Annotated in this window: 54 protein-coding genes, 1 tRNA gene and 1 riboswitch (2 of these 56 running past the window's edge); of the genes, 15 read left to right on the forward strand and 40 right to left on the reverse strand. The window is 72.4% G+C overall.

Features of this window, described 5'->3' with window-relative positions; translation table 11 throughout:
• The 4 genes in view from hutI to hutU are tightly spaced (at most 50 nt apart) and all read right to left on the reverse strand, a layout consistent with a single transcriptional unit that may run on beyond the window.
• Positions 1-208: the 5' end (the start) of an imidazolonepropionase gene (hutI, locus tag ACIQGQ_RS11270; RefSeq protein ID WP_402393571.1), read on the reverse strand. 965 nt of this gene lie to the left of the window's left edge; only the first 208 of its 1,173 coding nucleotides appear in the window; its start codon is at positions 206-208; its stop codon lies beyond the left edge, outside the window.
• Between the two features lie 32 nt (positions 209-240).
• Positions 241-1,629 (reverse strand): formimidoylglutamate deiminase, encoded by a 1,389-nt coding sequence (locus ACIQGQ_RS11275; protein ID WP_402393574.1) that lies wholly within the window; start codon positions 1,627-1,629, stop codon positions 241-243.
• Positions 1,620-2,834, reverse strand: coding sequence for an allantoate amidohydrolase (locus tag ACIQGQ_RS11280; protein ID WP_402394787.1), 1,215 nt, complete (start codon positions 2,832-2,834; stop codon positions 1,620-1,622). Before ACIQGQ_RS11280 ends, ACIQGQ_RS11275 begins: the two co-directional genes overlap by 10 nt.
• Before the next feature lie 50 nt (positions 2,835-2,884).
• The gene (gene hutU, locus ACIQGQ_RS11285; RefSeq protein ID WP_402393577.1) at positions 2,885-4,546 is read right to left on the reverse strand and encodes a urocanate hydratase; all 1,662 of its coding nucleotides are present in this window, start codon (positions 4,544-4,546) and stop codon (positions 2,885-2,887) included.
• Positions 4,547-4,862: 316 nt separating this feature from the next.
• Between hutU and ACIQGQ_RS11290 the strand changes: the two genes are divergently transcribed.
• Complete coding sequence (locus ACIQGQ_RS11290) at positions 4,863-5,399, forward strand: roadblock/LC7 domain-containing protein (protein ID WP_402393580.1); 537 nt, start codon at positions 4,863-4,865, stop codon at positions 5,397-5,399.
• A 7-nt stretch (positions 5,400-5,406) separates the two neighbouring features.
• Here ACIQGQ_RS11290 and ACIQGQ_RS11295 read toward each other — a convergent pair whose 3' ends face one another.
• From ACIQGQ_RS11295 to ACIQGQ_RS11315, 5 genes are all read right to left on the reverse strand, one after another.
• Positions 5,407-5,973 carry a hypothetical protein gene (locus tag ACIQGQ_RS11295; protein WP_402393583.1) on the reverse strand — a complete coding sequence of 189 codons (567 nt, stop codon included), beginning with the start codon at positions 5,971-5,973 and terminating at the stop codon, positions 5,407-5,409.
• A 111-nt stretch (positions 5,974-6,084) separates the two neighbouring features.
• Positions 6,085-6,696, reverse strand: a complete 612-nt coding sequence (locus ACIQGQ_RS11300; protein ID WP_402393585.1) for a hypothetical protein — start codon at positions 6,694-6,696, stop codon at positions 6,085-6,087.
• Positions 6,697-6,760: 64 nt separating this feature from the next.
• Positions 6,761-7,606 (reverse strand): MurR/RpiR family transcriptional regulator, encoded by an 846-nt coding sequence (locus ACIQGQ_RS11305; RefSeq protein WP_402393590.1) that lies wholly within the window; start codon positions 7,604-7,606, stop codon positions 6,761-6,763.
• Between the two features lie 256 nt (positions 7,607-7,862).
• Positions 7,863-8,591 (reverse strand): hypothetical protein, encoded by a 729-nt coding sequence (locus tag ACIQGQ_RS11310; RefSeq protein ID WP_402393593.1) that lies wholly within the window; start codon positions 8,589-8,591, stop codon positions 7,863-7,865.
• Positions 8,584-9,102 carry a SigE family RNA polymerase sigma factor gene (locus tag ACIQGQ_RS11315; RefSeq protein ID WP_402393596.1) on the reverse strand — a complete coding sequence of 173 codons (519 nt, stop codon included), beginning with the start codon at positions 9,100-9,102 and terminating at the stop codon, positions 8,584-8,586. The genes ACIQGQ_RS11310 and ACIQGQ_RS11315 overlap by 8 nt, the downstream gene beginning before the upstream one ends.
• A gap of 191 nt (positions 9,103-9,293) precedes the next feature.
• Here ACIQGQ_RS11315 and ACIQGQ_RS11320 point away from each other — a divergent pair, with 191 nt between their 5' ends.
• Positions 9,294-9,713, forward strand: a complete 420-nt coding sequence (locus ACIQGQ_RS11320; RefSeq protein WP_402393598.1) for a hypothetical protein — start codon at positions 9,294-9,296, stop codon at positions 9,711-9,713.
• A gap of 303 nt (positions 9,714-10,016) precedes the next feature.
• Here ACIQGQ_RS11320 and ACIQGQ_RS11325 read toward each other — a convergent pair whose 3' ends face one another.
• The gene (locus tag ACIQGQ_RS11325; RefSeq protein WP_402393601.1) at positions 10,017-11,423 is read right to left on the reverse strand and encodes a cystathionine beta-synthase; all 1,407 of its coding nucleotides are present in this window, start codon (positions 11,421-11,423) and stop codon (positions 10,017-10,019) included.
• Positions 11,424-11,589: 166 nt separating this feature from the next.
• Here ACIQGQ_RS11325 and ACIQGQ_RS11330 point away from each other — a divergent pair, with 166 nt between their 5' ends.
• The 3 genes from ACIQGQ_RS11330 (at position 11,590) to ACIQGQ_RS11340 (ending at position 15,247) form a co-directional block, all read left to right on the forward strand.
• Entirely contained in the window at positions 11,590-12,690 is a 1,101-nt protein-coding gene (locus ACIQGQ_RS11330; protein WP_402394790.1) for an SGNH/GDSL hydrolase family protein, read from the forward strand.
• A 191-nt stretch (positions 12,691-12,881) separates the two neighbouring features.
• The gene (locus tag ACIQGQ_RS11335; protein ID WP_402393603.1) at positions 12,882-14,102 is read left to right on the forward strand and encodes an acetyl-CoA C-acetyltransferase; all 1,221 of its coding nucleotides are present in this window, start codon (positions 12,882-12,884) and stop codon (positions 14,100-14,102) included.
• 293 nt (positions 14,103-14,395) lie between these two features.
• On the forward strand, positions 14,396-15,247 hold the full coding sequence (locus ACIQGQ_RS11340) for a hypothetical protein (protein WP_402393606.1): 852 nt from the start codon (positions 14,396-14,398) through the stop codon (positions 15,245-15,247).
• A gap of 36 nt (positions 15,248-15,283) precedes the next feature.
• Here ACIQGQ_RS11340 and ACIQGQ_RS11345 read toward each other — a convergent pair whose 3' ends face one another.
• From ACIQGQ_RS11345 to ACIQGQ_RS11365, 5 genes are all read right to left on the reverse strand, one after another.
• Positions 15,284-15,601, reverse strand: coding sequence for a hypothetical protein (locus ACIQGQ_RS11345; protein WP_402393609.1), 318 nt, complete (start codon positions 15,599-15,601; stop codon positions 15,284-15,286).
• A 146-nt stretch (positions 15,602-15,747) separates the two neighbouring features.
• Complete coding sequence (locus ACIQGQ_RS11350; protein WP_402393612.1) at positions 15,748-16,638, reverse strand: Bax inhibitor-1/YccA family protein; 891 nt, start codon at positions 16,636-16,638, stop codon at positions 15,748-15,750.
• Between the two features lie 177 nt (positions 16,639-16,815).
• Positions 16,816-17,145, reverse strand: coding sequence for a metalloregulator ArsR/SmtB family transcription factor (locus ACIQGQ_RS11355; protein ID WP_352276968.1), 330 nt, complete (start codon positions 17,143-17,145; stop codon positions 16,816-16,818).
• A gap of 209 nt (positions 17,146-17,354) precedes the next feature.
• On the reverse strand, positions 17,355-18,992 hold the full coding sequence (locus ACIQGQ_RS11360; protein ID WP_402393615.1) for a SulP family inorganic anion transporter: 1,638 nt from the start codon (positions 18,990-18,992) through the stop codon (positions 17,355-17,357).
• Between the two features lie 455 nt (positions 18,993-19,447).
• Positions 19,448-19,533: transfer RNA gene (locus ACIQGQ_RS11365), tRNA-Leu, on the reverse strand.
• A 509-nt stretch (positions 19,534-20,042) separates the two neighbouring features.
• Here ACIQGQ_RS11365 and ACIQGQ_RS11370 point away from each other — a divergent pair.
• Positions 20,043-20,813, forward strand: a complete 771-nt coding sequence (locus tag ACIQGQ_RS11370) for an ABC transporter ATP-binding protein (protein WP_402393617.1) — start codon at positions 20,043-20,045, stop codon at positions 20,811-20,813.
• A gap of 55 nt (positions 20,814-20,868) precedes the next feature.
• Positions 20,869-23,397: an ABC transporter permease gene (locus ACIQGQ_RS11375; protein ID WP_402393620.1), complete on the forward strand. Its 2,529-nt coding sequence runs from the start codon at positions 20,869-20,871 to the stop codon at positions 23,395-23,397.
• Positions 23,398-23,503: 106 nt separating this feature from the next.
• On the opposite strand, the gene ACIQGQ_RS11380 is transcribed toward ACIQGQ_RS11375, so the two are convergent.
• The 14 genes from ACIQGQ_RS11380 to ACIQGQ_RS11445 form a co-directional block, all read right to left on the reverse strand.
• Positions 23,504-24,820 carry a class I SAM-dependent methyltransferase gene (locus ACIQGQ_RS11380; RefSeq protein WP_402393622.1) on the reverse strand — a complete coding sequence of 439 codons (1,317 nt, stop codon included), beginning with the start codon at positions 24,818-24,820 and terminating at the stop codon, positions 23,504-23,506.
• A gap of 259 nt (positions 24,821-25,079) precedes the next feature.
• Positions 25,080-26,465, reverse strand: coding sequence for an NAD(P)/FAD-dependent oxidoreductase (locus ACIQGQ_RS11385; RefSeq protein ID WP_366292118.1), 1,386 nt, complete (start codon positions 26,463-26,465; stop codon positions 25,080-25,082).
• A gap of 461 nt (positions 26,466-26,926) precedes the next feature.
• Complete coding sequence (locus ACIQGQ_RS11390) at positions 26,927-27,868, reverse strand: exopolyphosphatase (RefSeq protein WP_402393626.1); 942 nt, start codon at positions 27,866-27,868, stop codon at positions 26,927-26,929.
• 71 nt (positions 27,869-27,939) lie between these two features.
• Entirely contained in the window at positions 27,940-28,485 is a 546-nt protein-coding gene (locus ACIQGQ_RS11395; protein ID WP_402393629.1) for a DUF501 domain-containing protein, read from the reverse strand.
• Positions 28,486-28,549: 64 nt separating this feature from the next.
• The gene (locus ACIQGQ_RS11400; RefSeq protein WP_402393632.1) at positions 28,550-29,020 is read right to left on the reverse strand and encodes a septum formation initiator family protein; all 471 of its coding nucleotides are present in this window, start codon (positions 29,018-29,020) and stop codon (positions 28,550-28,552) included.
• A 173-nt stretch (positions 29,021-29,193) separates the two neighbouring features.
• Positions 29,194-30,483, reverse strand: a complete 1,290-nt coding sequence (gene eno / locus ACIQGQ_RS11405; RefSeq protein WP_402393635.1) for a phosphopyruvate hydratase — start codon at positions 30,481-30,483, stop codon at positions 29,194-29,196.
• A gap of 331 nt (positions 30,484-30,814) precedes the next feature.
• Positions 30,815-31,579 carry a transglycosylase family protein gene (locus ACIQGQ_RS11410; protein WP_402393638.1) on the reverse strand — a complete coding sequence of 255 codons (765 nt, stop codon included), beginning with the start codon at positions 31,577-31,579 and terminating at the stop codon, positions 30,815-30,817.
• 3 nt (positions 31,580-31,582) lie between these two features.
• Positions 31,583-31,756, reverse strand: a riboswitch (cyclic di-AMP (ydaO/yuaA leader).
• Between the two features lie 312 nt (positions 31,757-32,068).
• The gene (locus ACIQGQ_RS11415) at positions 32,069-33,031 is read right to left on the reverse strand and encodes a transglycosylase family protein (protein WP_402393641.1); all 963 of its coding nucleotides are present in this window, start codon (positions 33,029-33,031) and stop codon (positions 32,069-32,071) included.
• 105 nt (positions 33,032-33,136) lie between these two features.
• Positions 33,137-34,444, reverse strand: coding sequence for a cytochrome P450 (locus tag ACIQGQ_RS11420; RefSeq protein WP_402394792.1), 1,308 nt, complete (start codon positions 34,442-34,444; stop codon positions 33,137-33,139).
• A 122-nt stretch (positions 34,445-34,566) separates the two neighbouring features.
• Entirely contained in the window at positions 34,567-35,574 is a 1,008-nt protein-coding gene (locus ACIQGQ_RS11425; RefSeq protein ID WP_402393644.1) for a nucleoside triphosphate pyrophosphohydrolase, read from the reverse strand.
• A gap of 43 nt (positions 35,575-35,617) precedes the next feature.
• Positions 35,618-36,262, reverse strand: a complete 645-nt coding sequence (locus tag ACIQGQ_RS11430; protein WP_402393647.1) for a SurA N-terminal domain-containing protein — start codon at positions 36,260-36,262, stop codon at positions 35,618-35,620.
• A gap of 191 nt (positions 36,263-36,453) precedes the next feature.
• Positions 36,454-36,891, reverse strand: a complete 438-nt coding sequence (locus ACIQGQ_RS11435) for a hypothetical protein (protein ID WP_402393650.1) — start codon at positions 36,889-36,891, stop codon at positions 36,454-36,456.
• 123 nt (positions 36,892-37,014) lie between these two features.
• The gene (locus ACIQGQ_RS11440; protein WP_352276947.1) at positions 37,015-37,419 is read right to left on the reverse strand and encodes a GtrA family protein; all 405 of its coding nucleotides are present in this window, start codon (positions 37,417-37,419) and stop codon (positions 37,015-37,017) included.
• Positions 37,416-38,378, reverse strand: a complete 963-nt coding sequence (locus ACIQGQ_RS11445) for a glycosyltransferase family 2 protein (protein ID WP_402393655.1) — start codon at positions 38,376-38,378, stop codon at positions 37,416-37,418. Before ACIQGQ_RS11445 ends, ACIQGQ_RS11440 begins: the two co-directional genes overlap by 4 nt.
• Before the next feature lie 123 nt (positions 38,379-38,501).
• On the opposite strand from ACIQGQ_RS11445, the gene ACIQGQ_RS11450 reads away from it, so the two are divergent.
• Both ACIQGQ_RS11450 and ACIQGQ_RS11455 read left to right on the forward strand, forming a co-directional pair.
• Positions 38,502-41,069 (forward strand): YfhO family protein, encoded by a 2,568-nt coding sequence (locus ACIQGQ_RS11450; RefSeq protein WP_402393658.1) that lies wholly within the window; start codon positions 38,502-38,504, stop codon positions 41,067-41,069.
• A 115-nt stretch (positions 41,070-41,184) separates the two neighbouring features.
• Entirely contained in the window at positions 41,185-41,712 is a 528-nt protein-coding gene (locus ACIQGQ_RS11455) for a DapH/DapD/GlmU-related protein (RefSeq protein ID WP_402394795.1), read from the forward strand.
• Positions 41,713-41,722: 10 nt separating this feature from the next.
• On the opposite strand, the gene ACIQGQ_RS11460 is transcribed toward ACIQGQ_RS11455, so the two are convergent.
• The 3 genes from ACIQGQ_RS11460 to ACIQGQ_RS11470 all read right to left on the reverse strand — a co-directional run bounded on the left by ACIQGQ_RS11460 (position 41,723) and on the right by ACIQGQ_RS11470 (position 46,166).
• A complete protein-coding gene (locus ACIQGQ_RS11460; RefSeq protein WP_402393661.1) occupies positions 41,723-43,261 on the reverse strand; it encodes a protein kinase in 1,539 nt (512 codons plus the stop codon).
• Complete coding sequence (locus ACIQGQ_RS11465; RefSeq protein ID WP_402393664.1) at positions 43,258-43,896, reverse strand: hypothetical protein; 639 nt, start codon at positions 43,894-43,896, stop codon at positions 43,258-43,260. The genes ACIQGQ_RS11460 and ACIQGQ_RS11465 overlap by 4 nt, the downstream gene beginning before the upstream one ends.
• Before the next feature lie 179 nt (positions 43,897-44,075).
• On the reverse strand, positions 44,076-46,166 hold the full coding sequence (locus ACIQGQ_RS11470) for an N-6 DNA methylase (protein WP_402394798.1): 2,091 nt from the start codon (positions 46,164-46,166) through the stop codon (positions 44,076-44,078).
• 310 nt (positions 46,167-46,476) lie between these two features.
• On the opposite strand from ACIQGQ_RS11470, the gene ACIQGQ_RS11475 reads away from it, so the two are divergent.
• Entirely contained in the window at positions 46,477-47,346 is an 870-nt protein-coding gene (locus ACIQGQ_RS11475) for a DUF4190 domain-containing protein (RefSeq protein WP_402393667.1), read from the forward strand.
• 115 nt (positions 47,347-47,461) lie between these two features.
• Here ACIQGQ_RS11475 and ACIQGQ_RS11480 read toward each other — a convergent pair whose 3' ends face one another.
• Together ACIQGQ_RS11480 and ACIQGQ_RS11485 are read right to left on the reverse strand one after the other, a co-directional pair.
• Complete coding sequence (locus tag ACIQGQ_RS11480) at positions 47,462-48,226, reverse strand: HNH endonuclease family protein (protein ID WP_402393670.1); 765 nt, start codon at positions 48,224-48,226, stop codon at positions 47,462-47,464.
• Between the two features lie 168 nt (positions 48,227-48,394).
• Entirely contained in the window at positions 48,395-49,186 is a 792-nt protein-coding gene (locus ACIQGQ_RS11485) for an SDR family NAD(P)-dependent oxidoreductase (RefSeq protein ID WP_402393673.1), read from the reverse strand.
• An 87-nt stretch (positions 49,187-49,273) separates the two neighbouring features.
• Between ACIQGQ_RS11485 and ACIQGQ_RS11490 the strand changes: the two genes are divergently transcribed.
• On the forward strand, positions 49,274-50,131 hold the full coding sequence (locus tag ACIQGQ_RS11490; RefSeq protein WP_402393676.1) for a helix-turn-helix transcriptional regulator: 858 nt from the start codon (positions 49,274-49,276) through the stop codon (positions 50,129-50,131).
• A gap of 49 nt (positions 50,132-50,180) precedes the next feature.
• Positions 50,181-50,780 carry a DinB family protein gene (locus ACIQGQ_RS11495; protein ID WP_402393679.1) on the forward strand — a complete coding sequence of 200 codons (600 nt, stop codon included), beginning with the start codon at positions 50,181-50,183 and terminating at the stop codon, positions 50,778-50,780.
• 42 nt (positions 50,781-50,822) lie between these two features.
• Here ACIQGQ_RS11495 and ACIQGQ_RS11500 read toward each other — a convergent pair whose 3' ends face one another.
• The 3 genes from ACIQGQ_RS11500 to ACIQGQ_RS11510 all read right to left on the reverse strand — a co-directional run bounded on the left by ACIQGQ_RS11500 (position 50,823) and on the right by ACIQGQ_RS11510 (position 52,210).
• Positions 50,823-51,392: a hypothetical protein gene (locus tag ACIQGQ_RS11500; RefSeq protein WP_402393682.1), complete on the reverse strand. Its 570-nt coding sequence runs from the start codon at positions 51,390-51,392 to the stop codon at positions 50,823-50,825.
• A gap of 144 nt (positions 51,393-51,536) precedes the next feature.
• Entirely contained in the window at positions 51,537-51,896 is a 360-nt protein-coding gene (locus ACIQGQ_RS11505; RefSeq protein ID WP_402393685.1) for a hypothetical protein, read from the reverse strand.
• Positions 51,897-51,940: 44 nt separating this feature from the next.
• Positions 51,941-52,210, reverse strand: coding sequence for a hypothetical protein (locus ACIQGQ_RS11510; protein ID WP_402393688.1), 270 nt, complete (start codon positions 52,208-52,210; stop codon positions 51,941-51,943).
• Between the two features lie 92 nt (positions 52,211-52,302).
• Here ACIQGQ_RS11510 and ACIQGQ_RS11515 point away from each other — a divergent pair, with 92 nt between their 5' ends.
• The 3 genes from ACIQGQ_RS11515 (at position 52,303) to ACIQGQ_RS11525 (ending at position 53,734) form a co-directional block, all read left to right on the forward strand.
• A complete protein-coding gene (locus ACIQGQ_RS11515) occupies positions 52,303-53,142 on the forward strand; it encodes a Scr1 family TA system antitoxin-like transcriptional regulator (protein WP_402394800.1) in 840 nt (279 codons plus the stop codon).
• A complete protein-coding gene (locus ACIQGQ_RS11520; protein WP_402393691.1) occupies positions 53,139-53,354 on the forward strand; it encodes a DUF397 domain-containing protein in 216 nt (71 codons plus the stop codon). Before ACIQGQ_RS11515 ends, ACIQGQ_RS11520 begins: the two co-directional genes overlap by 4 nt.
• A 161-nt stretch (positions 53,355-53,515) precedes the next feature.
• Positions 53,516-53,734 carry a DUF397 domain-containing protein gene (locus ACIQGQ_RS11525; protein WP_402393694.1) on the forward strand — a complete coding sequence of 73 codons (219 nt, stop codon included), beginning with the start codon at positions 53,516-53,518 and terminating at the stop codon, positions 53,732-53,734.
• A gap of 32 nt (positions 53,735-53,766) precedes the next feature.
• On the opposite strand, the gene ACIQGQ_RS11530 is transcribed toward ACIQGQ_RS11525, so the two are convergent.
• The 3 genes from ACIQGQ_RS11530 to ACIQGQ_RS11540 form a co-directional block, all read right to left on the reverse strand.
• Positions 53,767-54,567 carry a phosphotransferase gene (locus ACIQGQ_RS11530; protein ID WP_402393697.1) on the reverse strand — a complete coding sequence of 267 codons (801 nt, stop codon included), beginning with the start codon at positions 54,565-54,567 and terminating at the stop codon, positions 53,767-53,769.
• A gap of 156 nt (positions 54,568-54,723) precedes the next feature.
• The gene (locus ACIQGQ_RS11535) at positions 54,724-55,167 is read right to left on the reverse strand and encodes a nuclear transport factor 2 family protein (protein WP_402393700.1); all 444 of its coding nucleotides are present in this window, start codon (positions 55,165-55,167) and stop codon (positions 54,724-54,726) included.
• 232 nt (positions 55,168-55,399) lie between these two features.
• Positions 55,400-55,499, reverse strand: the 3' portion of a protein-coding gene (locus tag ACIQGQ_RS11540; protein ID WP_402393702.1) for a hypothetical protein. The gene runs 83 nt beyond the window's last position; the window shows 100 of its 183 coding nt (coding positions 84-183); the start codon falls outside the window, past its right edge — the gene reads right to left on this strand; the stop codon is at positions 55,400-55,402.

Raw genomic sequence — 55,499 nt, forward strand, 5'->3', positions numbered from 1 at the left:
AGTCGACGAAGCCGGGGATCATGGCCCGGCCGCCCGCGTCGACGGCGTTGTCGGTGGCGGGTGCTTTGCTGGATTCACCGGTCCAGACGACCCGGTCGCCCTCGATGACGACGGCCGCGTCCCTGATCGGTCCCAGGGGGGAGTCCGCGCCGCGGGAGGGGTCGTTGGTGATCAGGGTGGTGATGTGGGTGATGGCGGTCGTCGTCATCGGGGGGCTGTTCTCCTCGCGGGGGTCCGGCGTCAGCGGTGGAGTGCGGCGATGGCCGAGGCCAGGGCCGCGGGTACGTCCTCGACGAGCGTGTGGTGCCCGTCGCGGACGAGGTGACGGCCTGCCACGACCGTGTGCCGTACATCGGCGGCGGAGGCGGCGAATACGGCCGCCTCGGCGGCGAGCCGGGGTACCGGCCCCGCGGTTCTGACCGAGTCCAGGGCGACGGTCGCCAGGTCGGCGGGGGCCCCGGGTTCGATGGCGCCCGCCTCGGGGCGGCCGAGCGCGGCGTGGCCGTCGGCGGTCGCGGCGCGCAGCAGGGCGGCGGCCGTCCAGTGGCCGCGGGCCCGGGTGCGCAGCCGTTCGTCCAGCTCCATCGCGCGCGCCTCCTCGAAGAGGTCGATCACGGCGTGGCTGTCGCTGCCGAGGGAGAGCGGCGACCCGGCCCGCTGGAGGGCGACGGCGGGGCCGATCCCGTCGGCGAGGTCGCGTTCGGTGGTGGGGCACATGCAGGTGCCCGTCCGGGTGGAGCCGATGAGCGCGATGTCCTCGGCGGTGAGGTGGGTGTTGTGGATGCCGGTGGTGCGCGGGCCGAGTACGCCGTGGTCGGCGAGGAGCCGGGCGGGGGTGCGGCCGTGGGCGGCGAGGCAGGCCTCGTTCTCGGCGGTCTGCTCGGAGAGGTGGACGTGGAGGGGGGCCTGCCGTTCCTCGGCCCAGGCGGCCACGGTCGCGAGCTGCCCGGCGGGCACCGCGCGTACGGAGTGGACGGCCGCGCCGATCAGGGCGTGGTCGCCGCCCTTGAGGAGGGCGGCGCGTTCGGCCCAGGCCTCGGCGGTGGTGTCGGAGAAGCGGAGCTGGTGCTCGTCGGGTTCGCGGTACCGGGTGGGGCGGTCGCCGAAGCCCGCCGAGAGGTAGGCGGTGTCCAGCAGGGTGATCCGGATGCCCGCCTCGGCGGCCGCCGCGATCAGCGCCTCACCCATGGCGTTGGGGTTGTCGTAGGGGGTGCCGCCGGGCGCGTGGTGCAGGTAGTGGAACTCGCCGACGGCGGTGATGCCCGCCAGCGCCATCTCCGCGTACACGGCGCGGGCCAGGTCGTAGTAGGAGTCGGGGGTGAGCCGGGAGGCGACCTGGTACATGGTCTCGCGCCAGGTCCAGAAGGTGCCGGAGCCGACCTGGACGGTGGAGCGCAGGGCGCGGTGGAAGGCGTGCGAGTGGGTGTTGGCCAGCCCGGGGAGGGTGAGGCCGTGCAGCGCGGTGGCGCCGGGCGGCGGGGTGGCGACGCCGGTGCGGACGCCCGTGATCAGCCCGTCGGAGACGTCCAGGGCGACGCCCGGCTCGACGTGGGTGCCGAGCCAGGCGTGGGAGAGCCAGTACGTGACGGGGGCGGTCCGGGTCCGCGCCGGTTGCGTTGTCAGCTGCACGCGAGACCTTCCAGTACGTCGGCGAGTGCGGCGACCCCTGCGGCGCAGTCGTCCTCGGTGGCGTGTTCGGCGGGCGAGTGCGAGATCCCGGTGGGGTTCCGCACGAACAGCATGGCGGTGGGGACCGATGCGGACAAAATACCCGCGTCGTGCCCGGCACCGGTGCCCAGGACGGGGACCGGACGGCCGTCCGTGCCGACGCCGCGCCCCTTGAGGACGCGGCCGATCTCGTCGCGCAGGGCGTGCTCGAACTCGACGACGAGCGTGAAGGACTCGCGTACGACGTCGAGGTCGATGCCGGCCCGCTCGGCGTGGTCCCGGGCGGCGCGTTCGATGCCGGTGACGACGGCGTCCAGCGCGTCCTGGTCGGCGGCGCGGGAGTCGAGCCAGCCGCGCACGAGGGACGGGATGGCGTTGACGCCGTTGGGCTCCACGGCGACCTTGCCGAAGGTGGCGAGGGCCCCGGTGAGCTCCGCCTCGCGGCGGGCGGCGAGCACGGTCTCGGCGTACGTGAGCATCGGGTCGCGCCGGTCGGCGAGGCGGGTGGTGCCCGCGTGGTTGGCCTCGCCCCGGAAGTCGAACCGCCAGCGGCCGTGCGGCCAGATCGCGGAGGCGATGCCGACCGGGTCGCCGGTGAGGTCGAGGGCGCGCCCCTGCTCCACGTGGAGTTCGACGAAGGCGCCGATGCGGGCGAGCCGTTCGGGGTCCGGGCCGATGGTCCCGGGGTCGTACCCGGCGGCCTCCATGGCCTGCGGGAGGGTGGTGCCGTCGCCGTCGCGGAGCCGGTGGGCCGCTTCCACGGTCAGCTGTCCGGCGGCGAGCCGGGAGCCGACGCAGGCGAGGCCGAAACGGGCCCCCTCCTCGTCGCCGAAGTTGGCGATGGCCAGCGGCCGGGTGAACTCCGCTCCCCTGCGGCGGAGTTCGTCGAGCGCGGCGAAGGAGGAGACCACGCCGAGCGGGCCGTCGAAGGCGCCGCCGTCCGGTACGGAGTCGAGGTGCGATCCGGTGACGACGGCGTCCCGGGCGAGGGGGTCGCCGAGCCAGGCCCACTGGTTGCCGTTCCGGTCCACCTCGTAGGCGAGCCCGCGCGTCCCGGCCTGGGCGCGGAACCAGGCCCGGCAGTCGGCGTCGGCGCCGGTCCAGGCGTAGCGGCGGTAGCCGCCGCTGTCCCGGTTCCGGCCGATCGGCGCCAGCTCCCGCCACATCTCCTGGAACGACGGGGGCGCCCCGGCCGTACCGGCTCCGGAAGGCAGGCTCACTGGCCGTCCTCCGTCATCGGGACCCGTACGCCCTTGTCGGCGGCGACCGCCGCCGCGCTGTCGTACCCGGCGTCGACGTGCCGGATGACGCCCATGCCCGGGTCGTTGGTGAGCACACGGCGGATCTTCTCGCCCGCGAGCGGTGTGCCGTCGGCGACGGTGACCTGCCCGGCGTGGATGGAGCGGCCCATGCCGACGCCGCCGCCGTGGTGGAGGGAGACCCAGGAGGCCCCGGAGGCCACGTTGACCATGGCGTTGAGCAGCGGCCAGTCGGCGATCGCGTCGGACCCGTCGAGCATGGCCTCGGTCTCCCGGTACGGGGAGGCCACGGAGCCGCAGTCCAGGTGGTCGCGGCCGATGGCCAGCGGTGCGGCCAGCTCGCCGCTGGCCACCATGTCGTTGAAGCGCTCGCCGGCCCGGTCGCGCTCCCCGTAGCCGAGCCAGCAGATCCGGGCGGGCAGCCCCTGGAAGTGGACCCGCTCGCCGGCCATCCTGATCCAGCGGTGCAGCGACTCGTTCTCCGGGAAGAGGTCGAGGATCGCCCGGTCGGTCTTGTGGATGTCGGACGCCTCACCGGACAGGGCGGCCCAGCGGAAGGGGCCCTTGCCCTCGCAGAACAGCGGCCGGATGTAGGCGGGTACGAAGCCGGGGAAGTCGAACGCCCTCCCGTATCCGGCGAGTTGGGCCTCGCCGCGGATGGAGTTGCCGTAGTCGAAGACCTCGGCCCCGGCGTCCATGAAGCCGACCATCGCCTCGACGTGCCGGGCCATGGACTCCCGGGCGCGGGTGGTGAAGCCGGCCGGGTCCTTGGCGGCGTACGTCGCCATGTCGTCGAAGTCGACGCCGAGCGGGAGGTAGGCCAGCGGGTCGTGCGCGCTGGTCTGGTCGGTGACGATGTCGATCGGGGCGCCCTCGGCGAGCATCCGGGGCAGCAGTTCCGCCGCGTTGCCGAGCAGGCCGATGGAGAGCGGGCGGCGGGCGTCCCGGGCCTCGGTGGCGAGCTGGAGCGCGTGCTCCAGGGAGTCGGCGCGCACATCGAGGTAGCGGTGCTCGATCCGGCGCTCGATGGCGCGCGGGTCGCAGTCGATGCAGATCGCGACGCCGTCGTTCATGGTCACGGCGAGCGGCTGGGCACCGCCCATGCCGCCGAGCCCGGCGGTCAGGGTGATGGTGCCGGCCAGCGTCCCGCCGAACTTCTTCGCGGCGACGGCGGAGAAGGTCTCGTACGTGCCCTGGAGGATGCCCTGGGTGCCGATGTAGATCCACGAACCGGCGGTCATCTGGCCGTACATGGTGAGCCCGAGCGCCTCCAGGCGGCGGAACTCCTCCCAGTTCGCCCAGTCGCCGACCAGGTTGGAGTTGGCGATCAGGACGCGCGGCGCCCACTCGTGGGTCTGCATGACGCCGACCGGGCGGCCGGACTGGACGAGCATCGTCTCGTCCTGCTTGAGCGTCCGCAGCGTGCGCACCATCGCGTCGAAGGAGCGCCAGTCGCGGGCCGCCTTGCCGGTGCCGCCGTAGACGACGAGCTTGTCGGGGTGCTCGGCGACCTCGGGGTCCAGGTTGTTCTGGAGCATGCGCAGGGCGGCTTCCTGCTGCCACCCCAGGGCGCTCAGTTCCGTACCGCGCGGTGCCCGTACGGGGCGGGGTCCTGACATGGCGATGCCTCCTCGCGACTGTAAGCTCTCCATTCACATCCTGGTGTCATGAATAGTTGTAGTCAACAGTCGCGCACCGTCGCACGGCGGCCGTGTCCCCGTCCGCCCCGCGCACGGGGTCGCTCCATCGGCTCCGGCGCGCGCCCTCGGCGCACACCCGTGCCCCGGTGCATGTGCCGGTGGAATTTGCCCGAACCCTCTTCCGGGGGATGCACGATGCGTAGCCTCGTGGTCACACCGAACCCCGGTCCCGGGAAGGGCTCCGCCCGTCCTCGGGCATCCTCCCGGACCGGTTCGTACCCCATGGGAGGCTTCTGTGATCCGAGCACTCAGGCTGCGCGCCGGGGCGAAGCAGCCGCCGACACCCGAGTCCGGGCCGGAGAACGTGCTGGCCGAACTCCGCCGATTACGCGCCGGGTTACCGCTCGTGTCCGGTTCCCTGGTCGCCGGTACCGACGGTCTCGTACTGGCCCATGACGCCCCCGAGATAGAGCCCGAGACGGTCGCCGCGCTGACCGCGAGCGCCCTCGGTGTCGCGGTCCGGATGACGGAGGCGGCCGACCGGGGCGGTTTCGGCGAGTTCCTCGTGCGCGGCGAGTCCGGCTGTCTGGCCGCGTACACCGCGGGGGAATCGGCCGTGCTCACCCTGTTCGCCGAGGACCGGATCGACATCGACCGCCTCCGCGCCGAGGGCCGCCGGGCGGCCGCCCGGATCGGCGCGCTGATCGACGCCCCCGAGCGCCGCGCCGCCCCGCCGGCGCCCTCCGGATGCCCGGCCCCCGCCGCCCCCTCCGCACCCTCGCCCCGGCAGCTTCCCCCACAGCCGCCCCGGCCGTACCCGTCCCGGCCGTAACGCGGGATCAGCGGGTGCGCCGCGCCCCGCCGGGCGCGGCGTCGCCCGCCATCGGCCCGGTCGTCCGGTAGCCCGCGACCCGCTTGCCCGCGGGCCGCCCGCGCTCCGTCCAGTCGGTGCGCACCCAGTACAGGACGTCGTCCGTGTGCTCGCGCCGCCCGATCCGTACGGCCTTGAGCCAGAGTCCGGCGCCCGCCCCGGCCAGCGTCATCCCGCCCGCCCCGGGCAGCAGGAACGCGCTCGCCACCGCCAGGAGGAACGCCCCGAGCAGCCACCACCGGTGGCCGCGCCGCCAGGCGCGTACGGTGACGGCGCGGTCCTGGAGGAAGTCGGAGCGCCCGGCGCGGGTGGCTCCGGCGGCCAGTGCCGCGTACCGCCGCCCCCGTACGAGCGCCACCACGGCGGCGGTGACCAGGAACAGCGCGACCCCGGCCAGCAGCCCGATCCGGCGGCCGGTGAACCCGGGCACCAGCGCGCCGATCCCCGCGGCGAGCAGCCCGAGCCACCACAGCGGGGCGGCTCCGGCCCTTACGATCACGGCCACCCTCGCCAACGACTGCGCTCCGCGCCCCATCTCCGTACCCCTTCCCGCTCGGCCGCCCGGCTCCTCGCGGGCGGCTCCGGGCGGAGGGTAGTAGGCGCGGATGAGTGGCGTCTGAGAAACGGCGAGGAGCCCGCACGGCGGTCAGAGCATGAGCCCGACCAGGCCGTTCCCACCGTTCAGGCAGCCGAAGCGCCCTCGGCAGCAGCGCTCCCACCCCCCGTGCGCGTCCCCGTTGAGGACGAGGTCGTGCCACGGCTCCCCGGCCGCGACGTGCTCCCCGCCCAGCCGGAGCGAGAGTCCCGGCACGGCCACCCAGCCGCGCGCCTCGGGCGGCCGGACCGGTTCCGGGAGGACGGCGAGGACCTCCTCGGAGGGGTGGCCGAACAGGTCGACGCCGTCCCACACCACCCCCGCGTCCGCCGCACCGGCCGCGGACTCCCACGCCGTGATCCTGATCCCCGCGAGCCGGTCCGGCGCATCCGGGCCCCCGCCGTCCAGGGTCATCTGAAGTCCGCCGAAGACGGCGACCACGTTCCAGCCCGGCTGGTGGAGGTAGCCGGAGAGCCAGGCGTCATGGGCGTGGCGCGGTTCGGCGTACTCCCGGAGCGTCAACGAGCCGCACTGCAGCCCCCAGTACGTCCGCGGCGCGGCCGCCTCCAGCAGGGCCACGGCCTCCTCGGGCCCCGTCCCGAACCGGAGCGTCCCGGCTCCGCCCGGCAGTCCCACACCGGTTCCCGGCAGCAGTTCGAGCATGAACCGATTCTTCAGTACCGGGTACGCGCCCGGAGAATCGGGGCCGTCGCACCCGCCGCCGGTCTCACTCGACGAACAGCCCCCGGGCCGCCGCCCGTGCGTCGAACTCCTCCAGCCGGGCCTGTGCGCCGGGCAGCGCGTCGCACATCGCCTCCAGCAGGACCCGCCCGAGCAGCATGGGGGCGCACGCGGTGTCGAAGGCGAGCCCGGTACCGACACCGGCCGGGATCAGCAGGTCGCTGTGGCGGGCGACGGGCGCGAAGGCGGAGTCCGCGACCGACACGACGGTCAGACCCTGCTCCCGGGCGTACGCGAGGGCGTCCACCACCTCCTTGGGGTGGCGGGGCAGCGCGAAGCAGATCAGCGCGGTGGCCCCGGCGCGGCGGGCCGCGTCGATCCGGTCCTGGAGCATGCTGCCGCCCTCGTCGAGCACCCGGACGTCGGGGTGGACCTTGGCCGCGAAGTACCCGAAGCCGCGCGCCTGCGAGGAGGCGGCCCGCAGCCCGAGGACCGGCAGCGGGCGCGAGGCCGCCAGCAGCCTGCCCGCGTGCTCGACGGGACCGGGGTCGGCGAGCAGCTCGGCCAGCTGCCGGAGGTTCTCGATCTCGCCGAGCACCGCCTGCTGGTACTCGTTGGGCACGTCGTCCCCGTCGCCGGGCGCGGCCCCGGCGGGGGCGATCTCCCGCAGGTGCCTGCGGAGCGCCGGATAGCCGTCGAAGCCGAGCGCCACGGCGAACCGGGTCACGGACGGCTGGCTGACCCCGGCGAGCTCGGCCAGCTCCACGCTCGACAGGAACGGCACGTCCCCGGCCCTGCGCACCATCGAGTGCGCGATACGGCGCTGGGTGGGGGTGAGCCGGTGCCCCTCGAAGAGCCGCTGCAACCGTGCGGCCGGGCCGCTCCCGCTCATGCTGTCCCCTCGGTCGGTCCATGGACCCGTCGGCCCGTGAACCCGTCGATAACCTGTCGATCCCCGGACCCCGCCGGTCCGCGGGCCCGTCCGTACGTCGACGCGGCGCGCCCCGGTCCGGACGGTCCGGCGCCGGCGCATCCCTGCGGGCCGGCACATCCATTCAGTCAGGATGGCAGCTGCATGTCCATATGCAGCCGGGGCACCGGACCGCCGGAACCCGGGGCCGTACCGCCCCGGCGCGAGGACGCACCGCTCAGGACGCGCCGTCCACGATCGCGACGACCGAGACCCAGGACTTCCACCGCTGCGTGAAGACCCGCAGCGTATGGCCCTCCACCTTCCCGGCCCAGGCGAGGGTCCCCTGCTGGTCCGCCAGTTCCTCCGGTATGTCCTCGGGTGTTCGGTCCGATCCGTCCGGCACGTCCGCCGGTTCGCCGGACACGCGGCGCAGGCCCTCCGTCTCCAGGCGGGTGAAGACCGCCAGCAGCTCGTCCCGGGCCACGTCCGCGCGCGGGCTGTAGTCGACGACGCACTGCCGGGCCACGGCACCGCGCGCCCCTCGGTACCCCGAGGTGTAAGCGGCCCTGTCGGGCCCCTTCCCGGTCATGGTGTTCATGCAGAACTCCGCGAGCCCCGCCCGGTTCAGGAGGTCGCCCCGCTCGCCGGAGGCGACGGGCCGTCCGTCGGTCTGCTTCCAGTGCCAGGTGCCGTACAGCGGTACCTCCTGCGGGGGCAGGTTCTGGACCACGCCGTTCTTGCGGAACGGGTTCTCCGGCGCGGTGGCCACGGCGCCCCGGCGGTCCTGCGACCGGTCCGCCCCGTCCGGCAGCACGGCCCACGCGCCGGTCAGCAGCGCGGCCGCGCACAACGTGGCCACCCCCGCCCTGCGGCGCGTCCGGCGCCGCTGCCCGCGCCGCCGGATCTCCTCGGCGGCGGGCAGCCGCACCGGGACACCGTCCAGCAGTTCCTCGACCTCAGCCATGGTCGGCACTCCTCACTCGCCCGGCGGTGGCCACGGGATCGGCCAGCCGCTCGCCCAGCACCTTGCGGGCCCGGTGGAGCCGGGCCCGTACCGCACCGTTCGACACTCCCGTCTCCCGCGCCACGTCCTCCACCGGCAGGTCCAGCAGATGGTGCAGGACCACGGCCCGGCGCTGTTCGGCGGTCAGCTCACCGAGCGCCTCCAGCAGCGCCACCCGGTCCGCCGACAGGCCGGGCGCGTCCGCGGGCGGGCCGTGCCGGAAGTGGGCGCGCACCCGGTTGCGCGTCCTGCGCCAGGTGCTGATCGCCAGCCGGACCGCCACCGTCCGCACCCAGGGCAGCGGGTCCCCCTCGCGCACCAGCCGGTCCCAGCGCTGCCAGGCCCGTACGTACGCCTCCTGCACCGCGTCCTCCGCCTCCGCCAGATCGCCGGTCGTGGCGTAGACGGTGGCGACCACCCTCTTCGCCGTGGCCGTGTAGAACGCGTCGAAATCCTCGGCCCCCGTTGGCATCGTCCCCCCTTCCCTCCGCGCATCCGTCCGTCCCCCAGGAACTGTTCCCACCAGGTACACGCACCGGCGGGGGCGGATGTTACGGACGACTTTCCGGATTCCCGGCCGGCCCGGCCGTACGGCGCTCCCCCGGGAGAAGAGGGGGGACAGCCCCACTGTGCGCGGGGCGGGCGGCTCCTAGCCTGAAGGGCATGAAATCCGGAGACCCCGAGCTCAGGAGCGAGCTCGACGCCGCCCTCCGGGCCCGCGAGGAGCTGGGTCCGGAGTACGAGCCCGCGCTCGTGGAGTCCTTCCTGGAGAAGGTCGACCAGCGGATGGACCACATGCTCGACCGCCGGGTGCGCCGTCATCTCGCCGAGCGGCGGGTGGACGTCGTCCGGCGGGAGCGGCATCCGCAGCACCGGCCGGCGGAGTTCGCCGAGCGCCATGGATTCGGGATCGTCTCGCTGGTCCTGGCCGTCCCGCTGTCGGCCATCGGCGCCTCGACCGCCGGTACCGGGGGACTGATCGTCGCCTGGCTGGGGATCGTCGCCGTCAACGCGGTGCAGGCGCTCCGCGGCCACGGCCATCGGAGTGGCGCGCGCCGCACGGCATCCGACTGGGAGGACTGAGGTCCGGGACAGGCCCGGGGAGCCCGGAACCGACGCGGGGACCGCCGCACCCCCGGGAATCCCAGGGGGCGGGACGACGGCGGTCCCCGCGGCGGACGCGGTCCGGGTCAGGGCCGGTGGCCGCGTCCTGGCGACGGTGGAGGTCCGGGAGCCGCTCCGTAGTCCGTGTCGCCGTTCCGGGTGCCGGCGGGCCTCCCCGCCGACACCCGCCAATCTGCCGGACCCGTGTTAAGCCGGTGCTGCGCGCGTGTGTCGTCCTCGTACCGTTTTCGCGAAGCCCGGCCGTGATCCGCCGGACGCGCCCTACGCCTTGCCGGCCGACGCGTCCTTCGCGAGGAAGGCCAGCAGGTCCTGGCGGCTGACCACGCCCTTCGGCTTGCCCTCCACCAGCACGATCGCCGCGTCCGCCGTGTTCGTACCGCCGAGCACCGCCATCAGGTCCTCGACCGGCTCGCCGGAGCCGACCTGCGGCAGCGGCGGCGACATGTGCTTCTCCAGCGGGTCGGCGAGCGAGGCCCTCTGCGCGAAGAGCGCGTTCAGCAGCTCCCGCTCCACCACCGAACCGATGACCTCGGCGGCCATCACGTCCGGGTGCCCGGCCCCCGGCTTCACGATCGGCATCTGCGAGACGCCGTACTCGCGCAGCACGTCGATCGCCTCGCCGACGGTCTCCTCGGGGTGCATGTGGACGAGCGTGGGGATCGGGCCCTCCTTGTGGTCCAGCACGTCCCCGACCCGGGCCGACGGGCCGGAGTCCTCCAGGAACCCGTAGTCGGCCATCCACTCGTCGTTGAAGATCTTGCTGAGGTACCCGCGGCCGCTGTCCGGCAGCAGGACGACGACCACGTCGTCCGGGCCGAGCCGCTTGGCCACCTCCAGCGCGCCGACCACGGCCATCCCGCAGGAGCCCCCGACCAGCAGCCCCTCCTCCTTGGCGAGGCGGCGGGTCATCTGGAAGGAGTCCTTGTCGGACACGGCGACGATCTCGTCCGTGACCGTGCGGTCGTAGGCGCTCGGCCAGAAGTCCTCGCCGACGCCCTCGACGAGGTAGGGCCGCCCGGAGCCGCCGGAGTAGACCGAGCCCTCCGGGTCCGCGCCGATCACCTTCACCGCACCGTCGCTGACCTCCTTCAGATAGCGGCCGGTACCGCTGATCGTGCCGCCGGTGCCGACGCCCGCGACGAAGTGGGTGATCTTCCCTTCCGTCTGCTCCCACAGCTCCGGACCGGTGGTCTCGTAGTGGGAACGCGGGTTGTTGGGGTTGGAGTACTGGTCCGGCTTCCAGGCCCCGGGGGTCTCACGGACCAGCCGGTCGGAGACGTTGTAGTACGAGTCGGGGTGCTCGGGGTCGACGGCCGTCGGGCAGACGACGACCTCGGCACCGTAGGCGCGCAGCACATTGATCTTGTCCGTGGACACCTTGTCCGGGCACACGAAAATGCACTTGTACCCCTTCTGCTGGGCGACGATCGCCAGGCCGACACCGGTGTTGCCACTGGTCGGCTCGACGATGGTGCCGCCCGGCTCCAGCTCGCCGCTCTGCTCGGCGGCCTCGATCATGCGCAGGGCGATCCGGTCCTTGACCGAGCCTCCAGGGTTGAAGTACTCGACCTTCGCCAGGACTGTCGCCTGGATACCGGCCGTCACATTGCGCAGCCGCACCAGCGGGGTGTTGCCGACGAGACTGATCATCGAATCGTGGAATTGCACCGTCTACTCCGGGGTCTCCGTAATGGTCCGGCAAGCGTATGCGTACGGGCGGGGGATCGGGCGAAGCCTTCGGACAGGCGATTGAGCGACCGTCCGCACGGGGCAGTTAGCTGTATGTACGGGGTACGGCGACGAGGAGGTGGACCGGACTGTGTCAAGAGCACGAGTGGCACGGCGGATCGCGGCGGGCGCGGCCTACGGCGGGGGCAGCATCGGACTGCTCGGCGCCGCGGCGGTCGGCGTCCTGCTGGCGGAGGTCCACCTGGCGAAGCGGCAGGTGGGCGGCGGTATCGCACCGGTGCCGCCGAGCGCGGACGGCCGGTACGGGGTGGCGTTCGCGGGGCCCGCGGAACCCCTGCGGCTGGGGCTGCTGGGGGATTCGACGGCGGTCGGGCAGGGGGTCCGCCGGGCCGGGCAGACCCCGGGGGCACTGCTGGCCTCGGGGCTCGCGGCGGTCTCCGAGCGTCCGGTCGACCTGCGCAACGTGGGACAGCCGGGGGCCCGGTCGGACGATCTGGAACGGCAGGTGTCGCTGCTGCTCTCCGACTCCTCCGGGGTCCCGGACGTCTGCGTGATCATGATCGGCGCGAACGACGTGACGCACCGCATCCCGGCCACCCAGTCGGTGCGCTGCCTGACCACCGCCGTGCGCAGGCTGCGGACGGCGGGCGCGGAGGTGGTCGTCGGCACCTGCCCGGACCTGGGCACGATCGAGCCGGTCTACCAGCCGCTGCGCTGGCTGGCCCGGCGGGTGAGCCGCCAGCTGGCCGCGGCGCAGACGATCGGCTCGGTGGAGCAGGGCGGGCGCACGGTGTCGCTGGGCGATCTGCTCGGGCCGGAGTTCGAGGCCAATCCGCGGGAGCTGTTCGGCCCGGACAACTACCACCCGTCGGCGGAGGGGTACGCCACGGCGGCGATGGCCGTGCTGCCGACGCTCTGCGCGGCGCTGGGGCTGTGGCCGGAGTCCGACCGGCTGGACGGGGCCCGGCGCGAGGACATGCTGCCGGTGGCCAAGGCGGCCTCCCGGGCGGCCCGGGAGGCCGGTACGGAGGTCACGGGGGCGCGGGCGCCCTGGGCACTGCTCAAGCACCGCAGGCGGCGGCGTCTGCCCACCGCGGCGGAGCCCGCCCCGCACGGGAGAATGGAGACGGACGCGGAAGCACCCCCCGCGTCCGTCCGGAAGGACCGTACGGACGCACCGCCCCCCGGGACCGCCCGCGACGACGGCGCGGGAGTGCCTCCCGAGACCCCTCGGCCGGTCGACTGAGCGGCCGGTCCGACGGCCCTCCGGGCGACCCGGCCCGGGGGATCGACCGAGCGGTCGCTTAGAAAAGAGGGCGGCGTCACACGCACTGCCCGGTGACCCGATGCCGTACGTACAGGTAACTTCCCATTCGGTACCCGCCGGAGCGCCCGTACCCGTCAGAACCCGCCTTCCAGCACCCATGGAGCCGCGTGATGCCCGAAGCAGTGATCGTCTCTGCCGCCCGTTCCCCGATCGGCCGGGCCTTCAAGGGCTCGCTGAAGGACCTGCGCGCGGACGACCTGACCGCCACGATCATCCGGACCGCACTGGACAGGATCCCCGAGCTGGACCCGCGGGACATCGACGACCTGATGCTCGGCTGCGGCCTCCCCGGCGGCGAGCAGGGCAACAACCTGGGCCGCATCGTCGCGGTGCAGCTGGGGATGGACCACCTTCCCGGCTGCACGATCACCCGCTACTGCTCGTCGTCGCTCCAGACCAGCCGGATGGCGCTGCACGCCATCAAGGCCGGCGAGGGCGACGTCTTCATCTCGGCGGGCGTCGAGATGGTGTCCCGGTTCGCGAAGGGCAACTCCGACAGCTGGCCCGACACCCACAACCCGCTGTTCGCCGACGCCGAGGCCCGCACCGCGGCCCGCGCGGAGCAGGGCGGCGAGGGCTGGCACGACCCGCGCGAGGACGGCCTGGTGCCGGACGCGTACATCGCGATGGGGCAGACCGCGGAGAACCTGGCCCGCTTCAAGGGCGTCACCCGCCAGGACATGGACGAGTTCGGCGTCCGCTCGCAGAACCTCGCCGAGGAGGCCCTGAAGAAGGGCTTCTGGGAGCGGGAGATCACCCCGGTCACCACCCCGGACGGCACGGTCGTCTCGAAGGACGACGGTCCGCGCGCGGGCGTCACGCTGGAGGGCGTGCAGGGCCTGAAGCCGGTGTTCCGCCCGGACGGCCTGGTCACCGCGGGCAACTGCTGCCCGCTCAACGACGGCGCCGCCGCGCTCGTCATCATGTCCGACACCAAGGCGCGCGAGCTGGGCCTGACCCCGCTGGCCCGGATCGTCTCGACCGGCGTCAGCGGCCTCTCCCCCGAGATCATGGGGTACGGGCCGGTCGAGGCCAGCAAGCAGGCGCTGAAGCGGGCCGGGCTGACCATCGACGACATCGACCTGGCCGAGATCAACGAGGCGTTCGCCGCCCAGGTGATCCCCTCCTACCGCGACCTCGGCCTGCCGCTGGAGAAGGTCAACGTCAACGGCGGCGCCATCGCCGTCGGCCACCCCTTCGGCATGACCGGCGCCCGCATCACCACCACCCTGATCAACAGCCTCCAGTTCCACGACAAGCAGTTCGGTCTGGAGACCATGTGCGTGGGCGGCGGCCAGGGCATGGCGATGATCATCGAGCGGCTCAGCTGACACCCGGCGCCCCGGCCGGTCCCGTGGGACCGGCCCGACGGGATCCGGCCGATACGGGCCGGATCCGGCCGGTCCCGGCCGAGTTCCGAGCGTGACCGAATCTCCCCCAGGATGTGACCTTTCTCCTGGGGGAGTGGCATATCCGCAGGTCGCAGCCGTATTGGGGTTAAACCCGAGGCCCAAAGACCTGTCCAATTCGTGACGTAATGCACTGACACCGGGCGCGCTCGGGGGCCAAGCTGAGGTAGGAACGTCGGGGATCGATTGAAACCGGGAGTATGTCAGTGAGCGCCATGTCTGTTGCCCTGTTGCTGACCACCGCCGCCGCCACGGCCGTGGGCGTCGCCGCTCTGCATGCTGCTCACGGGCTGCGGGGACAGGTGAAGGCCCTCCGTACCGAGCTGGCCGAGGACGCCCGCGGGCGCGGTGCCACCGTGCCCGCGCAGAACCGGGGCTGCGACGCCACCCCCGTCGCCGAGATACGCGCCGCCGTCGCCGAGGCCCTCGCCGAGGAGCGGGAGCGCGAGCTGGCCGAGGCCCGCGCCTTCTGGGCCACCCAGGAGGCCCGCGACGCCGCCGACGCCCCCTCCCTGCTGGGCGGGCTGACCGGCCTGGGCGAGGACGCCGCGTACTTCCTGCCCCGCCAGGCCGACCTCGTGGGCTTCGAAGCGATCGACGCCGAGACCGCCGAGGCCCTCGACGAGCTGGCGGAGCTGGCCGAGTCCGCGGAGCCGGTCGAGCTGCCCGGCCCGGCGGAGGTCGCCGAGGACTCCCCCGAGCTGGCCGCCGCCCGCCGCCGGCACCCCTCGCACCCCGACTTCGTACCGGTGCGGACCCCGGTCGTCACCGACCACGAGCGCACCGTGCTCCGCCTGGAGGAGCTGGCCGAGAACCGTACGGAGCTCTCCGACGTGCGCCCCGGCCCGCTCGGCACGCTCGACGTCTACGTCTTCGCCGACGGCACCACGCTCTGTATGACCCCGGGCCACCGCGAGACGGCCGAGCGGCTGGCCGATTCGCTGCTCGCCGGTGAGCACCCGGTCCTGCTCGGCGGCTCCGGCGTCTCCGGCGCGTACGCCCTGACGTTCTCCTGCGGCACGGAGAACGTCTACATCCTCGCCGACCGCGTCATCGCCTCGCTCTGACCGGGCGCGGCGCCCCGGCCGCCCCGGCTCCCGCCGCTACGCGAACGCGCGCGTGGCGGCCTCGTTCACCTCTCGCACGGCCTCGTCCAGCTCCGCCGACGAGGCCGTTTCCAGTGCCAGGGCCAGATCGCGCCCGGCCACGGCGAGCTGGTCGCCGACCGTGAAGAGCCCGGCGTCCGGCATCACGTACGGCTCCCGGTCCGGCGCCTCGATCAGCTGGGCGCGCCGCGCCAGCTCCCGGGCCGCGGCCAGGCCCTCGGCGGCGGCACCACGCCGCAGCCGGCTCTGCGGGGCGGCGCGCAGCCGGTCGGCGAAGCGGTCGACGGCGATGTTCAGCGGGGTCGTATCGAGCACCCCGCGACCCTACGCGCCCCGGCGGGACGGTGGCCAACGGGACCGCCCCCCGGCCACCGACCGCCCCGGAGAGCGGGAACGGCCCGCAGGCGGTGTGCCTGCGGGCCGTTCCTTCGTACGGGTCGTACGGGCGCGGAGCCGACGGATCAGTCGTCGCCGCTGAGGATGGAGAGCAGACGCAGCATCTCCAGGTAGATCCACACCAGGGTCATGGTGAGGCCGAAGGCGGCCAGCCAGGACTCCTCGCGGGGGGCGCCGAAGGCGATGCCGTCCTCGACCTGCTTGAAGTCCAGGGCCAGGAAGCACGCGCCGAGGATGATCCCGATGACACCGAAGAGGATGCCGAGACCGCCGCTGCGGAAGCCCAGGCCGTCACCGCCGCCGAAGACGGAGAACAGCAGGTTCACCATCATCAGGAGCATGAAGCCCATGGCCGCGGCCATCACGAAGCCGTAGAACCGGCGGGTGACGCGGATCCAGCGCATCTTGTACGCGAAGAGCACACCGGCGAAGACGCACATGGTGCCCATCACGGCCTGCATCACGACGCCCGGGCCGATGTACGTGCTGACCGCGCTGGAGATCACTCCGAGGAAGACGCCCTCGAAGGCCGCGTACGAGACGATCAGCGCCGGAACCGGCTTGCGCTTGAAGGACTGGATGAGCGACAGGACGAACGCCACCAGGGCGGCGCCGATCGCGATGCCGTACGACTTGCCGAGGTTCGCCTCGTCGACCGGCAGCAGCCACCAGGCGGCCGCGGCGCCGAGCACCACGGTGCCCAGCGTGATGGCCGTGCGCGTGACGACGTCGTCGATCGTCATCGCGCCGGTGCGCGTCGGTGCCTGCGGGGCGCCGCCGTACTGGGCGTCCGGCTGGGCGTAGGGGTTGGTGGCGTACGGGTTCGCGGCGGTGCCCTGCGCGTACGGGTTGGCGCCCGCTGCGGGGGCCCCGGCCTGCGGCGCCGTGTTGAAGCCCGCGTATCCGTTGTCGCGGCTGAAGCCCCGTCGCGAGAAGACCGGGTTGCTGCTCCTCATCTCACTCCTCCATGGCCGCCCTGCGCGGCCTTCCCACAAGAGTAATGGGTAGGCAAAACAATCAGACTAGTGCTTGGGGAGGATCTTTACGCAACCGACAGCCCGACGCCACCGCCTGTCGCCCCGCCCGACCGCGCCGGGGCGGTGTAGGCCCCGGCGCGTCGCCCGCCCCTCGCGCTACTCCGCCGCGCGCAGGTCCGCCAGCAGCTCGGCCTGGCCGGCGAGGACCCCGGAGAGGATCGTCCGGGCGACCTTCAGCAACTCCGCGACCTGGGGGTTGGCCAGCGAGTAGTACACCCCTGAGCCCTCCCGCCGGGTGACCACCAGGTTCGCCCGGCGCAGGACGGCCAGTTGCTGCGAGAGGTGGGCGGGCTCGACGCCGATCTCGGACAGCATCTCGGAGACCGCGTGCTCCCGCTCGCTGAGGAGCTCCAGCACCCGGATGCGTACGGGGTGGCCGAGGGTCTTGAAGAACTCGGCCTTCAGTTGGTAGAGCGGCGTACTCATCGCAGCGGCCTCGCGTCCCCGGTCCCGGCCGACCGGTCGGCCCGTCGCGGCCGTGCGTGTCCCGTGCTTCGCGTCCACCCAAAACATTTCGCCATGGGGCCATCCTCGCGCGCCCGCCCCACCATGCCGACCTCGCGAATTGCCAACTTTCGCCAACCCGGACATCCGGCTCGACGATTCCGCCCCCGCGCTCCCCGTGCCCCTGCGCCCTATGCCCCGGACACCTCCCCGGGGACGGGCATGGTTCCGGCATCCCGGAGACGGGCGCGGACCGCCGCGACCGCCTCGGGGGTGGTGGGGTAGTCCCGTCCGTAGGGACGCAGCGGCTCCAGGGCGCCCACGGCCTCCAGCGTCCGGCGCTGGCCGGGCCTGATCCCGGAGGCCAGGACGGTGATGCCGCGCCGGGCGAGCTTCTGCACGGCGTCCTTGAGGACCAGGGCGCCGGTGGCGTCCACGGTCGTGACCCGCGACATCCGCAGGACGACCACCCGGACGTCGGCGACCTCGGAGAGTTCGAGGAGGAAGCGGTGGGCCCCGGCGAAGAAGAGCGGACCGTCGATCCGGTAGACCACGATGTGCTCGGCCAGGAGCGCGTACTCCTCCTCGCCGTGGTCGCCGGGGAGTTCGGCGCGCAGTTCCAGCCGGTCCATCCGGGCCTGTCCGGCCACCGCCCGCAGGGCCAGCGCCCCGGCCACCACCAGGCCGATGATCACCGCCTGGACCAGGTCGAGGACGAGGGTCGCGACGGCTGTCAGGACCAGGACCGCGGCGTCGGACCGGGTGGCGCGGGCCATCGCCCGCAGCGCGCCGACCTCGACCATGCGGATCGCGGTGGCCACCAGCACGCCCGCCAGCGCGGCGAGCGGGATGCGGGAGACGAGCGGGGCCGCCGCGAAGACGATCACGGCGAGGACGGCGGCATGGGTGAGCGCCGCGAGCCGCGAGCCCGCACCCGTACGGACGTTGACCGCGGTACGGGCGATGGCGGCGGTGGCCGGGACACCGCCGAACAACGGGGCGGCCAGGTTCGCGACCCCCTGCCCGAACAACTCGCGGTCCGGGTCGTGCCGCTGACCGGCCGCCATTGCGTCGGCGACGGTGGCCGACAGCAGCGACTCCAGCGCGGCGAGCGCGGCCACCGCGACGGCGGGCGCCAGCAGCGAGCCCAGCGCCGCCGTGTCGAGGAAGTCCAGCGAGGGGACGGGCAGCCCGGACGGCAGCGCGCCGATCGGCCGCGCCCCGGACGGCTCGAACACCTCGACGGCCACGGTCGCGGCGATCACCGCGACGATCGAGAACGGGACGGTGGGCCGCAGCCGGGCGCCCAGCAGCATCACGGCCGCCACCCCGGCGGCGAGGCCGAGTGCGGTCCAGTTCGGCGCCTTCGCGAACTCCCCTGCCGCCCGCCAGGCCACCACCAGCACCTTCTCGCCCTCGGGCTTGGGCACGCCGAGCGCGCCCGGCACCTGCTGGAGCGCGATGACGCAGGCGATGCCCAGGGTGAAGCCCTCCACCACCGGCGCCGGCACGTACCGCATGTACCGGCCCGCCCGCAGCAGGGCGAGGCCGATCAGCAGGATCCCCGCCAGCACCCCGACGGTCAGCACGCCGCCGGGCCCGTACGCGGCGACGATCGGCACCAGCACGACCGTCATCGCCCCGGTCGGCCCGGAGACCTGGAGGTGGGAGCCGCCGAAGAGCGCCGCCAGCGCCCCGGCCACCACCGCGGTCGCGAGCCCCGCCTCGGCACCGAGCCCGGAGGAGACCCCGAAGCCGAGCGCGAGCGGGAGGGCCACGATGGCGACGGTGACCCCGGCCAGCAGGTCGCGGCGCGGGTTGCGGCGCATGGCCGCGAAGTCGGAACGGCGGGGCAGGAGCGCGCGCACCCGGTGCGCGAGCCGTAAGGAGAGGACATGTACTCCGTGATGACCTGGGCTTCCCGGAACCGGCACGATCTCGGACCCCCTTCGGCCCCGGAGGCTCCGGGACGCAGTTCGGCACGCCGGACTCACCCGCTCGGATCGCAGGCACTTCAGAACAAAGCATGTAGCTAATTGCATAATTTCGCAATTCATACATGTCGCAGCTCTATGCGCCCCGAACGCGCCCCCGGCGGAATTCCGGATCGCCCCTTACCCTCCAGCCCGCGGTCCAGTAACGTTCAGACCAACCGGTACGGCATCGACTCACTCGAACAAGGGGGCGCAGTCGAAACGGCGGGTTCGGGCCGCGCCGGGGCAGGGCCCCGGGGCCGGGGAGATGCGGCGGAAGCGGCGGATCCATCCGGCCGACCGGTGAGAAGTGGTGCCTGGAACCGGACTCGAACCGGTACGCCCCCGAGGGGCAGCGAGGTTTAAGCTCGCCGTGTCTGCATTCCACCATCCAGGCTGGCGCGCGGCTCCGCGTTGGCACATGACCCTATCGGGGTACCTCGCCCGAACAGCGGATCTCTGGGGCGATGTTGTCTTATTTTATTGACCGCTTGAGGACTCGTCAGTGCTTCTGAAGGGGCATCGTCACATGCCCGGGCAGGGTATGGGGCACGGCGGCAAGCCAGCCGAATTGACGTAAAGTCGCCGCACTCGGGCGGCGCGGCCGCCGGGCGTACGCCTCTTCTCGCCACGCGCACGCCACCCGACCGGGTAAGGGGCGCTCCGACCGCCCGTCCGCCGCCTCTCCGGCCGCCCCCGTTGTAGCCCTCCCGAGTGACGGGCCTCGGGGAGGGTGTCATACCGCAGGATGACCCCGGGAACCGTCGATGCGACTCAAGACGGCCCGAGGAACGGGCATGCGGACTGACGATCCGCGCCGGGACGGCCAGGAGGATTGAGGGGTACCGAACAGTCCCCGAACAAGGCCGGACGAGCCTCGGCCGGAGCCCGAATCAGGAGAGTCCCGTGACCACCATTTCCACCGCACCCAGCGTCACCACGGTGGCCGCACGCGCCACGGATCTGTCCAAGGTCTACGGAGAGGGCGAGACCAGGGTCACCGCCCTGGACCGGGTCACCGTGGACTTCCCGCGCGGCGAGTTCACCGCGATCATGGGCCCCTCCGGCTCCGGCAAGTCCACGCTGATGCACTGCGTGGCCGGGCTGGACAGCTTCAGCAGCGGCTCGGTACGGATCGGCGACACCGAGCTCGGCGCCCTCAAGGACAAGCAGCTCACCCAGCTCCGCCGGGACAAGATCGGCTTCATCTTCCAGTCGTTCAACCTGCTGCCGACGCTGACCGCGCACGAGAACATCACGCTCCCCATGGACATCGCGGGCCGCAAGCCCGACGCCGAGTGGGTGCGCCGGGTCATCGACATGGTCGGGCTCTCCGACCGGCTGACCCACCGGCCCACCGAGCTCTCCGGCGGCCAGCAGCAGCGCGTCGCGGTGGCCCGCGCCCTGGCCTCCCGGCCGGAGATCATCTTCGGTGACGAGCCGACCGGCAACCTGGACTCCCGCTCCGGCGCGGAGGTCCTCGGCTTCCTGCGCAACTCGGTGCGCGAGATGGGCCAGACCGTGGTGATGGTGACCCACGACCCGGCGGCCGCCTCCTACGCGGACCGGGTCATCTTCCTCGCCGACGGCCGGATCGTCGACCAGATGATGCACCCCACCGCGGACGGGGTCCTGGACCGGATGAAGGCGTTCGACGCCAAGGGCCGCACCAGCTGATGCCCGCCCTGCCCCGCGACCTCCGGACCACTTCCCGATCCCAGGACTGACAGACATGTTCCGTACCGCCCTGCGCAATGTGCTCGCGCACAAGGCCAGGCTGCTGATGACCGTCCTCGCCGTGATGCTCGGCGTGGCCTTCGTCTCCGGCACCCTGGTCTTCACCGACTCCCTCGGCAACGCCCTGCGCAACCAGTCGGCGAAGAGCTACGACGACGTCGCCGTCGCCGTCACCACGTACGCCGACCAGGAGGACGAGAAGTCCCGCGGCGTCGACACCGCCACCCTGGCGAAGATCCAGGGCCTGGAGGGCGTCAAGACCGCCACCGGCCGGGTCTCCGGCTTCGCCGGGGTCGCCGACCCCGACGGCAAGCTGATCGGCAACGGCTGGTCGAACACCGGGGCCAACTACTCCCCCGCCAAGGACGGCAAGGACCCCGCGTACACCTTCACGGACGGCACCGGGCCGGCCGCCGCCGACCGGATCGCGCTCGACGCGGACACCGCCGAGAAGGGCAAGTACCACGTCGGTGACCGGGTCCGGGTCGCCACCAACGGGCCGGTGAAGGAGTACACCCTCTCCGGTGTCTTCACCACCGAGGACGGCGCGGTCAACGCGGGCGGCAGCCTGGTGCTCTTCGACACCGAGGTCGCCCAGAAGCTCTACCTGCGCCCCGGCGAGTTCCGTGAGGTCACCGTCTCGGCGACGCCCGGCGCCTCCGCCGACAAGCTGCTGGCCGAGGTGAAGCCGCTGCTGCCCAAGGACGCCGAGGCCAAGACCGGCCAGGCGCTCGCGGACGAGCAGGCCTCGGACATCACCCGCAGCCTGAGCAGCATCAACACCATGCTGCTGGCCTTCGCCGGCATCGCCCTGTTCGTCGGCGTCTTCCTGATCGCCAACACCTTCACGATGCTGGTCGCCCAGCGCACGAAGGAGCTGGCCCTGATGCGCGCCGTCGGCGCCTCCCGCCGCCAGGTCAAGCGCTCGGTGCTGCTCGAAGCGGCCTTCGTCGGGGTGATCGCCTCGGTCGTCGGCTTCGTCCTCGGACTCGGCCTCGCGACCGGGCTGCGCTCCGCGATGGGCGCGTTCGGCGCCAAGATCCCGGCCGGCCCGCTGGTCGTCTCGCCCACCGCGGTCGTCGCCTCGTTCGCCGTCGGTGTCGTGGTCACCGTGGTGGCCGCCTGGCTGCCCGCCCGCCGGGCCGCGAAGATCCCGCCGGTCGCCGCGATGAACAGCGTGCACGCGACGGCCACCGTGAAGTCCCTGGTGCTGCGCAACTCGATCGGTTCGGTGATCAGCCTGCTGGGCTTCGCGGCCGTCGTGGGCGGCGCGGTCAAGGGCGACTCGACCGGCCGGACCGTCATCGCCGCGGGTGCCTTCCTCGCGCTGATCGGCATCATCGTGCTGATCCCGCTGCTCTCCCGGCCGGTGATCGCCCTGGTCCGCCCGCTGCTGCGGAAGGTGTTCGGCGTCTCCGGGAAGCTGGCCGCGCAGAACGCGGTCCGCAACCCGCGCCGCACCGGCACCACCGCCTCCGCGCTGGCCATCGGCCTCACCCTCGTCACCGGCATCTCGGTGCTCGGCGTCACCCTCGGCCAGGCGGTCGACCGGGCGACGACGGACAACCTCAAGGCCGACTACATGGTGACGATGGCCAACGGCCATTCCCTCGACCCGTCGGCGCTCACCGCGCTGGAGAAGGCCGGCAAGGTCTCGGCCATCTCGCCGAACCAGTACACCGGCATCGAGGTCAAGGGCGACTACCAGGGCGCCTCCGCCGTCTCCCCCGCGGACCTGGAGAAGGTCTTCTCGCTGAAGACCCTCTCCGGCTCGCTCGACACGCTCGGCAAGGGCGGGATCGCCGTCTCCGACAAGACCGCGAAGTCCAAGGGCTGGAAGACCGGCGACACCCTGCCGGTGAAGTTCGACGACGGGAAGAAGGGCGAGCTGCGCGTCGGCGCCGTCTTCGAGGAGAACGCCTTCCTCTCGCCGGTCCTGGTCTCGACGGACATCGCCGCCGAGCACGGCAGGACCGCCAACATCCAGGAGATCTGGCTGACGACGGACGGCGGCGCGAGCGGCGCCAACGAGCAGGCCGTGGTCGACGCGCTGGGCAACAACCCGGCGGTGAGCATCATGGACCGCCAGGACATCCGCAACATGTTCGGCGGCTCGGTCAACCTCGCGATGAACATCATGTACGGGCTGCTGGCGATGGCCCTGATCATCGCGGTCCTCGGGGTCGTCAACACCCTGGCGATGTCGGTCTTCGAGCGCCAGCAGGAGATCGGCATGCTGCGGGCCATCGGGCTGGACCGGCGCCGGGTGAAGCGCATGATCCGGCTGGAGGCCGTGGTCATCTCGCTCTTCGGCGCGGTGATCGGGATCGGGCTCGGGGTGTTCCTCGGCTGGGCGATCGGGAAGACCATCGCCTCGGACATCCCGGGGTACGTGCTGGTCCTCCCGTGGGGCCGGATCGCGATCTTCCTGGCGCTGGCGGGGGCGGTGGGCGTGCTGGCCGCGCTCTGGCCGGCCCGGAGCGCCGCGAAGCTCAACATGCTGACCGCGATCAAGTCGCAGTAGCGGGGCCGCGGCAGTCCCGCGGAGCACGGCCGGGGGCCGGTGCGCGCAGTGTACGTACGCTGCGCGCACCGGCCCCCGTTCGCGTCACCGGCCCGTCCCGCCGGGGTCAGCCGCTCGCGGGTGCCGTCCAGGCGCGGGCCCGCAGCGGCAGCCCGGAGGTCCCGCCCTCCGCCGGGCGCACCGCCAGGATCTGGTTGACGCCGATCCTGTTGCGCTCGAAGGAGAGGGCGGAGGCGGCCATGTAGAGGCGCCAGATCCTCGCCCGGCCGGGCGAGGTCATCCGTACCGCCCGGTCCCAGTGCCGTTCCAGGTTGGCGACCCAGCGTCGGAGGGTCAGCGCGTAGTGCTCGCGGAGCGACTCGACGTCCCGGGCCTCGAAGCCGGCCTCCTCCAGGGTGCTGACGGTCCGGCCCAGCGGGGCCAGTTCGCCGTCCGGGAAGACGTAGGCGTCGATGAACGCGTCCACGTGGTAGGCGGATTCGTCCGGCTCGGGGCGGCGGGCGATCTGGTGGTTGAGCAGCCGTCCGCCGGGCTTCAGCAGGGCGTACAGGTCGTCGGCGTACTCGCGGAAGCGGACCGAGCCGACGTGCTCGGCCATGCCGATGGACGAGATCGCGTCGTAGGGGCCGTCCCTGACGTCCCGGTAGTCCTGGACGCGGATCTCGATCCGGTCGGTCAGCCCCTCCTCCGCGATGCGCTTGCGGGCGAAGGCGGCCTGTTCGCCGGAGAGGGTGACCCCGGTGACCCGGGCGCCGTACTCGCGGGCGGCGTGGACGGCCATGGAGCCCCAGCCGCAGCCGACGTCCAGCAGCCGGTCGCCCTCCTTCAGCCCGAGCTTGCGGCAGACCAGGTCGAGCTTGTCGCGCTGGGCGTCCTCCAGGGTGGAGCCGTCCTCCCAGTAGGCGCAGGAGTAGACCATGGACGGGCCGAGGACCAGGGCGTAGAAGTCGTTGCCGACGTCGTAGTGGTGGCTGATGGCGGCCTTGTCGCGGCCCTTGGTGTGCAGCGGGCCGGTGCGGCGGCTCATCTCCTCGGCCGGAGGGGGCGGCGGGGTCCAGGGGCCGGCCATGCGCAGCAGCCCCTTGGCGAAGGCCCGTACCTTCGGGTCGCGGACCGGGTCCAGAAGCCCGGTCCCGGTTCTGCCGGCTCCGTCGTCCCGTTCCCAGATCAGTGCGGCCAGCAGGCCCAGGGCCTCGTACAGATCGCCCTCGACGTCGAGGTCGCCGGCCACCCAGGCGCGGGCCAGGCCCAGTTCGCCCGGCTTCCAGAGCAGCCGGCGCAGCGCGCGGCGGTGCCGGACGATCAGCTCGGGGGCGCCGGGCGGTCCCGAACTGCTGCCGTCCCAGGCCCGGATACGGACCGGCAGCTTTTCTCCCAGAAACTCCTCGGCGAGAGCGGTCAGCCGCAATGCGGCGTCTCCCATGGCGCACACCTCCGTGATGGTGGTTCCAATGTGCCCAAACCTGGTCGAACATGCATGCAACCACGCCGGACACCTGTGCGCCCCGGCGAGGTCCGTACCCCTCAACACTCCACCGGGCGGCATCCGTCCCGCTACCACGCAACGGAACGGTAAAAAGCTGTACACCGCATCCATCCGGACACGCCGAAGGGGCCGTCCGCACCACGGATGGCGGACGGCCCCTTCGGACGGGACGCGGGCGAGTGGGCCCGCGGGCGGGCTAGGAGGCCTTGGCCTTCTCGCCCTCGGCCTTCGCGGCGGCCGGGGCCGGGGCCGGCTTGGCGGCCTCGTAGAACTCCTCGCGCGGCGTCTCCATGGCGCCGAGCGAGACGACCTCGCGCTTGAGGAACATCGCGAGGGTCCAGTCGGCGAAGATCCGGATCTTGCGGTTCCAGGTCGGCATCGCCATACCGTGGTAGCCACGGTGCATGTACCAGGCGAGACGGCCCTTGAGCTTGATCTTCATCTTGCCCATGACGATCATCGCGACGCCCTTGTGCAGCCCCAGACCGGCGACCGCACCCTTGTTGGCGTGGCTGTACTCCTTCTGCGGGAAGCCCCGCATGCCGGAGATCACGTTGTCGCCGAGGACCTTGGCCTGCCGCAGCGCGTGCTGGGCGTTGGGCGGGCACCAGGCGTTCGGGTTGCCGGCGCGGCGGCCGATCATGTCCGGCACCTGGGCGTTGTCGCCCGCGGCCCAGATGTAGTCGGTGCCCTGCACCTGGAGCTTCTCGGAGGTGTCCACGTGACCGCGCGGACCGAGCGGCAGACCGAAGCGGGCCAGCGCCGGGTTCGGCTTCACACCGGCCGTCCACACGATGGTGTTGGAGTCGACCTCCAGACCGTTCTTCAGGACGACGTGGCCGTCGACGCAGGAGTCCATGGAGGTCGAGAGGAAGACCTCGACACCACGGGACTCCAGGTGCTCGCGGCCCCAGGTGCCCAGCTTCGGGCCGACCTCGGGAAGGATCTTGTCGGCGGCGTCGACCAGGATGAAGCGCATGTCCTCGCGCTTCACGTTGGTGTAGTACTTGGCCGCGTCGCGGGCCATGTCCTCGACCTCGCCGATGGTCTCCGCACCGGCGAAGCCGCCGCCCACGAAGACGAAGGTCAGCGCCCTGCGGCGGACCTCCTCGTCGGTCGTCGAGTCGGCCTTGTCCAGCTGCTCCAGGACGTGGTTGCGCAGGCCGATGGCCTCCTCGATGCCCTTCATGCCGATGCCCTGCTCGGCGAGGCCGGGGATCGGGAAGGTACGGGAGACCGCGCCCATCGCGATGACCAGGTAGTCGAAGGGCAGCTCGTAGGCCTCGCCGACGAGCGGCGCGACCGTGGCGACCTTGCGGTCCTGATCGATGGTGGTGACACGACCGGTGAGCACCTCGGCCTTCGGCAGGACGCGCCGCAGCGGGACGACGACATGCCGAGGGGAGATGCTGCCGGCGGCAGCTTCGGGAAGGAAGGGCTGGTAGGTCATGTACGAACGCGGGTCGACGACCGTGACGGTCGCCTCGCCGAAGCGCATCTTCTTGAGAATGCGTCGAGCTGCGTACAGGCCTACGTACCCACCGCCTACAACGAGGATCCTGGGACGCTCCGTGGTGCTCATGGCATCGAGTATCCACCCCTCTCCGGGGGTGGGTTAGTGCGCCCCTTCACAAGGTATGGCCGCCCCTCTGCTACACTGCGCCGCCCACGTGACCCAGGTCATGGCGCCACAGGGGAACCACGGGCCGGGCGCGAACGTTGTTGACCGCCTGTGAGCTGGCCCTTGGCCCTTTCCGCCGGGTGGACCACGCCCCTCGACGACCCCTTGGGAACCGCTCCGTAACACGCCGGGCCGCAGGCGCGGCACCCCCGAGAGTGACTCCCGGGGCCCGCAAGAGGCCGAACGGCCCTTCCGTGGACCCAATTCCTTGTGAAGAAGTTCACGAACTTTGTCGCGGCACCCCCTTCGAACCACCGCCCGCACGCCCTTCCGGGGCTCAAAGGTGCAGGCCAAGGCGCGCCCGAGCGGAGTGTTCGAAGGGCTGGAGGAGCGGCCGGGGGCGGCCGGGGCGGACCGTGGGGTTACGCGATCGACCAGGCGATGCCGTCGAGGATGTCGTGCTCGCTGACCACGACCTCGCGGGCCCCGGTCCGCCGCATCACGGCGAGCAGGATGAGCGCGCCGGAGACGATCACGTCGGCCCGGCCCGGGTGCATCGCGCCGAGGGCGGCCCGCTCGGCGTGGGTCGAGCCGAGCAGCCGGGCGGTGATCTCCTCGACCTGGTCGACGGAGATCCGGGAGTGGTGGATCGCCGACGAGTCGTACTCCTCCAGCCCCAGGGCGACGGCGGCGACCGTGGTGACCGTGCCGGCCAGGCCGACCAGGGTGGCCGCCCCGGTGAGCGGGACGCTCTCGGCCGCGAGGTCGAGGGCGGCCCCGATGTCGGCCCTGACCGCCTCGACCTGGTCGGGGGCCGGCGGGTCGGTCAGGACGCCGTCGCGGACCAGGTGCCGCTCGGTCATCCGTACGCAGCCGATGTCCACGGAGCGGGCGGCCCGCACCCGGTCGTCGCCGACGACGAACTCGGTGGAGCCGCCGCCGATGTCGACCACCAGGTACGGCGTCGGGAGGTGCTCCTGGCCCGCGAGCTCCCGGGTGGCGCCGGTGAAGGAGAACTCGGCCTCCTGGTCGCCGCTGATCACCTCGGGCTCGACGCCGAGGATGTCGACCACGCCGCGGACGAAGTCGTCCCGGTTCTCCGCGTCCCGGGAGGCGGAGGTCGCGACGAAGCGGGGCTTGCCCGCCCCGTACTCCTCGATCACCGCCGCGTACCGGCGGCAGGCCGCGAACGTGCGCTCCAGCGCCTCGGGGGCCAGCCGGCCGGTGCGGTCGACGCCCTGGCCGAGGCGGACGATCTCCATCCGCCGGTCCAGCTCGACGAGTTCACCGGTGGACGGGTCCGCGTCGGCGACGAGCAGGCGGATGGAGTTGGTACCGCAGTCGATGGCGGCCACGCGGGTCATGGTGCTGCTCCTGTGGAGATCGGGCCCCTCCGGCGGACGGGGCGCGGGGTGGGGGCGCGGAAGAAGGGCGGTCAGCCCGCGTCCGGCGCGCCGTCCTGCGGGGCGCAGGGCGTGACGCACGGGCCCTTGCGCCACCACTCCGGCAGCATCGCGATCGCCTCGTCGCCCAGCGGGTTCACGCCCGGCCCGGCGGCCAGCGAGTGCCCGACCAGGACGTGCAGGCACTTCACCCGGTCCGGCATGCCGCCCGCGCTCGGGAAGCCCTCCAGCACCTCGATGGCGTCGCGCCGGGCGATGTAGTCCTCGTGGGCGGCCCGGTAGGCGGCGGCCAGCTCGGGGTCGGTGGCGAGGCGCTCGGTCATCTCCTTCATGACCCCGTTCGCCTCCAGCGTGCCGATGGCGGAGGCTGCGCGCGGGCACGTCAGGTAGTACGTCGTCGGGAACGGGGTGCCGTCCTCCAGCCGGGGCTGCGTCTCGACCACGTCCGGGTTGCCGCAGGGGCAGCGGTGCGCGATGGCGCGCAGGCCGCGCGGCGGGCGGCCCAGCTGCTGCTGGAACGCGGCGATGTCCGCCTCGGTGGGCGCGGTGGACTCGGTCTGGGGAGGAGGGGTTTCCATGCCTGCCTAGGTTCTGATCGGGTCTGCTCGAACTGCGGTACTACGGGGACGGGCGGCGGGAAGGTCAGCCGCGGTCGGCGCTGTCGACGCCGTCCCACAGGTTGGAGTGCCAGGGGCGGCCGGAGCCGTCCGTCCGGCCCTGGCGCTCCTTGACCGCGTCGGGGTCGACGACCGTGTAGCCGGTCTCCCCCGGAAGAAGGTAATGCAGATGCGTACGGGCCAGCCGCCTGATGTAGGCGTCGTCCTGGAGCCGCGCCTTCTCGTCGCGCAGCTCCTCGGTGCGTTCCTTGGCCTGCTGCGCGAGGCGCCGCTGGTCGGCGATCTCGTCCTGCTGCGAGACGTAACTGCGCATCGGGTACGCGAGCACGACCACCAGGGAGCAGACGACGAGCGCCAGGAACGCCGCCCGGCCGGTGAGCCGCGAGCGGCGGGCCTGGCGGCGGTTCTGCGAACGGTAGACGCGGGCGGCGGTCTGCTCGCCGAGCAGTCGCAGCCGGGTCGCGGTGGAGAACCGGTCCCGGTCCTTCGCGGCCATCTCTCCGCCTCCCCATTACGCACGTCCGTCCCCGCACACGGTACGGGACCGAGTGCGGGGACGGACGGAGGCCGGGGCCGTTCGCGGCGCGCACTGCTCCGCGAGAGGCGTTTCCGCAGGCCCGCGGAGTGGCGGCGCCTGCGGGTGCCTACTGGTCCGCGGAGCGGCTGTGCCTACTGGTCCGCGGAGCGGAACCGGGGGAAGGCGGAGCGGCCGGCGTACACCGCCGCGTCGTCGAGGATCTCCTCGATGCGCAGCAGCTGGTTGTACTTGGCGACGCGGTCCGAGCGGGCCGGGGCGCCGGTCTTGATCTGGCCGCAGTTCACGGCGACGGCGAGGTCGGCGATGGTGACGTCCTCGGTCTCGCCGGAGCGGTGCGACATCATGCACTTGAAGCCGTTGCGCTGGGCCAGCTCGACGGCGTCCAGGGTCTCGGTCAGCGAGCCGATCTGGTTGACCTTGACGAGCAGGGCGTTGGCGGAGCCCTCCTCGATGCCGCGGGCCAGGCGCTCCGGGTTGGTGACGAAGAGGTCGTCGCCGACGATCTGCACCTTGGCGCCGAGCCTGTCGGTGATGACCTTCCAGCCGGCCCAGTCGTCCTCGAACAGCGGGTCCTCGATGGAGACCAGCGGGTACGCGGCGACGAGCTCCTCGTAGTACTCGGTCATCTCGGCGGCCGAGCGGGACTTGCCCTCGAACTCGTACGTGCCGTCCTTGTAGAACTCGGACGCGGCGACGTCGAGCGCGAGCGCGATGTCCTTGCCCGGGACGTAGCCGGCCTCCTTGATGGCCTCGACGATGAGGTCGAGGGCGGCGCGGTTGGACTCCAGGTTCGGCGCGAAGCCGCCCTCGTCGCCGAGGCCGGTGGACAGGCCCTTGGTCTTCAGGACCTTCTTCAGCGTGTGGTAGACCTCGGCGCCCCAGCGCAGGGCCTCGGAGAAGGACTCCGCGCCGATCGGGGCGATCATGAACTCCTGGATGTCCACGTTGGAGTCGGCGTGCGAGCCGCCGTTCAGGATGTTCATCATCGGAACGGGCAGCAGGTGCGCGTTCGGGCCGCCCAGGTAGCGGAAGAGCGGCAGGTCCGAGGCCTCGGAGGCGGCGTGGGCGACGGCCAGCGAGACGCCGAGGATGGCGTTGGCGCCGAGCGAGCCCTTGTTCTCGGTGGCGTCCAGGTCGAACATCGCCTGGTCGATCAGCCGCTGCTCGGTGGCGTCGTAGCCGACGAGCTCCGGGCCGATCTGCTCGATCACGGCGAGGACGGCCTTCTCGACGCCCTTGCCCTGGTAGCGGTTGGGGTCGCCGTCACGGAGCTCGATGGCCTCGAACTGACCGGTGGAGGCGCCGGACGGAACGGCAGCACGGCCCGTGCTGCCGTCGTCGAGGCCGACCTCGACCTCGACCGTGGGGTTTCCGCGGGAGTCGAGGATTTCCCGGGCTACGACGACGTCGATGGACGGCACGTGGCATCTCCTTCTGGGATATGACGCTGTTGGTGCAGGGTCGCTTTGGCCTTGCGACAAGAGCCTAACCGGCCCGGCCCGCCCGCCCCCACGACCGCCCGACCCCTGGGACGAAAAACGACCCGAGAGACCTCATTGCCGGTCATACCGCCCAAAATTTACCGGTCGGTAACTACAACAGTTGAACGCACCCCCGCTCCCCCGAGCGGAGGGAGCGGGGAAGCCGGCGCAACGGCCGGGGGACGGCATCGCCCCGGTCCGGTGCGCACGGGGGGATGCGCGCCGGACCGGGGCGGCCTGGAGGGGAGAGCCCGCGCCGCGGGGTCCCGTGTTACTTCGTCAGGTGCAGCTGCTGACCCGGGTAGATCAGGTCGGCGTCCTCGACGATGTCCTTGTTCAGCTCGAACAGCCGCTGCCAGCCGCCCTTGACGCCGTGCTCGGCGGCGATCCTGCTCAGCGAGTCGCCCTCGACGACCTTGTACTCGCCGTCGCCCTTCTTGACCTTCTCGCCGGTCGGGGTGGTGACGGTCTTCTTCGACTCGGCGCTCGGGGCCTGGCCACGGTCCGAACGGGAGGCGGCGGGGGCCTCGGTGCGCTCGGCCGGCTTCGGCTGCGCCTGCTTCTTCGGGGCGGCGCTCTGCTGCTCGGAGGCGCCGGAGCCGGCGGTCGAGTTGGCGGAGGAGTTCGAGGACGAACCGGTGTCGACGCCCGGGTCGACACCGTCGTTGGTCAGGCCGCCGGCACCGGCGCAGGCCCAGGCACCCGGGCCCTGGAGGGCGAGGAGGCGCTCGGCGGTGGCGATCTGCTGGGCCTTGGTGGCCAGGTCGGCGCGCGGGGCGTACTGGGTACCGCCGGCGGCGGCCCAGCTCGACTGCGAGAACTGCAGGCCGCCGTAGTAGCCGTTGCCGGTGTTGATGGACCAGTTGCCGCCGGACTCGCACTGGGCGACGGCGTCCCAGGTGGCGACGGAGGCGGCGGAGGCGTTGGTGGCGCCCATCAGCGGCACGGCGACGGCGGCACCCGCGACACCGGCGAGCGTGACGAGGCGGACGGCCTTGGACGGGCGGCGGTGCTTGCCCTTGCTGGAAAGCAGCATGGAACTTCTCCTCACCGACGCCTACGAGGTGAGCTGTCGGGTTCGGGCCGAGTGAGTTGCCCGGTCGCACGTCCTAGCACGCGACTTCACCCCAAGCCTGATCCGATACGTCGTCCCGACGTCCGGACCCGGCGGCTTACCTGGGTCCCCCGCTCCTGCCTACGGCGCTGTACGCGTCTGTTTTCCCTTCGACCGACGGCAGGATTCGGCGTGACGGTCGACGGGGCCCGCGGTGCGAGCGATTCCGACCGTAAACATACGCAAGCCCTACATTCAAAGATGGACACATCAGACAATCAGCCCGTACTTGCATCTGAAGAATTACTGTTTCCGCAGGTCGGGGCGGGGTGGAAGGCCCTCCGAATCGCGACACGCCGGAAGACGCAAAGAGACCCATGTCTCACTTACGCATAAGTGGACATAGGTCCCTGAACTACCCCGGTTTCCGAGGCGTTTTTAGGCGGTTTCCGGACCGCCGACCGCTCGCCCCTACTCGGCCTTCACGCCGAGATCGAGGCTCTGACCGGGGAGGATGAGGTCCGGGTCGGAGCCGATGACGTCCTTGTTCGCCTCGTAGAGCGCGGGCCAGCCGCCGGGGACCTTCTGTGCATCAGCAATCGTCCAGAGGTTGTCCCCGGACCGGACGGCGTACGTGCCGTCGGCGGCCTGCCCGGCCGTGTCGCGCGCGTCGCCGCCGCGCGAGGCGTGCCGGCCGGACTCGCGGTGGCCGCCGTCCGCGCCACGGCTCTCGTCGGCGGCCGGGGCGCCGCGGTGGCGGCCGTTCGTGCCGCTGGAGGACTCGGGCGAGGCGGAGTCGTCCTGGCCGGCCTTCGACGGCGCGCCGGTGGAATCGGACGGGGTGGCCGAGGGCGAGGTCTCCGCGGACGGCGCCTTCGAGCCCTTCCCGTTCCCGTTCGACCCGCCCTTGTGCTTGCCGGAGTTGCCGGACGAGCCGTCCGAGCCGTCCACCGCGTCCGCACCCTCCCAGGCGCTGTGGGGCGGCGTGACCACGTCCGACGTGTCGTCCTGCTCATCCCCGGAGGGGGTCGTGCCGGGGTCGACGCCGGGCAGCGAGCCGTCCGTCGCCAGGCCGGAGATGACCGCACAGCTGGGCCACGCCTGCGGCCCCTTGTCCGCCAGGACCTTCTCGGCCACCGCGATCTGCTGCGCCCGGCTGGCGAGGTCGGCGCGGTCCGCGTAGGTCTCGCCGCCGTACGCCTTCCAGACCTCCGGCGAGATCTGGAGGCCGCCGTAGGAGCCGTTGCCGAAGTCGGCGCTCCAGGCGCCGCCGCTCTCGCACTCGGCCACCCGGTCCCAGGTCGTGGCCTCGGCCGCGGACGCGCCCGACGCGCCGAGCAGCGGAATGGCGATGGCCGATCCGGTCACGCCCGCTGCGACGACGATGGCCGGTGCCTGCCGGGGGCGACGGTGCCTGCCGTTCGCGGATCCCATGGAATTGCCTTCCGTGTGACTGACGTCTGACTCGTGGGTCGAACGGTGAACCTAGCCGCACTCGAACGCGCGTCACAAGTCGATGCAGCGCGGATCACGTGAAAGTCACAGAGTTGACGAGGCATCAGTTTCTGGTGCGGCGCACTCCGGCGTGAACTGCACCGGGAGCGTGCGGAGTCCGCGCATGATGAGCCCGCCACGCCACCGCAAATCGGTCGGTTCCACCGCGAGTCGCAGGTCCGGGAGACGGTTCAGCAGGGTGGCGAGCGCGGTCCGTCCCTCCAGCCGGGCGAGCGGCGCGCCGAGGCAGTAGTGGATGCCGTGCCCGTATCCGAGGTGCTGATTGTCACGTCGGGCGAGATCGAGGGTGTCGGGGTCCGGGAAGCGGTCCGGGTCGCGGTCGGCGGCCGCGAGAACCACGAGCACCGGGTCCCCGGCCTCGATGGACTGTCCGCCGAGCGTCAGCGGTTCGGTGGCGAACCGCCAGGTGGCCAGCTCCACCGGGCCGTCGTAGCGGAGCAGCTCCTCGATGCCGGTCTCCAGCAGCTCCTCCTCCCCCGCGTCGAGGGAGCGTTGCAGCCGTTCGCGTTCCCCGGGGTTGCGAAGCAGGGCATACACCCCGTTTCCGATCAGGTTGACCGTGGTCTCGAAGCCGGCGAAGAGCAGGATGAAGGCCATGGCGGCGGCTTCGTTCTCGGTGAGGTGCTCGCCGTGGTCGCTGGCCCGGATCAGCCCCGAGATCAGGTCGTCGCCGGGCTCCTCCCTCTTGCGGTGGATGAGTTCGGCGAGGTAGCCGCGCATCTTCTTCACCGACCGGGCGACGCCGCCGCGCGGGCCGCCGCCGTGGCGGATCATCATGCCCGCCCAGTCCCGGAAGTCGTCCTGGTCCTCGGGCGGCACGCCGAGCAGGTCGCAGATGGCGTAGATGGGGAGCGGGAAGGCCAGGTCGTGGATGAGGTCGGCCTCGCCGCTCTCGGCGAAGCGGTCGATGAGCCGGTCCGTCAGTTCCTGCACGCGCGGGGCGAACCCGGCGACCCGGCGCGGGGTGAACGCCTTGGAGACGAGGCGGCGCAGCCGGGTGTGGTCGGGCGGGTCGATGTTCAGCAGATGCGTCATCAGCTCCGCCTTGCGCTCGCCCGGGATGCCGGTCTTCCCCTTGGCGTGCGCGGGTCCGGCGTGGTGGGCCGGGTTCTTGGAGAGCCGGGAGTCGGCGAGGGCCTGCCGGGCGTCCTCGTACCGGGTCACCAGCCAGGCCTCGACGCCGCTGGGCAGCTCGGTGCGGTGGACGGGGCTGTGCTCGCGCAGCCAGGCGTACGCCGGGTACGGGTCGGTGGCGAACTCCCAGGTGAAGAGTGCGGGCGCCCCGTCCGCCGCCGGGCACGTGGCGGGCCCGGCGGCGGACGGGTGGTCCACGGTCGGGTCCGACGGGACGACCGGGCCGGCGGCCGGGCAGGCGGCGGGCCCGGCGGGGCGGTCCGTGGCGGCCGGGTGGTCCGTGGAGGGCGTGGCGGGGTGGTCGTCGGCGGGGCTGTGGTTCACCCTTCGACGTTATCCGCTGCCTCTCGGCCCTCGCCGTGGCCCTCCGCCGCCCTGATGGCGTCCCGGTAGGCGCGGCCCGCGGCGCGGAGGGCGGCCTCGGGGTCGACGCCGTCCCGTTCGGCCCGGACGGCGAGGGCGAGGAGCTCGTAGCCGATGCCCTCGCCGGCGGGGAGCGGCACGTCGAGACCGGCGGTGCGGACCCGGCTCGCCAGCTTGGCCGCGAGCGCCAGGCCGGGCTGGCCGACCGGGACGCCGTCGGTGACCGAGTCGCGCCGCTTCTCCTCCGCCTTGGTGCGCAGCCAGTGGGCGTGGACGTCCTCGGGGGTCTCGGCGGTCTCGTCGCCGAAGACGTGCGGGTGGCGGTGGATCAGTTTCTCGATGAGCCCGGCGGCCACGTCGTCGACGGAGAACGGTTCCGCGCCGTCCCCGGGGCGGCCCTCCTCGGCGATCCTGGCGTGGAAGACGACCTGGAGGAGGACGTCGCCCAGCTCCTCGCGGAGCTCGTCCCGGTCGCCGTCCTCGATCGCCTCGACCAGCTCGTACGCCTCCTCGATCGCGTACTTGGCGAGGCCCTCATGGGTCTTCCGCGAGGTCCACGGGCACGCGACCCTGATCCGGTCCATGATCTGGACCAGGTCGAGGAGCCGGGCGCCGGGAAGGTCGTACGAGCCGGGCAGCAGCTCCAGGTCCGGCATCCGCGTCCGCCCCGATCCGGCGAGCCGGGCCAGCCCGTCGGTGAGCGCGGGATCGCCCTCGCCGCCCGCGAGGACGACGATGCTCCGGCCGCCCGCGCAGGCGTCGACGAGCTCCGGCGCGGTGGGCGCGGCGTGCTCCACGGTGACGCCCGCCTCGCGCAGGTACGGAAGCTGCGGGTGGTCGGGGTCGGCGCAGAGGACCCGGTCGGCGCCGTGCAGGGCCTGCCAGGCGGGCCAGGACAGCAGTCCGGGGGCGACGCGGTGGCTGGCGGTGAGCAGGACGATGCGGCCGGGGTCTTCAGCGTTCACCGTTCGAATCTACCTCTGTCGCCGCCGCCCGTTCCGCCGCAGGTCAGGCCCCGGCTCCGGCCGGCTTGGTGACCTGGGTGATCCAGGGGGCCTTGTAGGTGGCGAGCTGGGCCTGCTTGCTGTCCCAGGTTCCGTAGCGCGGGTTGACGTCGACCCGGAGCGCCTTCGACGCCTTGCCGAGCGCCTCGCCCACGGCCTGCTGGCCGGCGGGCTGCTGGAGGTCGACGCCGAGGGTGGCGGCCAGCTTCGTCAGCTGGACCTGCTCGCGCAGCACGGCGTCGATCTGCCCGGGGGCGACCCAGCTCTGCTGGAGCATCACCGTGCGCAGCCCCGTCGCCCCGCCGGTCTGGGCCTCGGCGGCCTTGCGCATCTGCTGGATCTCGACACGGTCGACGGTCACGCCCGCGTCCGCGGCGGCCCGGTCGAGGACCCGGTCGAAGATCATGCTGTGCAGCTTGGCCCGGCCGAGCTGACCGGACTTGTCGACGAGCTGGGCGGCGTCCTTCGTCTCGTTCTGCGCCGCGCGCACGGCGGCCACCTGGCCCTGGAGCGCGGAGACCTCGATCCGTTCCCCGCCGACGACGGCCGCGGCCCCCGGGTGGGTCTCGCTGCCGCAGGCGGCGAGGGTGGGGACGCCGACGAGCAGGGCGGCGGAGACGGTGAGCGCGGTGCGACGGCGGCGGTGCAAAGGAACCTCCCGGGGAGACTTTGTGCATCAGTGCACAAGACCTTGCGGTGATCGATGTTAGGCAGTGGACGTGGCTGGGGCCACTGATTCGACCAACGATTCGGAAGGAGTTGGGGATGTGGGGCGCCGGCGACGCGGATCGGCCGCGTGCCGCGGGGCGGCGGCGGCCGCCGATCCGGGCCGTACGGTTCCTACGCCGCGGCCTGCGGGATCTGCCCGGCCACCACGTCCAGGCCGCCGGGGCCGAACCGCTGGAAGAAGATGCGCAGGGCGCTCTGCGCGGACTCGTCGATCATGACGAACGAGTGCTTCAGCAGTCCGCGCTCGACCTCGGTCCGCTTGAGGTCCGCGAGGAGGTACGTGGCCAGGTGCCGGTCCGGCTTCGCGAAGGTCGGGTTGGCGACGAAGAGGAACAGCCGCTCCCCCGTGGTCGCGAGGTAGATGGGCTGCGGGGTCGCCGCGGCCACCATGGTTCCCCCGCTGAGCACCGCCGCGGCGATCCCCATCGCGATGTTCTTCTTGACCGAGACCTCGCTCAGGTTCACCAGCGAGGTCGACATCACCTGCTCACCGGGGGCCAGCATCGGCGTGACGGCAGCCACCAGCGCCCGGCTTCTTCTCTTGTTCACCACAACACCTTTTGATCGGATCGGCCGGATCGGCCGGACCGGCCGGACCGACCGAAATGCGGCACGACGTGTCAATGCATCGCGACACTTTGCCACATCAGATCCCGGCTCCCGCCGTCCGTCTCAGCCGACGTGCTCGCGCTCCACCGCCGGTGGCGCGTCGGGGCGCAGCATGATCGTCCGGGAGACGAGGAAGGTGATCGGGACGGCCGCCGCGGCGGCGATCAGCGGCGCGTACCGGCTGCCGAGGCCGGCGACGTCGACCAGCAGGTAGACGCCACCGGTGGTGATGGCGAAGTTGGCGGCGTTGGTCAGCGGGAAGAGCAGGAACTTCCGCCAGGTGGGGCGGGTCCGGTAGGTGAACCGGCAGTTCAGGAAGAAGGAGCCGGTCATGCTCAGCGCGAAGGCGAGCACATGGGCGGCGATGTACGGCAGCCGGGTCAGCAGCGCGAGGTAGCAGCCGTAGTACGTGCCCGTGTTCACGACCCCCACCAGGGCGAACCGGGCCAGCTGGGCGGTGACCGTCATCGGCGTACGGACTCCCGGGCCTCGCGGACGGCGGACGCGGTCTCCGTGTTCGTGGCCTTGACCAGGTAGTGCGGGCGCCGCTTCACCTCGTAGTAGATGCGGCCGACGTACTCCCCGACCACCCCGAGCATCACCATCTGGACCCCGGCGAGCGCGATGACCACGACGAGCGTGGTGACGTAGCCGGGGGTGTCCACGCCCCGTACCAGGGCGACGCCGACGATCCACGCCGCGTACGCGAGGGCCACCGACAGCAGCAGCATGCCCAGGTAGAGCGCGGCGCGCAGCGGCTTGTTGTTGAAGGACAGCAGCCCGTCGAGGCCGTAGTTGAGGAGTTTGCCGAAGGTCCAGGCGGAGCTGCCCTGCTCCCGTACGGCGTTCTCGTAGCCGAAGGTCCTCGTGCGGAAGCCGACCCAGGCGAAGAGGCCCTTGGAGAACCGGTTGTACTCGGTCAGCCGCAGCACGGCGTCGACGGTGCGGCGGGACAGCAGCCGGAAGTCGCCGACGCCGTCGACGAGTTCCACGTCGACCAGGCGGTTGATCAGCCAGTAGTAGGCGCGGGCGGTGACGGTCCGGGTGACCCGGTCGCCCTTGCGGGTGCGGCGGGCGATCACCTGGTCGTAGCCCTGCCCGTACTCCTCCAGCATCCGGCCGACCAGTTCGGGCGGGTGCTGGAGGTCGGCGTCCATGATGACGACGGCGTCGCCCTCGGCGTGCTGGAGACCGGCCAGCATGGCGGCCTCCTTGCCGAAGTTGCGGCTGAAGGAGACGTAGCGGACGCGGGGGTCGGCGGCGGCCAGCTCCTGGAGGATCACCAGCGTCCGGTCGGCGCTGCCGTCGTCCACGAAGACCAGCTGGAAATCGTGTCCGAGCCCGGCCATTTCGTCCGTGACGCGGTCGTGGAAGCGTTCGAGGATCTCTTCCTCGTTGTAGCAGGGCACCACCAGAGAGATCAGCACAGACGTACATCAACCGGGCCAGGTGTCGGCACCCGATGCAGCACATGACCGGCGAACGTCCATTGCGTGAACTGGTGCGTCGCACAAGGGATTTGCCTGTTCGAGGCTGACATATTCCTGCCCATGCCCGTGTCCTCGTCCACGTCCCGGCCCGCTTCCGCCGCCGCCGCGTCCGCCGCCGCTCCCCCGCCGCCGTCCCGCCCCCGCCCGCGCGCGGGCGCGCTCGCCGCGCTGCTCACCGTCGTCGCGGTCTGCGCGGGCGACGCCGTGTCGCGGAGCTTTCCGTTCGGCTCGTACACGCGGAGCGTCAACGACCTGGGCAACCAGTTCGTCCCGTTCCACGCCCGGCTCTGGGACCTGCTGCACGGGCGGGCCGACGGGGGGCTGCTGCTCAACTGGTCGTCGGGGTTCGGCACGAGCTTCCTGCCGGACCTGGGTACGTATCTGAGCAGCCCGTTCGCGCTGCTCGTCGGGGTCTTCCCGAGGGACCGGATCGATCTCGCGGTCTATGTGGTGACGGTCCTGAAGATGGCGTCGGCGGCGGCGCTGATGGCGGTGTTCCTGCTGACGCTGCGCGGCGGGCGCTGGTGGGTCGCCGGGGTGCTGGGCGGTTCGTACGCGCTGTGCGGCTGGTCGGTCGCGGAGGCGGCGTACAACCCGATGTGGCTGGACGGGCTGGTCGCGCTGCCGCTGCTCTGCCTGGCCGCCGAGTGGGCCAGGACCGGGCGGCACCGTGTCGCCGCGCCGCTGCTGGTCGCGCTGGCGTGGGTGGCCAACTTCTACACGGCGTACATGGCGACGCTCGGCGCGGCGCTGGTGCTGGCGGTCCGGCTGTTCACCGAGCGGGACGACCGGCGGGCGGTGGCCCTGGCGCTGGGACGGGCGGTACGCACGGTCGGGACGGGGATCGGGCTGGCGGCCCCGGTCCTGATCCCGGTCTACCTGGGCACCAAGCACGCCTACCCGGGCTGGGACCGCCCGTTCGCGCCCGCCTCCTGGACCGATGTGCTGGCCCGGCTGCTGCCCGCCACGTACAGCTTCTTCACCCCGGCCCTCTATCTCGGCACGGGCACCCTGCTGCTGGCCGGTGCGCTGGCCTTCCAGCGGTCGGTGCCGGGGCGGGAGCGGTGGGCGTGGGCGGGGCTGGTGGCCGGGGTCGCGCTGTCGATGCAGTGGGAGCCCACCCATCTGCTCTGGCACGCCTTCGCCACACCCAACGGCAGCCCGTACCGGCAGACCTTCGTGCTGGCCGGGCTGGTGGTGACCGCCGCGTGGATCTCGGTCTCGTACGGTCCGCCGGGGCGGCGGGCGCTGGCGGGCGGGGCGGCGGTGCTGGTGCTGCTGGCGGCCGGGGCGTGGTTCAGCGGGCTGGTCACGGGCTGGACGTATCCGCTGTTCGCGCTCGGCCTGGGCGCGGCGCTCCTCGCCCTGCTGCTGGTGGGGCGGGGCGGGCGGTACGCGGCGCTGGCGGCCGTGCTGCTGATCGGCGCCCAGGCCGGACAGGCCGCGGCGGCCACCGCGTACTTCGACCGGCAGCGGCTGAACCGGCTCGACGACTACGCGCCCTGGGGCGAGCGGCAGAGCACCCAGCGGGCCGTGGTCGAGGGCGCCGACGGCTGGCCGCGCTTCCGGACGGACCCGGGCCGGGAGCAGACCACCGCGAACGACCCGCTGCTGGTGGGCGGGGAGGGCGGCTCCTACTACAGCAGCCACACGCCGGACGTGCTGACCCGCACCATGCGGGCGCTCGGCGGCGGGTGGACGTCGAACGGGCGGGCGGTGCAGAGCCTGGACAACCCGGTCACGGACGCGGTGTTCTCCGTGGGCGCCCGGGTACGCGGCCCGCGCGACCCGCATCAGGGCGCCGGGCACACCGGCATGGGCGTCCCGGCCGACCGTCCGGTGACGGCGGGACGGGCCGCGGCGCCGCCGCTGGTGACGGTGCGTCCGGCGGGCGGTTCCGGGAGCGGGCCGGTGGCGTACGGGCGCTCGGCGTTCCGGAACCAGGAGCTGCTGCTGGGCGCACGGGTCTACACGGTCCCGCCGACGGTGCTGCGCGCGGCGTCGGACGGTACGGCCGCGGTGACGGACCGGGGCGCGTACGACTACCGGGTGCGGCGCGGCGCGTACACGCTGACCGCCACCTGCCCGGCGGGCTCCGAGGCGTATCTGTGGACGCCCGACCTGTTCGGCCGGGCCCGGCTCGGCGGCGGCCGGGACGTCGAGTTCAAGGGCCGGTTGCCGGCCCGGCGGGCCGCGATGCAGCACCTGGGCCGGGTCGGCGCGGACGGGCACGTACGGATCGCGCTGGCCCCGGTGCGCCCCGGCACGGTGCCGCACCGGGCGGTCGGCTGCCTGGACCGGTCCCGGCTGGCCTCGGCCGTCGACGGGCTGCGGGCCACCGGCGCGACCGCCGTCCACGTCACCGACGACGGCGTACGGGCCGAACTGCCGCCCGGCACCACGGGAACGGTGGTGCTCGCCGCCCCCCGGATCGCGGGCTGGCGCTGCCAGGGCCGCCCCGCCGACAGCCACCTGGGCCTGGTCGCCACCCCGGCCCCGGCGGACGGCACGTCGGTGGAGTGCGCCTTCCGGCCCCCGGGTCTGCGGGCGGGCGCCCTGGCCGGGGCGGCGGCGCTGGCCTTCCTGCTCGCGGGCGGCCTGGTGTCGGCGTACCGGCGGCGGCCCTGAAGCGTGTCCTCCTGCTTCCACAACTTCTGGTTGTTTCCGGTGTGGTTCCGGGTTGTTTGATCGATGCTCCGCGTGGTGGTGGGATCAGCGCATGTCTACCCGCACAGAGCAGGTCATGCATGTCCGGACGCCCGAGTTCGCGCGCTTCGCGGAGCGGATCGCGGAGGTGACCGATGCGACGTCCCGACTGAACGTGCTTCCGTTCAGCGACAGCGAAGGCCGCGCGGAACTACTGTCCGTTGTGTTCGGCGGCCCGCTGCCGGAGTCGGTGGTGATCTACCCGCCGTTCTTCACCGAGTACGGGCTGAACACGACGTTCGGGGAGAACGTCTTCGTCAACCAGGGCTGCACCTTCATGGACAAGGGAAGCATCCGCATCGGCAACGGCGTCATGATCGCCCCGAGGGTCAGCCTCATCACCGGAGGCCATCCACTGCCCCTGGCCGAGCGCCGTCAGTACCTCTCCTTCGCCCCGATCGTCATCGAGGACGACGTCTGGATCGGGACGGCCGCCGTGATCACGCAGGGGGTGACGATCGGCGCCGGTGCGGTGGTCGCCGCCGGTGCGGTGGTCACGCGTGACGTCCCCGCCGGCACGATGGTCGCGGGAGTGCCCGCCCGGGTGGTCAAGGAGATCGGCTGAGCCGGGCCAATCAGCCGCCGTGGACCTCGGCCTGGCGGTCGAGGCGGCGGCGCAGCTCCGCCGGGAGCGGGTGCTGGGGTCCGTAGGCCCGCTCGGCGTCGTACAGCAGCGCCTGGAGCTGGACGCGGGCGGTGACGTGGTCGCCGAGGGCGAGCAGCAGGTGGGCGACGCGGTTGCGGATCTCGAACCAGCGGGCCGGGTCGCCGCCCCGGGCGTGCTCGTCGTAGTACGGCAGGATCGCCCGGTACTCGGCGAGCGCGGCGGCCGGTTCGCCGAGCTGCTCCAGGCACTGGGCGGCGTCGTGGCGGAAGTGGAGTGCCTGCGGGTCGGCCGGGCCCGCCTCGGCCGACCGGTCGTCGGCGAGCCGGCGCAGCTCGGGCAGGGCGCGGCGGTACTGCCCGTCGTCCATCAGCGTCGCCGCGTACTGCTTGCGCAGGATGCGGACGACGGTGGAGGCCTCGCCGTGCTGTTCGGCGGCGACCGGGAGGATCGAGCCGAGGAGGTCCACCGCCTGGGTGATCCGGCCCTCGCCGAGCAGTTTCTTCACGTCGTCGACGGCGGCGGCCACATCGGGCCGGGCCGCTGCGGCGGGGGCGGGCGGGACCTGCGGCCGCGGGGGTACGCGGGCGGCGCGGTCGGGCCAGGGGGCGTGCGGGCGAAGGAAGGGGCGGGTCGGGTCGAGCGGCCCGGCGGCGGGGGCGGCGCCCGGCGCGGGGAGCAGCGGGGCGAGGTGTTCGTACACCTCCTGGGCGCCGGACGGGCGGTGCTGGGGGTCCTTGGCGAGGAGCCGGAGCACCAGCGCTTCGAGCGGTTCGGGGATGTCGGGCCTGATCCGGCGGACCGGGACGGGCGGTTCGTAGAGGTGGCGGTGGAGGACGCCGAGGGCGGTGGCCCCGCCGAACGGCACGTCGCCGCTGAGCAGTTCGTGCAGGAGCACGCCGAGGGCGTAGAGGTCGGTGTACGGGCCGACGGCGCCGCCCATCGCCTGCTCGGGGGCCATGTACGCCGGGGAGCCGATGGGTGAGCCGGTGTGGGTGAGGCGGGTGGTGTCGTTGTCCATGACGGAGGCGACGCCCAGGTCGAGGACGGTGAGGGTGCCGTCCGGGCGGACCATCACGTTGCGGGGCTTGAGGTCGCGGTGGACGATCGGCACGGCGTGCACGGCGCACAGGACGGAACAGAGCTGGGCGGCGACCGCGACGGACCACTGCCAGGGGTACGGGTCGTGCTCGGCGAGGTGGTCGGCGAGGTCGGCCCCCTCGACGTGCTGCATGACGAGGTAGAGGTCGTCGCCGTCGCTGCCCGCGTCGTGGACGGTGACGAGGCCGGGGTGGTCGACCCGGGCGGTGACCCGGCACTCGCGGACGAAGCGGCGGCGCAGGTCGTCGGCGGCCCCGCTGTCGACGCCGGTGACCCGGTCGGGGCGGAGCAGTTTCACCGCGACGCGGCGGTCCAGGCGCTGGTCGTAGGCCGTCCAGACCTGGCCCATGCCGCCCTGGCCGAGGACGGTGGCCAGCTCGTAACGGCCGCCGATGATCCGGCCGCTCATCTTCCTTCCGCCTTGCGGAGGTAGTCGCTCAGCTCGTCGAGCTCGGCCCGGACCTGCTCGATGCGCTGGGGCTGTTGCTGCGGCTGGGGCGGCTGAGGCTGTTGTTGCTGGGACTGGGGCTGTTGTTGCTGATGCTGGGGCTGGGGCTGTTGTTGCTGAGGCGGCTGCGGCATCTGCCGCTGCTGCTGCGGCGGGAAGGCGGCCGGGGCGGGAGCGGGGGCGGACGAGGGGAGGACCGGGACCGTCTGCACGTAGGCGTATCCGGGCGCGGGGTGCTGTGTCTTGGTCAGCCGGTCGTAGTGGCGGATGTCCCCGACCAGGTAGTACGCGATCGAACCGGCCATCACGAGCAGCAGCAGCGGGATGAGCACATTGTCGATGCCGGTCGGCTCCTCGCTGCCGTCCCGGCCGAGGATCGGCAGGAGCACGCAGACGAAGACGAACCCGGCCCCGGTCAGCCACCAGTCGACGGCCCGGCGGCGCACGATCGCGAGGCGGAGCAGCGGGGTCCACAGCAGCAGCCCGATCGAGCCCACCGTCAGCAGGGGGAAGAGCACGCGCATGGAGACGATCCAGGCCCGGCCGGGAACCCGGCGCGGCGGCGTCGGCATCGGCGGTGGGACCGGGGCGTACATGGCTGCTCCTGGAGTACCTGGTCGGTGAGTTCCGTGTGCACGCTCCGTGCGTACGGAACCGAGCGTAAAGGGCGACCACGACAACCGGCCCGGGGTTGTACGGGTCGGCTGTGTTCCGCCTCACCCGGGGCCGCGTCGCGTCCGTCGTGGTCGCGTCGTGGCCGCGTCGTGGCCGTCGCTCAGTCCGGTGTGACCGTTCCGTCGGTCAGCCCGTCGTACATGCCCTGGACGAGCTGTCCGCCGAGCCGGCCGGCCAGCCGGAGGGCGTCCTCGAACTCCGCCAGGGCGCGGAACCTCCGCCCGTACCGCTGTTGCTCGGCGAGTGGCAGCCGGGGCAGCTGGAGGCGGCGGGCGTCCAGCCGGGTGGCGGTGGAGGCGTAGCTGCTGGCCTGCCGGTTGTTGGCGGTGGAGCGCAGGAATCCGGCCAGGAACCAGGGGTCCAGGGCGGCCGGGTCGGGGCGCAGCAGCTGGAGGTTACGGCCGAGTGCGGCGCCCGCGGTGGCCTCGTCGACGACCCGGGTGGCGGCGCCGCCGCCGAGTACGGGGACGACGACGTCGCCCGCTTCGACGAACACCGGCTCCTCGGGGGGCCCGTCGGTGGGGAGGCTGCCCGAGGGGGCGGTGGCCCCGAGGACGTCGTGCTCGGTGAGGACGGGGGCGGTGCCGGTGCCGGAGCCGCCGGTGCGGAGCTGGAGGGCCCCGGCGCGGGCGAGTTCGCCGACGGTGGTGAGCGGCCAGTGGACGGGGTCGCGGAGGGCGGCGGGGGGCGGGGCGAGGGCGGTGGTGAGGCCGAGCGTCTCGGTGAGCCGTTCCCGTACGCGGGTCAGTTCGGCCGGGCCGCCCGCACCGGCGGGCGGCAGGTGGCGGGCGGGGGCGAGGTCCACGTCGTCGTCGAGGAGTTCGATGACGGGGACGGCGCGGCTGGTGCCGGGTCGGTCCGCGGCCGGGGCCCCGTCGCCCGCGCCCTCCCCCGTGAAGGCCCGCCAGGCGTCGAGCACGGCGCCGTGCACCGCCGGCCAGTCGAGCCGGTCGCGCCCGCCGGCCGGGGCGGTGGACGCGGGGCCCGTCGTGGCCGGTTCGGCGGGTTCGGCGGTGTCGACGACGAGCAGTTCGGGCGAGGGGTGCGGGCCGCCGTCGGGCTTGTGCAGCACCCAGAGGTGGAGCGGGACGCCGTACGGGGGTGCGGCCCCGGCCGGGAGCGCGACGACCGCGCGGAGGGCGCCACGGCGGAGCAGGTCGGCGCGGATCCGGCGGCCGGAGCGGCGCGAGGCGGCGGCCGGGGGCATCAGGAGGACGGCGGTGCCCCCCGGGCGGAGCCGGGCCAGGGCGTGCTGGACCCAGGCCAGTTCGGATTCGGTACGGGCCGGGAAGCCGTACTCCCAGCGGGGGTCGTAGGCGAGTTCGTCGTGGCCCCAGTTGCGTTCGTTGAACGGCGGGTGGCAGAGGACGACATCGGCGGTGAGCTGCGGGAAGGCGTCGGCGCGCAGGGTGTCGCCGGTCCGCGCGGCGACGGTGCGGGTGCGGGCCTCCTCCGCGTGGAGGGCGAGCCGGAGTGCGGTGAGCGCGGCGAGGTCGGGGTCGGCCTCCTGCGCGTACAGGGCGGCCGGGCCGTCGACGGCCCGCAGCAGGGCGCCGGTGCCCGCGGCCGGGTCGAGGACCGTACGGGGCCCCGCCCCGCCCCGCGCTCCGGCCAGGGCGGCCATCAGCTCGGCGAGTCCGGGCGGGGTGAGCGTGTACTGGCGCGGGTTGGCGTCCAGTTGGCGGCCGAGCAGGAACTCGAAGGTCTCCGGAACGCCGGTGCCCTCGGCGAGTTCGGCGGCGGCACGGAGCAGCGGGACGGACGGGAGCAGTTCGGCGCGGCCGGGGGTGTGCACCGCCCTGCCGGGGTCCGCCGCCGGGCCGAACCGCTCGGCGAGCAGCTTGTCGAGGGCGAGGGAGAGCACCCCGGCCATCCGCTCGTCCGGGACGGCGGCGCACTCCCGCCAGGCGTTGGGGCTGGCCCGCAGGAGCAGCAGGGCGCAGCCGGTGTGGACCAGGGCGGGGACGGCTCCGGCCGGGTGTCCGGCGAGCTGCTGCCAGACCCGCTCGCGCAGCGGGACCTCGGCGAGTTTCCCCTGGTCGCGGAGCCACTGCTCGACCTCGGCGAGGGAGAACGCCGGGCTCGTCTCGGTGCCGCCGACGGGTTTCGGGAAGTCGGCGTGCCGACGGCGCCAGTTGCTGACGGCGGCGCGCCCGACGCCCGCGAGCCGGGCGATCCCGGCCGCGGTCACCTCGGCCGCGCCCGCGCCCGCATCCGTCACCTTCTCCGTCTTCTCCGCCTTCTCCGTCTTCTTCTCCGGCACTGGCTGTCTCCCTGGTCCTGGCGCGCGCCCCGGTCGTGGCTTGTCGGCGAGCATACCGACCCGGTTCACACGCTACCGATTCACAGCGTGCACCACCCTTTTCACTGTGAACCATGTTGACTCGGTTCACAGTCTCTGTTGTTATTGACCCATCGCTGCACGGGCGATGCGCGAGAGCGCCGCACGCGCCGCTCGCCACCCGTTTCCGCTCATTCCCGCTTTTGCCGGAGGCACAGCCATGTCCCAGTTCACGCAGCCGCCGCAGTCCCCGCAGCCGCAGCCCCAGCAGCCGTACGCACCCGCCCAGATGCCGGGGACGCCCCCGGCACGCAACGGGCTGGGGGTCACCGCGCTCGTCCTGGGGATCATCGGCGCCGTGTCCGGCCTGATCCCGTTCCTGTTCTGGCTGGCGGGCCTGCTGGGGCTCGTCGCCCTGATCCTGGGGCTGTCGGGCCGGGGCCGGGTGAAGCGCGGCGAGGCCACGAACAAGGGGGTGACCACCTTCGGCGCGGCGCTCGGCGGGGTCTCCCTGGTGCTCGCGGTGGTGGGTGCGGTGATCACGTTCATGGTGGTCAACGACGCCGTGAAGGACCTCGACAAGGCGGTGTCGGACACCACGGCCTCCGCGAAGCCGAAGCCCGGCGGTGACACCGACAAGGGCGACGGCAAGAAGGACGACGGCAAGAAGGGGGAGGAAGGAGAGGAGAAGGACATCTCCAAGCCCCTGGAGGCCGGTGACTCGGCCGTGTACGACGACGACCTGACGGTCACGGTCGGCGACGCCACTTCCTACGCCCCGGGCAGCTACGCCGTCGGGCACACCAAGGGCAAGAAGGCGTACCGGATCGCCGTCGTCATCGAGAACGCCGGCAAGGAGAAGTTCGACTCGACGCTGGTCAACGTCGCGGCGCGGGCCGGCAAGGACGGCGTGGAGGCCGAGCAGATCTTCGACGACAAGGTGGGCGCGGGCTTCGACGGCACGATCCTGCCCGGCAAGAAGGTCACGGTCCAGTTCGCCTTCGACGCCCCGGTGGACGCCAAGGAGCTGAACGTCGAGGTCAACCCCGGCTTCACGTACGACGCCACCCAGTGGGACCTGAAGCTCTGACGCCCGCGGCGGACCGGCCCCGCGAAGGGGCCGCCCGCCTCAGCCCGTCCGGCCGCCTCAAACCCGGCGGCCCGCCTCAGCCCGCCTCAGCCCGACCGGCCCGTGCCCGTCCGGCTCAGCCGCCGCACTGCTCCAGCATCGCCGTCTTGTCGGCCGTGGTGACCGGCAGTCCGTACTTGAGGGCCACCTGCGCGAACCGCACCGCGTAGGAGCAGCGGATCGGCTCGTACGGCGGCAGCCAGGAGCCGGGGCCGTAGTCGCGCTTGGCGTTGTTGGCCGGCCCGTCGACCGGGATGAGGTTGAGCGGGTCGTTGGCGATCTGCTGCCGCTTGGCGTCGCCCCAACGCGAGGCGCCCATCTGCCAGTCGTACGAGAGCGGCATCACGTGGTCGATCTGGATCCTGGCGGGCCGCTCCTTGCTCCACGCGATGGTCGAGCCGGTGTACGGGTCCTTGAGGGTCATCGACACGACCACACAGTCGGAACCCGACCGGAGCTCGACCTTCTTGCCGTCCCGGGCGAGGAGGTCGTTGCGGGTGTCGCAGCCGTTGCGGGCGAGCGGTATCCCGTCGATCGAGTCCTTCCAGGCGTAGCCGAACTTCTCCCGGGCGTACCCGTTCTTCGTCCCGCGCCTCTTGGTCGTCACCTGCTCGATGACCTTCCGCCCGGCCGCCCGGTCCGCCTCGGAGGTGAGCGGCGCGAGGCCCGGCTTCGTACCGTCCGGGTTCTCCAGCGGGCTCGCCCCGAAGCCGCTGACGGTGCGTTCGCTGCCGCTTCCCCCCTTGGGAGGCAGGGACTCGACGTCGCAGCCGGTCAGGGCCAGCACCGCCGTCACACAGAGGGCGGGCAGGGCCACTTGGTACACACGGGGAACAGACACGCGGAGCCGTCCTGACGGAGAGAAAGCCGAACCACCGAATCGTACGTATGTCTCTCCTGCGCACAGGTGTCCGCAACCGTGCCGCTCCCCGATGCGGCCGGAATCACATCCTCCGCCCGCTGTTCAGTGCCCTGTTCCGACCTCCCGCCCTCTGACGTCCCGTTCGGCTCAGGACCGCATGCCGCCGTCGACGCGGAGGACGGTGCCGGTGACGTAGGAGGCGCGGTCGCTGAGCAGCCAGGCGGCGGCCTCGGCTATCTCGTTCGGGTCGGCGGCCCGGCCCAGCGGCGTCTGGGAGTTGAGCTGCTCGATGATGCCGGGAGAGTCCGCCTCCCACTCGTGGACCATCTCGGTGAGCGTGGTGCCGGGCGCGATGGCGTTGACGCGGATGCCCTCCGGGCCGTACGTGACGGCGGCCGAGGCGGTGAGGCTGTTGACCGCGCGCTTCGCGGCACCGTAGGCGGGCAGCCACGGGTTGCCCATCAGGCTGCCGACGCTGGAGGTGTTGACGATCGCCCCGGTCCCGGCGGTGGCCCGGATCGCGGCGATCTCGGCGGACATGGCGAGCCACGGCCCCTTGAAGTCGACCGCGCACACCCGGTCGAAGTCGGCCTCCGTCAGCTGGTCCATCGGGCCGGGCGGCTGGGCGGTCGCCGCGTTGTTGAAGGCGACGTCGAGGCGGCCGTACACCTCCACGGCCCGGTCGACGGCCGCGCGGATGCTCGCGGGATCGGCCAGGTCGCACAGTACGTACTCGGCGGTGCCGCCCGCCTCCCGGATCTCCTCGGTCACCGCCGCGAGCTGGGCCCCGGTACGGGACGCGAGGAGCACCCGCGCCCCTTCCCGGGCGAAGAGCCGGGCCGCGGCGGCGCCGATGCCCCGGCCCGCCCCGGTGACGAGGGCGACCTTGCCGGGGAGCAGCCCCGGGCCTGTGGTGGACGTGATCAATGTGTCGGTCATGGGGACGAGCCTGCGCCGGACCGCGCCGCTCATCCAGGCACCGGCGGTACCTGGATGAACCGGACGGGCTCCGCGCACACTGGAGGGGTGGACAGACGAGAACTGGCAGGCTTCCTGCGCAGCAGGCGCGAGCGGATCACCCCCGCCGAGGTGGGGCTCCCGGCCGGGCCGCGCCGCCGCACGCCGGGGCTGCGGCGCGAGGAGGTGGCGCAGCTCGCGTTCATCTCGACGGAGTACTACACGCGCCTGGAGCAGGCCCGCGCCCCGCATCCCTCCCGCGAGGTGCTGGCCCAGATCGCCCGTGCCCTGCGCCTCTCGGATGCCGAGCGCGACCACATGCACCACCTCGCCGGCACTCCGCCGGGCCCCCTGCCCGGCCCGTCCAGGGAGGTCCGGCAGAGCATCGTCGACCTGCTGGACCGGCTCCCGGAGGCCGCGGCGCTCGTCCTGTCCGCCACGTACGAGGTGATCGCCTGGAACGGTCTGGCCGCGGCCCTGATGGAGGACTTCTCCGCACTGTCGCGCCGCGACCGCAACCTCGTCCGGCGCGTCTTCCTCGGGCCGCACCGGCACGGCCGGCCGCTGTACGGCGTCTCGGACGCGGACGAGTTCGTCCGGACCTCGGCCCAGCACCTGCGCGCGGCGGCGGCCCGCTACCCGGACGACCCGGAGGTGGCCGGTCTGGTCCAGGAGCTGCTCGCCGGGAGCGAGGAGTTCGCCCGGATCTGGGCGGGCCACGACGTGACCGCCCGTCCCACTCTCTGCAAGACCTTCCACCACCCGCTCGTCGGCCCCGTCTCCGTCAACTGCGACGTCCTGGACATCGCCGACCGGGACCAGCGGGTCATCATCTACACCGCCGCCCCCGGCTCCCCGTCCGAGCAGGCGCTGCGGCTGCTGTCGGTCGTCGGCACCCAGCGCCTGGACGTCCCCTCGGACGTGTGACGAGGTCTTCCCGGCGCCGTTGTCAGTGGCGGGTGCGAGACTGCCCGGCATGATCGAACCGAAGCCGAAGGCGGACCTTCTCCAGTACCTCCAGCAGGGCCGCGACGCCCTGGTGTGGAAGCTCGACGGACTCTCCGAGTACGACGCGCGCCGCCCGTTGACTCCTACGGGCACGAATCTGCTCGGGCTGCTCAAGCATCTCGCCGGGGTGGAGCTGGGTTACTTCGGCGACACGTTCGGTCGGCCGTTCTTCACCGAGGAGCCGCCGTCCTGGTGGTACACGCGGGACGCGGAGCCCAACGCGGACATGTGGGCGACGGCGGACGAGTCCCGCGAGGACATCATCGGGCTGTACCGCAGCGCCTGGGCGCACACCGACGCCACGGTCGAGGCGTTCGACCTCGAATCGACCGGCCGCGTCCCGTGGTGGCCCGAGGAGCGCGCCGAGGCGACGCTGCACCATCTCCTGCTCCGCGTCATCTCCGACACCCAGCGCCATGCCGGCCACGCCGACGTGCTGCGGGAGCTCATCGACGGTTCCACCGGCTACACCCCTGTCCAGGACAGCCTGCCGACCGAGGACGCCGCCTGGTGGGAGCGGTATCGGGCCCGTCTGGAGCAGGTGGCCCGGGAGGCCGACGGCTCCTGACCATGCCCCCGCCCCTCCCGGCCCCGCAGCGCCCGCTCGGGGTCAGAGGGGCGCCGTCTCGACCCTGCCCGTGAACCGGCCGCCCACGCGATCGGCAAGCCAGTGGACGCGGGCGGTCTGGTCGTCGTTCCGGTTCCGGACATGTACGTGGACGGTGTGGTCCGGCGACGGCTCGTCCTGGTAGAGGTCCCTGGAGTTCACCGTCAGCGTGAGGTACGCGTACTTCTGCGAGATCTCCTCCAGCCCCTCTTCGGGAACCGCCGGCCATGCCTCCAGGTCCCACCGGACAGCCGCGGAATCCGGTCCCAGGGCCGCGATGAAGGGCTCGGCCCGGTCCAGCGGACGCCCCCAGTCGAACACGCGGATCGGCAGGTGGTCCGCAGCGTCCTCACCGGTCTCCGACGAGCCGTGCTCCTTGCCCGCCAGGTCCCACCATTCGAGGTCGGGGAGCACGCGGCGTACGCGCGCCAGGGTGTCCCGGGACCTGATCACGGCTTCGAAGTCGACCTCTGCATGGCTGGTGTCCGCCACGCCCAGCAGGACACGGACCGCCCGCACCGCTTCGGACAGGTCGGAGGTGGTGAGGATGGCAGACGCTGCGGAGTTGCTCATCCTGGAACCGTAAGGGGCATCCGCATGCGCCGGGGGGGGCGGAGTACGGGGCCGGGTGCGGGGACGGACGGCGTTGCGGCCGCCTCCTCCCGCGGGTGCTCGCGAAATGATGCGACACATCGGGGGGGGCGAGTGTCACGTTCTTCAACTGGGGTGGGCGGAAAGGGTGTACGTCAGGTCGGTGTCCGGGACGACGACCAGGAGCGGGCTGCCGCCCCTGAGATGCGCCTGCGCCTCACGCTGACCCTTCCGGTCCGCGTACCACTCACGCAGCTCGGCCGGACGGTTCGGCGCACCACCGGCCGGCCGGGGCCGCCGCAGGTGCTGCACCCACGCCGTCCCCTCCAGGTCCAGACGCGGACCGTCCTCGGGATCGCTGTCGAGCCGGTCCGCGATCCACAACGCCTGACCACCCAGCCACCGCACCGCCAACACCGGCGAGATCGTCTCGAACCGCCCCAGCACATACCGCGCCATCCGCCCGGAGCCCCCGAAGAACTCCACCGCCAACACCTCGCACCGGTAACCCGGCTGCCTCCCGGGCCTGTTCACACACCACCCCTGCTGCTCCGCAGATTCCGCAACGCGTTCTCCACACTCAACCGCTCCGCCGGAGTCAACGCCCGCACCCACCCCGGCTCCGCCTCCCACTCCACCCCACCACCCACCGGCCGCAACGACCAGTACGGCCCCACCACCCCACGGAACTCCCCCACCCGGCCCCCACGCCCCTCATCCCGGAACAAGGCACCAGGGGGCGGGACTTCCGGCTCACCCGAAGGCTCCTGACCATTCGGAACACCTGCGTCCTCGTGCACGTCAACTCCGCTCCGTAGTTGTCCCACTACCAAGTGGGATCAGCGTGACCTAGAGTCGAAGTGTCAGCAACGTGGCCGAAAGGCAGGACACGATGGTCAACGTCAAGGAACTCAACCCGGAGGCGAGCCCCGCAGCCGCCTACGGAGCCCGTTTGCGCAGGCTGCGCGAGGAACGCGGCTGGACCCAGGACTACCTCGGTTCGCTGGTCGGGTGCACGGGCAGGCATATCTCGGCGCTGGAAACTGGTAGGAAATCGCCTACTCTGCCGTTTTCTCGACGTGTTGATGTGGCATTAGATACGACGAACACCGCCGATTCGTTCGAGCGCGAATGGCGCGAGATGAAGCACGGCAGCCTGCTGGAGGGCTTCCCGGAGTACGTGGGATACGAGAGCCGGGCGTCGGAGATCAAGCTGTTCGAGTGCGGCATGATCCCCGGACCGCTCCAGACCCGCGCGTACGCCCAGGCGCTGGCCACCGGCGCGGTCGACCGGGGAGTCATCACACAGGAACAGGCTGACGAGCGGGTCGCGTTCCTCATGGAACGGCAGGCCGCGTTGGTGCGGCCTCTCCCTCCGCTGATCGTCGCGGTGCTGGACGAGAGCTGCGTCCGGCGCCCCATCGGCGGCCCCGCGGTGATGGACGCACAGTTCCAGCATCTGATCGACTTCGCCGCGCAGCCGAACACCATGCTCCAGATCGCGCCATACAGCATCGGCGAACGTCGCTCGCTAAACCGATCGGTGAATCTCCTGACCCTCTCGGACCGGTCCGTCTTCGCCTATGTGGAGTCGCAGACTCAGGGGCATCTGGACCGTGAACTGTCGTCCGTGCTCCCGCTGGTGAGGGACTACCATCAATTGCAGGCCGTATCTCTGTCGCAGACGGCCTCCGTGGACCTGATCCACCAGCTACGAAAGGGCACCCTGTGACGACCGAAGCCACGACCCCTCGTTGGGTCAAATCCTCCTACAGCGACAACGGCGGGACCTGCGTCGAGTGGGCCCCGGCGCAGGCGTCCAGCACTGGCATCGTCCCCGTACGCGACTCCAAGAACCCGCACGGCCCCGTACTGCACACCACCCCCACCGCCTTCGCCACCTTCGTCGCAGGCGTCAAGAACGGGGAGTTCGGCGCCGTCTGACCGACGAGCGTCCCGCACGTCCGATCCGTAGAGCCCCACCGCGCAACGCACGGTGGGGCTTCGCGTTTCCCACTCCGCCGGTTTGCCGCCTCGGCCTGACGGGCACCTCGAACGCGGCACGGTTTCGCGGCCACACCCGGGCAGTTGGCGAAAGGATTCCCATGGCGATCGAGTCCCCCCGCTGGGTCAAGTCCTCCTACAGCAACAACGGCGGTTCCTGCGTCGAGTGGGCCCCGGCCCAGGTGCCCGCCACCGGCGTCGTCCCCGTACGCGACTCCAAGAACCCGCACGGCCCCGTACTGCACACCACCCCCACCGCCTTCACCGCCTTCATCGCCTTCATCGCGGGCGTCAAGAACGGGCGGTTCGAAGCCGTCTGACCGACACGGTTCGCCCCGCAGCCCCGGGCCGGTCAGTCCAGCAGGGCTGCTGTGAACGTCTCGCGGTGGTCCGCCAGCCAGGTCTGCACGCGGTCCCAGCGGTCCCAGCCACCACGTTCGGCCAACGCCTGGAGATAGGCGGGGTCGGCGGCGGCCACGCGGCGGGCGACGAAGGCCCGGCAGACCTCCGTCGCCTGCTCGATGACGGCGGGCAGGTCGGCACGGTCCCGCGCCGAGAGGCCGTAGCCGTCGGCGAGGATCCGCAGCCGCGCGGGCACGTCCAGCCCGGCCGGGTAGGGAGCGGGTTCCGAGCCCGGGTCCCGCATGGGCACCCAGTAGCGGGCGGTCATGGCGACGTCCCAGAGGGGACGGCCCGGGGCCGCCAGGTCGCAATCGATCAGGGCCACGGCACGGCCGTCACGGAAGACGACGTTCTCCGGGCACACGTCGTTGTGGCACAGCATCGTTCCGCCCTCCGGATCGGCCAGGTCCCGGGGCCACTCGGCACGGGTGTCGACCGTGACGCCCGCTGCGGCCTCGTGCAGACGCCGCAGCAGGCTCCCCACCGATGCGAGGGCGGCGCCGGTCATCGCCCAGTCCGGGAACGGTGGCAGGGGCACGTCGCCGGGGACGAAGGTCAGCCGCTCACGCCCCTCGTCGGTGAGGCCGACCGGGGTGGGCGCCGCGTCGAAACCGCGCTCCCTCAGCGCAAGGAGCCAGGCGTGCAGGGCGGGCGCGTTGGGCGGCGCCGGGCGCTCGACCACCTCGCCCCGGCGGAAGACCGCCCCCGCGTTCGCCATCCCGCCGACCAGCGCCTCGCCCTCAGTCGTCATGCCGGTCACGCTACTGCGGGACCGGTCCCGCGCGGCATCCCACGGCCTCGGGCAGTGGCCGTATCGAGGTTCTTGCGTCAGCCCACTCGTGAACTCATCCGGAGTGGTCGGCGGGAACCTGGCCAAGCAGCATCCTCGGGGTGGTCCGGCGGGCCTTCACCGATGCTCCGCCTCGAATGCCTGAGCGACGGCCAGGCTGTCCTCGTAGACATGGTGCCGGGTGACAAGGCCGTCCTCGACCGTGAGGTGCAGAGCGAACCGCGCTTCATACGCGCGTCCGGTGGGCCGGGCGGTCTGACGGATCTCGCCGAGCACGACCGCGTCGCTTCCGTCGACAAGAATGCGCTCAACCTCGGTTGCCACCAGTTCCGGCACGTGGAAATCGGCAAGCTCGCGATAGTGGGCTGCCGCATCGGCCCGGGTGGACCGGTGGCGGATCCATGGCGTGGCCGTACGGCCGTGTTCGGCCTTCGGCCAGTCGAGCTTCCAATCGCCCTCCTCGGCATATAACTCGGCGATGCGCTCGGGGTCGCCCTCGCCAATCCTGCGCAGCAACTCCTCCACCACGGTGCGTGTGTTCGCAGGTGCGGCCATCGACATGGTTGACCTCTCCGTCCTGGTCCGCGCCGTCCGACGCGGAGAGATCACAAATCCTGCCAGCGTAGGCACGCCGAGACGATTACTCCCGAAGTAAGGCAAGCGAATCGACATGATCCACTTCCGATGCCCGCCCTGGTTCAGAGAATGCGACAACCACGGATACGGCGCCTTCGGCACTGCCGCCGCGGCAGTCCTCGTCATCCGGCTCCGCGCCCGACCGCGTGCCACGACCTCAGCGCACCGAGGCCCCCGGAGCCAACACCAGGCCCGCGGCCGCAAGGAAGTCCTCAAGGCCGATGACACCGCTGCCGGTGCCGTCGTCCCATTCGGTC

Source organism: Streptomyces sp. NPDC092952 (genome assembly GCF_044754785.1).
Lineage (GTDB): Bacteria > Actinomycetota > Actinomycetes > Streptomycetales > Streptomycetaceae > Streptomyces.

Bases quoted from the DNA above. Each gene is read 5' to 3' on its own strand.
- ACIQGQ_RS11280 (WP_402394787.1), bottom strand. From the start codon at position 2,834: ATGTGGCGGGAGCTGGCGCCGATCGGCCGGAACCGGGACAGCGGCGGC.
- hutU (WP_402393577.1), bottom strand. From the start codon at position 4,546: ATGTCAGGACCCCGCCCCGTACGGGCACCGCGCGGTACGGAACTGAGC.
- ACIQGQ_RS11295 (WP_402393583.1), bottom strand. From the start codon at position 5,973: ATGGGGCGCGGAGCGCAGTCGTTGGCGAGGGTGGCCGTGATCGTAAGG.
- ACIQGQ_RS11300 (WP_402393585.1), bottom strand. From the start codon at position 6,696: ATGCTCGAACTGCTGCCGGGAACCGGTGTGGGACTGCCGGGCGGAGCC.
- ACIQGQ_RS11305 (WP_402393590.1), bottom strand. From the start codon at position 7,606: ATGAGCGGGAGCGGCCCGGCCGCACGGTTGCAGCGGCTCTTCGAGGGG.
- ACIQGQ_RS11310 (WP_402393593.1), bottom strand. From the start codon at position 8,591: ATGGCTGAGGTCGAGGAACTGCTGGACGGTGTCCCGGTGCGGCTGCCC.
- ACIQGQ_RS11315 (WP_402393596.1), bottom strand. From the start codon at position 9,102: ATGCCAACGGGGGCCGAGGATTTCGACGCGTTCTACACGGCCACGGCG.
- ACIQGQ_RS11320 (WP_402393598.1), top strand. From the start codon at position 9,294: ATGAAATCCGGAGACCCCGAGCTCAGGAGCGAGCTCGACGCCGCCCTC.
- ACIQGQ_RS11335 (WP_402393603.1), top strand. From the start codon at position 12,882: ATGCCCGAAGCAGTGATCGTCTCTGCCGCCCGTTCCCCGATCGGCCGG.
- ACIQGQ_RS11340 (WP_402393606.1), top strand. From the start codon at position 14,396: ATGTCTGTTGCCCTGTTGCTGACCACCGCCGCCGCCACGGCCGTGGGC.
- ACIQGQ_RS11350 (WP_402393612.1), bottom strand. From the start codon at position 16,638: ATGAGGAGCAGCAACCCGGTCTTCTCGCGACGGGGCTTCAGCCGCGAC.
- ACIQGQ_RS11355 (WP_352276968.1), bottom strand. From the start codon at position 17,145: ATGAGTACGCCGCTCTACCAACTGAAGGCCGAGTTCTTCAAGACCCTC.
- ACIQGQ_RS11360 (WP_402393615.1), bottom strand. From the start codon at position 18,992: ATGCGCCGCAACCCGCGCCGCGACCTGCTGGCCGGGGTCACCGTCGCC.
- ACIQGQ_RS11375 (WP_402393620.1), top strand. From the start codon at position 20,869: ATGTTCCGTACCGCCCTGCGCAATGTGCTCGCGCACAAGGCCAGGCTG.
- ACIQGQ_RS11380 (WP_402393622.1), bottom strand. From the start codon at position 24,820: ATGGGAGACGCCGCATTGCGGCTGACCGCTCTCGCCGAGGAGTTTCTG.
- ACIQGQ_RS11385 (WP_366292118.1), bottom strand. From the start codon at position 26,465: ATGAGCACCACGGAGCGTCCCAGGATCCTCGTTGTAGGCGGTGGGTAC.
- ACIQGQ_RS11390 (WP_402393626.1), bottom strand. From the start codon at position 27,868: ATGACCCGCGTGGCCGCCATCGACTGCGGTACCAACTCCATCCGCCTG.
- ACIQGQ_RS11395 (WP_402393629.1), bottom strand. From the start codon at position 28,485: ATGGAAACCCCTCCTCCCCAGACCGAGTCCACCGCGCCCACCGAGGCG.
- ACIQGQ_RS11400 (WP_402393632.1), bottom strand. From the start codon at position 29,020: ATGGCCGCGAAGGACCGGGACCGGTTCTCCACCGCGACCCGGCTGCGA.
- ACIQGQ_RS11410 (WP_402393638.1), bottom strand. From the start codon at position 31,579: ATGCTGCTTTCCAGCAAGGGCAAGCACCGCCGCCCGTCCAAGGCCGTC.
- ACIQGQ_RS11415 (WP_402393641.1), bottom strand. From the start codon at position 33,031: ATGGGATCCGCGAACGGCAGGCACCGTCGCCCCCGGCAGGCACCGGCC.
- ACIQGQ_RS11440 (WP_352276947.1), bottom strand. From the start codon at position 37,419: ATGACGGTCACCGCCCAGCTGGCCCGGTTCGCCCTGGTGGGGGTCGTG.
- ACIQGQ_RS11450 (WP_402393658.1), top strand. From the start codon at position 38,502: ATGCCCGTGTCCTCGTCCACGTCCCGGCCCGCTTCCGCCGCCGCCGCG.
- ACIQGQ_RS11455 (WP_402394795.1), top strand. From the start codon at position 41,185: ATGCATGTCCGGACGCCCGAGTTCGCGCGCTTCGCGGAGCGGATCGCG.
- ACIQGQ_RS11460 (WP_402393661.1), bottom strand. From the start codon at position 43,261: ATGAGCGGCCGGATCATCGGCGGCCGTTACGAGCTGGCCACCGTCCTC.
- ACIQGQ_RS11465 (WP_402393664.1), bottom strand. From the start codon at position 43,896: ATGTACGCCCCGGTCCCACCGCCGATGCCGACGCCGCCGCGCCGGGTT.
- ACIQGQ_RS11475 (WP_402393667.1), top strand. From the start codon at position 46,477: ATGTCCCAGTTCACGCAGCCGCCGCAGTCCCCGCAGCCGCAGCCCCAG.
- ACIQGQ_RS11485 (WP_402393673.1), bottom strand. From the start codon at position 49,186: ATGACCGACACATTGATCACGTCCACCACAGGCCCGGGGCTGCTCCCC.
- ACIQGQ_RS11495 (WP_402393679.1), top strand. From the start codon at position 50,181: ATGATCGAACCGAAGCCGAAGGCGGACCTTCTCCAGTACCTCCAGCAG.
- ACIQGQ_RS11500 (WP_402393682.1), bottom strand. From the start codon at position 51,392: ATGAGCAACTCCGCAGCGTCTGCCATCCTCACCACCTCCGACCTGTCC.
- ACIQGQ_RS11515 (WP_402394800.1), top strand. From the start codon at position 52,303: ATGGTCAACGTCAAGGAACTCAACCCGGAGGCGAGCCCCGCAGCCGCC.
- ACIQGQ_RS11525 (WP_402393694.1), top strand. From the start codon at position 53,516: ATGGCGATCGAGTCCCCCCGCTGGGTCAAGTCCTCCTACAGCAACAAC.
- ACIQGQ_RS11530 (WP_402393697.1), bottom strand. From the start codon at position 54,567: ATGACGACTGAGGGCGAGGCGCTGGTCGGCGGGATGGCGAACGCGGGG.
- ACIQGQ_RS11535 (WP_402393700.1), bottom strand. From the start codon at position 55,167: ATGTCGATGGCCGCACCTGCGAACACACGCACCGTGGTGGAGGAGTTG.